44 protein-coding genes and 6 pseudogenes (1 of these 50 running past the window's edge) are annotated in these 57671 nt (G+C 57.8%); 22 read left to right on the forward strand and 28 right to left on the reverse strand.

All coding sequences use genetic code 11. The annotated features are described in order from the left end of the window. Positions 1-610: 610 nt before the first annotated feature. The 4 genes from ACMX25_RS27580 to ACMX25_RS27595 form a co-directional block, all read right to left on the reverse strand. Positions 611-1474 (reverse strand): alpha/beta fold hydrolase, encoded by an 864-nt coding sequence (locus ACMX25_RS27580; RefSeq protein WP_414953175.1) that lies wholly within the window; start codon positions 1472-1474, stop codon positions 611-613. Positions 1475-2849: 1375 nt separating this feature from the next. Beyond that, positions 2850-3101 carry a hypothetical protein gene (locus ACMX25_RS27585; protein WP_414953176.1) on the reverse strand — a complete coding sequence of 84 codons (252 nt, stop codon included), beginning with the start codon at positions 3099-3101 and terminating at the stop codon, positions 2850-2852. 175 nt (positions 3102-3276) lie between these two features. After that, positions 3277-3879: a sel1 repeat family protein gene (locus ACMX25_RS27590; RefSeq protein WP_414953177.1), complete on the reverse strand. Its 603-nt coding sequence runs from the start codon at positions 3877-3879 to the stop codon at positions 3277-3279. 341 nt (positions 3880-4220) lie between these two features. Beyond that, entirely contained in the window at positions 4221-4682 is a 462-nt protein-coding gene (locus tag ACMX25_RS27595) for an HU family DNA-binding protein (RefSeq protein WP_414953244.1), read from the reverse strand. 461 nt (positions 4683-5143) lie between these two features. Here ACMX25_RS27595 and ACMX25_RS27600 point away from each other — a divergent pair, with 461 nt between their 5' ends. Then, complete coding sequence (locus ACMX25_RS27600; RefSeq protein ID WP_414953178.1) at positions 5144-6001, forward strand: H-NS family nucleoid-associated regulatory protein; 858 nt, start codon at positions 5144-5146, stop codon at positions 5999-6001. Between the two features lie 397 nt (positions 6002-6398). Here the strand turns inward: ACMX25_RS27600 and ACMX25_RS27605 are convergent, their stop codons facing one another. Beyond that, positions 6399-6965, reverse strand: a complete 567-nt coding sequence (locus ACMX25_RS27605) for a hypothetical protein (RefSeq protein WP_414953179.1) — start codon at positions 6963-6965, stop codon at positions 6399-6401. A 413-nt stretch (positions 6966-7378) separates the two neighbouring features. Here ACMX25_RS27605 and ACMX25_RS27610 point away from each other — a divergent pair. Beyond that, a pseudogene (locus ACMX25_RS27610) lies at positions 7379-8728 on the forward strand (ATP-binding domain-containing protein). Between the two features lie 144 nt (positions 8729-8872). Further along, positions 8873-9193: pseudogene (locus tag ACMX25_RS27615) on the forward strand (LysR substrate-binding domain-containing protein); the annotation flags it as partial. A 104-nt stretch (positions 9194-9297) separates the two neighbouring features. Here the strand turns inward: ACMX25_RS27615 and ACMX25_RS27620 are convergent. Beyond that, positions 9298-10212 (reverse strand): LysR substrate-binding domain-containing protein, encoded by a 915-nt coding sequence (locus ACMX25_RS27620; RefSeq protein WP_414953180.1) that lies wholly within the window; start codon positions 10210-10212, stop codon positions 9298-9300. Between the two features lie 215 nt (positions 10213-10427). On the opposite strand from ACMX25_RS27620, the gene ACMX25_RS27625 reads away from it, so the two are divergent. From ACMX25_RS27625 to ACMX25_RS27665, 9 genes are all read left to right on the forward strand, one after another. Beyond that, positions 10428-11567 (forward strand): branched-chain amino acid ABC transporter substrate-binding protein, encoded by a 1140-nt coding sequence (locus ACMX25_RS27625; RefSeq protein ID WP_414953181.1) that lies wholly within the window; start codon positions 10428-10430, stop codon positions 11565-11567. Between the two features lie 36 nt (positions 11568-11603). Then, positions 11604-12854, forward strand: coding sequence for a sarcosine oxidase subunit beta family protein (locus tag ACMX25_RS27630; protein WP_414953182.1), 1251 nt, complete (start codon positions 11604-11606; stop codon positions 12852-12854). A gap of 10 nt (positions 12855-12864) precedes the next feature. Further along, positions 12865-13722, forward strand: a complete 858-nt coding sequence (gene purU, locus ACMX25_RS27635; protein WP_414953183.1) for a formyltetrahydrofolate deformylase — start codon at positions 12865-12867, stop codon at positions 13720-13722. Positions 13723-13734: 12 nt separating this feature from the next. Continuing rightward, positions 13735-14022, forward strand: coding sequence for a sarcosine oxidase subunit delta (locus ACMX25_RS27640; protein WP_414953184.1), 288 nt, complete (start codon positions 13735-13737; stop codon positions 14020-14022). After that, positions 14009-16960, forward strand: coding sequence for a 2Fe-2S iron-sulfur cluster-binding protein (locus ACMX25_RS27645; protein ID WP_414953185.1), 2952 nt, complete (start codon positions 14009-14011; stop codon positions 16958-16960). The genes ACMX25_RS27640 and ACMX25_RS27645 overlap by 14 nt, the downstream gene beginning before the upstream one ends. Before the next feature lie 94 nt (positions 16961-17054). Further along, positions 17055-17498: a hypothetical protein gene (locus ACMX25_RS27650; RefSeq protein ID WP_414953186.1), complete on the forward strand. Its 444-nt coding sequence runs from the start codon at positions 17055-17057 to the stop codon at positions 17496-17498. 458 nt (positions 17499-17956) lie between these two features. Further along, a complete protein-coding gene (locus ACMX25_RS27655) occupies positions 17957-19312 on the forward strand; it encodes an MmgE/PrpD family protein (protein ID WP_414953245.1) in 1356 nt (451 codons plus the stop codon). 100 nt (positions 19313-19412) lie between these two features. Further along, on the forward strand, positions 19413-20165 hold the full coding sequence (locus ACMX25_RS27660) for a GntR family transcriptional regulator (protein WP_414953187.1): 753 nt from the start codon (positions 19413-19415) through the stop codon (positions 20163-20165). Beyond that, the gene (locus tag ACMX25_RS27665; protein WP_414953188.1) at positions 20162-20944 is read left to right on the forward strand and encodes an enoyl-CoA hydratase/isomerase family protein; all 783 of its coding nucleotides are present in this window, start codon (positions 20162-20164) and stop codon (positions 20942-20944) included. Before ACMX25_RS27660 ends, ACMX25_RS27665 begins: the two co-directional genes overlap by 4 nt. A 15-nt stretch (positions 20945-20959) precedes the next feature. Here ACMX25_RS27665 and ACMX25_RS27670 read toward each other — a convergent pair whose 3' ends face one another. From ACMX25_RS27670 to ACMX25_RS27700, 7 genes are all read right to left on the reverse strand, one after another. Further along, on the reverse strand, positions 20960-22357 hold the full coding sequence (locus ACMX25_RS27670; protein WP_414953189.1) for an MFS transporter: 1398 nt from the start codon (positions 22355-22357) through the stop codon (positions 20960-20962). Between the two features lie 64 nt (positions 22358-22421). Beyond that, a complete protein-coding gene (locus tag ACMX25_RS27675) occupies positions 22422-24536 on the reverse strand; it encodes an acetate--CoA ligase family protein (protein ID WP_414953190.1) in 2115 nt (704 codons plus the stop codon). A 50-nt stretch (positions 24537-24586) separates the two neighbouring features. Continuing rightward, a complete protein-coding gene (locus ACMX25_RS27680; RefSeq protein ID WP_414953191.1) occupies positions 24587-25810 on the reverse strand; it encodes a CaiB/BaiF CoA transferase family protein in 1224 nt (407 codons plus the stop codon). Further along, the gene (locus tag ACMX25_RS27685; RefSeq protein WP_414953192.1) at positions 25811-27007 is read right to left on the reverse strand and encodes a MaoC family dehydratase; all 1197 of its coding nucleotides are present in this window, start codon (positions 27005-27007) and stop codon (positions 25811-25813) included. A gap of 36 nt (positions 27008-27043) precedes the next feature. After that, on the reverse strand, positions 27044-28210 hold the full coding sequence (locus ACMX25_RS27690; protein ID WP_414953193.1) for a porin: 1167 nt from the start codon (positions 28208-28210) through the stop codon (positions 27044-27046). A 163-nt stretch (positions 28211-28373) separates the two neighbouring features. Then, positions 28374-29153: an SDR family NAD(P)-dependent oxidoreductase gene (locus ACMX25_RS27695; protein WP_414953194.1), complete on the reverse strand. Its 780-nt coding sequence runs from the start codon at positions 29151-29153 to the stop codon at positions 28374-28376. Between the two features lie 90 nt (positions 29154-29243). After that, the gene (locus ACMX25_RS27700) at positions 29244-30632 is read right to left on the reverse strand and encodes an MmgE/PrpD family protein (protein ID WP_414953195.1); all 1389 of its coding nucleotides are present in this window, start codon (positions 30630-30632) and stop codon (positions 29244-29246) included. 139 nt (positions 30633-30771) lie between these two features. On the opposite strand from ACMX25_RS27700, the pseudogene ACMX25_RS27705 reads away from it, so the two are divergent. After that, positions 30772-30993: pseudogene (locus ACMX25_RS27705) on the forward strand (aldo/keto reductase); the annotation flags it as partial. 1447 nt (positions 30994-32440) lie between these two features. Here ACMX25_RS27705 and ACMX25_RS27710 read toward each other — a convergent pair. Continuing rightward, complete coding sequence (locus tag ACMX25_RS27710; RefSeq protein WP_414953196.1) at positions 32441-33856, reverse strand: MFS transporter; 1416 nt, start codon at positions 33854-33856, stop codon at positions 32441-32443. Between the two features lie 35 nt (positions 33857-33891). Continuing rightward, positions 33892-34719, reverse strand: a pseudogene (locus tag ACMX25_RS27715) (NAD(P)/FAD-dependent oxidoreductase); the annotation flags it as partial. A 3-nt stretch (positions 34720-34722) separates the two neighbouring features. On the opposite strand from ACMX25_RS27715, the gene ACMX25_RS27720 reads away from it, so the two are divergent. The 3 genes from ACMX25_RS27720 (at position 34723) to ACMX25_RS27730 (ending at position 36430) form a co-directional block, all read left to right on the forward strand. Then, complete coding sequence (locus ACMX25_RS27720) at positions 34723-34923, forward strand: hypothetical protein (protein ID WP_414953197.1); 201 nt, start codon at positions 34723-34725, stop codon at positions 34921-34923. 246 nt (positions 34924-35169) lie between these two features. Beyond that, positions 35170-36114 carry a hypothetical protein gene (locus ACMX25_RS27725; RefSeq protein WP_414953198.1) on the forward strand — a complete coding sequence of 315 codons (945 nt, stop codon included), beginning with the start codon at positions 35170-35172 and terminating at the stop codon, positions 36112-36114. A 31-nt stretch (positions 36115-36145) separates the two neighbouring features. Beyond that, positions 36146-36430 carry a hypothetical protein gene (locus ACMX25_RS27730; protein WP_414953199.1) on the forward strand — a complete coding sequence of 95 codons (285 nt, stop codon included), beginning with the start codon at positions 36146-36148 and terminating at the stop codon, positions 36428-36430. A 397-nt stretch (positions 36431-36827) separates the two neighbouring features. On the opposite strand, the gene ACMX25_RS27735 is transcribed toward ACMX25_RS27730, so the two are convergent. Beyond that, on the reverse strand, positions 36828-37457 hold the full coding sequence (locus ACMX25_RS27735; RefSeq protein ID WP_414953200.1) for a TetR/AcrR family transcriptional regulator: 630 nt from the start codon (positions 37455-37457) through the stop codon (positions 36828-36830). An 81-nt stretch (positions 37458-37538) separates the two neighbouring features. On the opposite strand from ACMX25_RS27735, the gene ACMX25_RS27740 reads away from it, so the two are divergent. The 3 genes from ACMX25_RS27740 (at position 37539) to ACMX25_RS27750 (ending at position 39501) form a co-directional block, all read left to right on the forward strand. Continuing rightward, a complete protein-coding gene (locus ACMX25_RS27740; RefSeq protein WP_414953201.1) occupies positions 37539-38264 on the forward strand; it encodes an SDR family oxidoreductase in 726 nt (241 codons plus the stop codon). Between the two features lie 698 nt (positions 38265-38962). Then, positions 38963-39280 (forward strand): hypothetical protein, encoded by a 318-nt coding sequence (locus ACMX25_RS27745; protein WP_414953202.1) that lies wholly within the window; start codon positions 38963-38965, stop codon positions 39278-39280. Positions 39281-39282: 2 nt separating this feature from the next. Then, positions 39283-39501 carry a hypothetical protein gene (locus tag ACMX25_RS27750; protein ID WP_414953203.1) on the forward strand — a complete coding sequence of 73 codons (219 nt, stop codon included), beginning with the start codon at positions 39283-39285 and terminating at the stop codon, positions 39499-39501. A 76-nt stretch (positions 39502-39577) separates the two neighbouring features. Here ACMX25_RS27750 and ACMX25_RS27755 read toward each other — a convergent pair whose 3' ends face one another. The 6 genes and pseudogenes from ACMX25_RS27755 to ACMX25_RS27780 form a co-directional block, all read right to left on the reverse strand. Beyond that, a complete protein-coding gene (locus ACMX25_RS27755; RefSeq protein ID WP_414953204.1) occupies positions 39578-39853 on the reverse strand; it encodes an HU family DNA-binding protein in 276 nt (91 codons plus the stop codon). A gap of 901 nt (positions 39854-40754) precedes the next feature. Further along, positions 40755-41054, reverse strand: coding sequence for a type II toxin-antitoxin system RelE/ParE family toxin (locus tag ACMX25_RS27760; protein ID WP_414953205.1), 300 nt, complete (start codon positions 41052-41054; stop codon positions 40755-40757). Next, a complete protein-coding gene (locus tag ACMX25_RS27765) occupies positions 41051-41326 on the reverse strand; it encodes a YlcI/YnfO family protein (RefSeq protein WP_414953206.1) in 276 nt (91 codons plus the stop codon). Before ACMX25_RS27765 ends, ACMX25_RS27760 begins: the two co-directional genes overlap by 4 nt. Before the next feature lie 222 nt (positions 41327-41548). After that, on the reverse strand, positions 41549-41947 hold the full coding sequence (locus tag ACMX25_RS27770) for a type II toxin-antitoxin system VapC family toxin (RefSeq protein ID WP_414953207.1): 399 nt from the start codon (positions 41945-41947) through the stop codon (positions 41549-41551). After that, the gene (locus ACMX25_RS27775; protein WP_414953208.1) at positions 41944-42195 is read right to left on the reverse strand and encodes an AbrB/MazE/SpoVT family DNA-binding domain-containing protein; all 252 of its coding nucleotides are present in this window, start codon (positions 42193-42195) and stop codon (positions 41944-41946) included. Before ACMX25_RS27775 ends, ACMX25_RS27770 begins: the two co-directional genes overlap by 4 nt. 1795 nt (positions 42196-43990) lie before the next feature. Then, positions 43991-44630 (reverse strand): annotated as a pseudogene (locus tag ACMX25_RS27780) (DDE-type integrase/transposase/recombinase). An 887-nt stretch (positions 44631-45517) separates the two neighbouring features. Between ACMX25_RS27780 and ACMX25_RS27785 the strand changes: the two are divergent. After that, positions 45518-46875: pseudogene (locus tag ACMX25_RS27785) on the forward strand (IS4 family transposase). Positions 46876-46906: 31 nt separating this feature from the next. Here ACMX25_RS27785 and ACMX25_RS27790 read toward each other — a convergent pair. Together ACMX25_RS27790 and ACMX25_RS27795 are read right to left on the reverse strand one after the other, a co-directional pair. Further along, positions 46907-47437: a single-stranded DNA-binding protein gene (locus ACMX25_RS27790; RefSeq protein ID WP_414953209.1), complete on the reverse strand. Its 531-nt coding sequence runs from the start codon at positions 47435-47437 to the stop codon at positions 46907-46909. 80 nt (positions 47438-47517) lie between these two features. Next, positions 47518-48720, reverse strand: a complete 1203-nt coding sequence (locus ACMX25_RS27795) for an MFS transporter (protein WP_414953210.1) — start codon at positions 48718-48720, stop codon at positions 47518-47520. A gap of 340 nt (positions 48721-49060) precedes the next feature. Between ACMX25_RS27795 and uvrA the strand changes: the two genes are divergently transcribed. Both uvrA and ACMX25_RS27805 read left to right on the forward strand, forming a co-directional pair. Then, positions 49061-51934: an excinuclease ABC subunit UvrA gene (uvrA, locus tag ACMX25_RS27800; RefSeq protein WP_414953211.1), complete on the forward strand. Its 2874-nt coding sequence runs from the start codon at positions 49061-49063 to the stop codon at positions 51932-51934. An 88-nt stretch (positions 51935-52022) separates the two neighbouring features. Further along, a complete protein-coding gene (locus ACMX25_RS27805; RefSeq protein WP_414953212.1) occupies positions 52023-53096 on the forward strand; it encodes an AI-2E family transporter in 1074 nt (357 codons plus the stop codon). 850 nt (positions 53097-53946) lie between these two features. Here the strand turns inward: ACMX25_RS27805 and ACMX25_RS27810 are convergent. The 4 genes from ACMX25_RS27810 to ACMX25_RS27825 all read right to left on the reverse strand — a co-directional run. Next, entirely contained in the window at positions 53947-55113 is a 1167-nt protein-coding gene (locus tag ACMX25_RS27810) for an IS30 family transposase (protein WP_414953213.1), read from the reverse strand. A gap of 273 nt (positions 55114-55386) precedes the next feature. Continuing rightward, on the reverse strand, positions 55387-56256 hold the full coding sequence (gene purU, locus ACMX25_RS27815; protein WP_414953214.1) for a formyltetrahydrofolate deformylase: 870 nt from the start codon (positions 56254-56256) through the stop codon (positions 55387-55389). A gap of 46 nt (positions 56257-56302) precedes the next feature. Continuing rightward, positions 56303-57148 carry an NUDIX hydrolase gene (locus ACMX25_RS27820; RefSeq protein ID WP_414953215.1) on the reverse strand — a complete coding sequence of 282 codons (846 nt, stop codon included), beginning with the start codon at positions 57146-57148 and terminating at the stop codon, positions 56303-56305. A 130-nt stretch (positions 57149-57278) separates the two neighbouring features. Continuing rightward, on the reverse strand, positions 57279-57671 hold the 3' portion of the coding sequence (locus ACMX25_RS27825) for a LysE family translocator (protein WP_414953216.1). The gene runs 222 nt beyond the window's last position; the window shows 393 of its 615 coding nt (coding positions 223-615); the start codon falls outside the window, past its right edge; it ends in the stop codon at positions 57279-57281.

The raw sequence follows: 57671 nt of genomic DNA on the forward strand, positions 1-57671 counted from the left end.
CGAAAGCCATTTGATGTGACCCGCTGCTTCGCATAAGAGTTACGACGGCGACCGGCAAGCCCTAATCGTCGACTGGCTAGAAGCCACCCAATTGAATGGGATGCCGTGCCGCCGTCCCCCGAAGCGCAGCAAAGCGGATCGCCCGCAACGCGAGCCAGTTCTGGATTGGTGCCGGAGGTTTGGCAACCACAAGTATTGTGCAAACCTGATGGACGCGTTGCGGCACCAATGTTCTTCTGGGGTGGCGAAGCCACCAGGGCGAGAGGCAATTGATGTACGCCGATCGCTTGAGCCTGATGGGTGTCTGGCGCGATCCGTCGCAGCCATGAATTGAAGAAACGGGTGCGATCGGCTACTGCATTCGGTCAGTGGAATCGATATCGGCCGCTTAGGCAGCCGAGGGTGTTGTTTGTTCACTTGACACTTGGTCCGCTAATGGGTGTTTGTTCACTTGACACTTGGTCCGCTAATGGGTGTCGACGATCTATGTGGAGGTGTCGAATGTCTGAAACTGGCCGAAACGAACCGTCAGCGCACGCGGATCTGATCGAACACCTTCATGGATTGGCCATCATGACGGTCACGGGGCCATCCACATCATGATTCGCTGTCAGCGGTGACACGCGACAGTATCCACGCCGCTGGCAGCGGCGACTTGCAAAATAGCGTCAACCACAATATCGGGTCGCTCTGCCTGAATGAAATGGCCGCTTTTTGCCACCAACAAGTGACCCGATAGCGACTGGGCCGCGGTTCGCTGCTGTACATCGCGCCATAGCGCTTCTCGTTGTGGAGTGTCCTGATGGTCTGTCGCTACGATGACCATTAAGGGCACCGGGGGCAGGGGCGGCCCGGACAGCAGCGCAGCATTGGACGGGGCAACGCCAGCTTCCTCGGCAGCGTCCACTGTGCCGGATTTCGGCGGAACCTTTGAGACAAAGACTCCGGGCGGCTCAAGTGGGCTGGATGCATCAACAAGCACGATTCCAGCAACGCTATCCGGATGATTGCGGGCGAAAGCCTGCACATAGATCCCTGCGAGAGAATGCCCGACTAGGATGTAAGGCCCAAACAATCCTTTGGCGCGAAGTTGTTCTAACAAACGGTTTGCAACATCGACTGCAAGAACCGGTTTGCGTGGGGCCTCCGCTGCGGGAGCATGTTCAGCGCTGGAGCGATCAAAAGTAACTACTGTGAAACATTGTGCAAGGTCTCGCGTGACGGACGACCAGCTACCTTGCGCGTCGCCGCCACCTGATTGGAGCACGACTACAGGACCGTGTCCCTCAACAGTAATTGCAGAATAAGGCGAGTTGCTTATAGCGAAGATGGGATTGCCAGGCTTGTTGTAGGAGGAACAGCCGACGGCTGAGAGCGACACAGCTACCAAACCGACACAAAGACGGATATCCGTGCTCAGATAAAATTTGAAAAGTTGAAGGACAGCTTGTCGAAGGACAGTCAGTTTTTCCATGGCTGTTTCAAATGTCCAGTGCAACGGCCGGGTCGGACAGAATTTCGGACTTGGCGAAGTTGCCGATGAAGCACTCGCCAAGCCCGTAACGACCGAGTGTCTGCGTGCCCGTGCCCACCCCTTTACACGATACGGCAAATCCGCATGCAATAAAGGACCTACAGGCGGTGTCGCAGGGATGCCCATAACTACACCACCGACTGCAGTACCAGCGCGTACGTTTTTCATGACTTGCATCGGGGAATCAATCTGTGTTGGAGTAATCGACACGCGCAACCGCGGCTAGAGATCGTATCGATTGTCAACGCATTCGGCTTGTCTCCACATGGCCGACAGCGCCCCCAGCGCGTTCCCTCGGCAGACAAGCTCATCGCTTAGTGGGCTGATAGAAAGCCCACACACCCGCGGAGACCTCTGCCGCAGCAAAACGACGGAGCCCGCTTCCAGCCCCGATCGTAAAGATCCGCATGAGATGCCGCTGCGATTCATATTGAGGGTGAGGCAGCTCAACAGGCAACTCGGGCGATCGAATCCAGTCGAACGACCAGGGGTTCCAGCCCGAGATTCTTAGTTCCTCTCCCTCGGCGACCACGCCAACAGCCTCCCACGATTCCATAATTGCAGCCTCGATCACTTTAAACGGCGATTGCTTGCAATTCGGCCCGTTTTCGCTTTATCTATTGCCGCGATCAGAAGGGCGATGTGCAAACCTAACCCTGCTGACTTTCCACTCGGCACGCCGGAGCGGGCTGCAATTGTCCAAGACTTAGCCGCCGACATATTGCGCTTGCCCTCCAAAATCTTGCACCAGCTCAGCCCCTCAGAGCGTGTCAAAGTCCTAAAATAATCTCGCGAATTCGCTACTTGGGACCTGCGCACAATAACGTGACCTCCAAACACCTTTCCTCGGCGCGCGGCGGCACGGTTGGCGGTGTCCCTGCGCTGTCCCAGTGACTACGCCGAACGGTGCGTAGTGATGCCGAGGATCGCCTGCGGAGCAGCGAACGGCACTCGCCAAAACAAGGACCATCTCAACGTAAATCCGGCATTGGTCTCAGAAAATGCAGTTCTTTTTCTCGCCCGATATGACGGACGGCGGGTGCTTCGTCGAGGCGACCCAGACCACCGTGTTGAAAACTTCGAGCCTGATCGTCGCAGAGAACGTTCCGTTGAGCGGGCATATTTGGCCATACCGACACCGTTGGATTTCTGAACCTGTGCTTCGTCAGCCTCGCAGCAGCATAGGCCGATCGGAGATTTTCGTGTTCATTCTCTTTGAATGAACTCACCTCGTTTGTACCATCGAGAGGGACATCGTTCTAGCGTACTTCGGATCAGTAGAATGCTCGTGCAAAGTGCAGCGTGTCGCCGTGCGTCAAGAGGAGGCAAAGTGAGGTGGCTTTCGCTTCGCGTCAGCAACCGCGTCCTTAAGAGCTTCAATGCCGGCGTTGGTGAATGCCGTTACGGCGATCACTTCATCTGGACCGGAATCTAGATTGTCAATTACGCCGAGGCACCCATCTTCGGGCTCAAGATTCATCAGCGCGATCTCTTCCAGCCAAGCCTCGGGCTCACCTAGCATTTTCGCGACACAGGAGATTGTATAAACGTAAGACGGTGCGGCCATCAGGATCCTCCTCCGAATGCCTTGGTTAAGCGACCGCAGCTCACACATACTCGTGAGCCAAGAGAGGGCTCGCCACCGATATCTGCAAGATTTTCAGTCGTCAATTGCTAAGTACACTGCTCGTCACGAAGCATCCGCGTTTTATCATGGTCGACCGCGTGATATCTCGAACTCGCTATATGCCCCCGAGTTTCGATTGCCAGCGTTTATACCAGCTGGCCGCCCGTGCGGGATTGGGTAGCTTGTCGCCCGCGGCGGCGGCATTCCAATGGTTATCCCAGTACAGCCCAAGCGTCCGAGCCGCGTCGAGATTACCGTATTTAAAAGCAATCTCGTATTGCACCTTGGCTTGCTCCGGATCGACCTCCATACCACGACCGAGACGCGCGCTATCGCCCAAAGCGGCCGCAGCAAGACCTTTCAATGGATCTTGTGCGTTGTCGTCCTTCAATACATCGGCCAATATGCGATTTGCTGACTCCGGATCCGCATCGCCTCCGGTACCCGCGAACAATGAAAGCGCGTATGCGACGCGCAGCGTCGGATGCTTGTTGACGCCCACCTGCTCAAACAGTTTGCGTCCGAGATAGGGTGCGCCGGCAATGCTCGACAACAGTAGCGCGTTGGCGGTGGTCGCGATCGCCTCAAATGACGCAAATCCCGATTTATGCGCCGACATGACATGCCGATAAAATTTTTCGATGTCCAACGCTGCATCGTGTCTTTTCAAGGCTTGCCATTCGAGATGCAACTGATTGAACCAACTTGCTTCCGACATTCTCCTCGCCTCTTTTGAAATACGGATGCGGCAACCATCATTAACTCGTCCGACACCATTAGCATGCGTCGAAAGATCATGTTCGTTGAAGAGGCCAGTGCGGCGCCTGAACTTGTCCGAAGCGAATCATCACCGGTTTGCCTGAATCCGGTTCGAACGCCACTGCGAGGTTGCTCCGGCCTATGCAAACGCACTTTGCGCTATTCGCAAATGACGCCACCGTTTTCCCAGCATCTTCCTTTGTTACGACTGTGTAGTCGCCATAGGTAGCCTGCCGCTAATTCTGACCCACGGCAGGCCACGTCAAGCCAATCTACGCTTTGTTGCAACAACGGCAGTTCTTAGAGTGCAGCATCCTTCAGTTTTTTCAGAGGGCGCACCTTGAGACGTACGGACGCCGGTTTTGCTGCGAACCACTTGTCTTCGCCCGAAAACGGATCTTTGCCAAAACGCTTCTTCTTCGCCGGTACATCTTGAGCCACGACCTTCAGCAAACCAGGAAGCGTGAACTCTTTTGCACCCTTCTTGTGAACGGACGCCAAAACTGTCTCTTCGAGTGCGGCCATCAGCGCTTTCGCAGCTTTCGGTTCGACCCCGGCGCGCTCAGCCAAATGCAAGCTCAGCGATGCCTTCGTGAACGAATCCTTGATCGGCTTCAATGGCGTAGCGTTTGCAGTTTTCGTCGCCGGCGATACGGCCTTCTTCGCACTTACGGTTGCTTTTTTCGCAACGGGTGTAGGAGCCTTCTTCGCAGACACAGTAGCCTTTTTTGCAGCAGGTGCTTTCTTCGTAGCAGTTGCCATGAGTTCCTCTAAATAGTTTAGGTTGCCCAAGACGCTTGCCTTTGCGAGGTCAACAACCGTTGTCTTTCGCAAAGGTAAAAATGTTCGGGTATTCACAGAGTAACAACCTCAAGTAGAAGGTGCAACGTTTGAGTCCCTAATTCGGGATGGTTTTCTAATTTGAAGGTGATCTGCACGTTGTCGGTACTTTTAAACAGCACAGCTTGAAGTCACATCTCGCGGAACCTTTATGAGCTGCGAGTACACGCCTACGGACTTGTTGACGAGCATCGTCTCTTCCTCGACTTGTGATGGCGCCCTCTCCCTCCTGGAAAATTATTGCGATTAATTACGGGACGTGAGCAACTTGTTAAGAAAACAGGCCAAATTTTCAGCAGCGATCTACAGCGACTTTGCTGAACTACTTTCCTAATGCGCTGCTAACTGGCATATTGCGAGGATGTCTAACAAAGGGAGCCCACATGCGTACACTTGAACAAATCCAGGAAAAACTCGCAATACTGCAGAGTCAGGCTGAAAAACTCATCGCGCAGAAGTCCCAGCTTGCGCTCGACAGCATCCGCGCACTCATGCTGGAACACGGCCTCACCACCGAAGATATCGAGACAAAAGCCAAAGAAAAGCGCGAAGTAGCCGCATCCAAACGCGCGATAGTGAAAACAGCCAGCGCTTCTCCGACGAAAGATCTGCGCAAGGGACCGTTCCCCGTTAAATACTTTGATCCCAAAACAGGGAAGTCATGGACCGGACGCGGTCGTGCACCAGCCTGGCTCGCAACGACAAGAAGTAAAAACAAGTTTCTGGTTGATGGCGCGGCTGCCTCGATTGAAACCGCAGACAGCGTAGACGCGTCCATCGCACCTGAAAGCTCGGCCAAGAAATCGTCAAACGCATCCGTGAAGAAGTCAAAGGTAGAGAAGGCGGCGGCAAAGAGTCCGTTGCCTGCTAAGTATCTGGATCCGAAGACCGGAAAGTCGTGGAGCGGCCGAGGCCCCGCGCCCGCATGGCTTGCCAATGCGCGAAACAAAAACCGTTTCCTGGTCGAAGGTGCAGAACCATCGAATTTCGGTGCGCCTGCGAAGACGCGCAAAGTTGCCAAGACTGCCAAAGCTCCAAAGTCTTCAGAGGTGACCGTCGTGGCGAAGAAAGCGGCGAAGAAAACCGCTGCAGCCAAGAAAGATCAATCTACTGGCTCACAGCCGCCGAAATATCTGGACCCCGTCACTGGCAAGACGTGGAGCGGACGCGGCCCGGCACCCGCGTGGCTTGCCTCCGTGGAGGACCGCAACGTATATCTTTCGAATCGAGACACTTCGTAAGCCAGCGCGCACTAATCCACGGTCCTGGAATGCGCTCTGGCCAACGAGCGCATACACGCGAGCTAACGCTGCGGTGTCGATGTACTCGACGCATACGCTGCAATCGTGCGTGCGAGCGAAGCGCTGGGTAGAACAGCGGCCGAAATCAAAGCGCGCTTTCGGGCTTAGCTAGACAACCGAGGCGCAGATTGAACGGCGGTCAGAGGAAGCTTTGGCGCATTGCATCCGCTGAGCGAACATCAGCGTGTGTCGAACGATTATCGCGAATTGCGCGAAAGGTCGGTGACGAGCGGACGCGATGACTCTCATCCACCCACTACGGCCCCTTAGCGTTCTCGATAACGGACGTTCGGGCTGCCTCCCGGACGGACGCTGTCTGCATGCGCCAAGGCCTCCGTTACTGAGGACTTTCGACGCCGCGACGTGCCTTGGATCGATCGGACCAGATCCCTTTCTTTTCACTCCTTGCCAGTTTCTCCGCTTCGACGATCCGCTGACGAAATGCCTGATACTGTTCTTCTGTCACGAGTCGCTGCGGCGTCGCCTTGATTGAAGACGAAACGCCAGATTCCGCTTTAAGCGCGCTTATGTACTCTACGGGATCGGCCATCACGCCCCCCGGAAAGTCGCCGTCCCTTACTAGAGAAACGTTCAGATTCTCGTCGCCGCTCTCAATCCACACATAGTTGATCGTGCCCAACTTCCCTCCCGTAGGCAGCGTGTCGACGACTATTACGTTTGCCTCCGGGTGATCTACAAGCCATTCACCGATTTTTTGGTCCACGCCGTCTGAGCGAGGAGAGACGAAAAATCCATTTCCCAAAAGACAATAAAGAGCCCTTTCACCGCTCCTCTGCGCAAATATTGACTTGAAATGCAGATCTTTAACGCTGAACGAAGTCTCACCGAAACAGGTCAGGGTAAAGAGAATACCCGCTAAAACTGCATATTTCAAAATGGACATGCGAGATCCTGTAGGCGTCGGCTCATGGACTCTTACGTTGGGCCAGATTAGCAGTAAGCGAATCGTGGACTGTCTTATTCAGTCGCTCCGAATTACCTGTTTTTGGCAGTACGTAGAAAGAGGCGGTGCCGCCCGCTCATTGCGACTGGAGAGCTCTCCAAGGGTTCGCTCTTCGGTAGATGAGAAGCAGTTTTCCCTGCCGAGTCGTAGATTGTCGCCGATCTCCGATTCGAAGTCGAACGTCTCGAATTGGCCGGATTTTGTTTCAGGCAATAAGGCATAACAAGCCATGTAACGTTCACGACATGAATTCGGCGACCCACCACGGGCTCGCAGCTCGGCTGGCAAGCGGCGGCGGCTTCATCAGCAATTTTCCGGCACACTACGGGCATCCTCGCTCAGCCGTACATGCCATGCCCTATTCGTTTAAGCCTACCGTTGAACAGCATGCGGTCGTAGATGCAGTTCTCAATGGCGGGGACCTGAAAATCAAGGCGTATGCCGGCGCCGGAAAGACTTCGACGCTACGGCTGATTGCCGATCATCTCGCGGGTAAGCGCGGCAGCTATCTCGCCTTCAACAAGGAAATCGCCCAGCACGCTCGCGGCGGCTTTCCTCCCAATGTCATCGCGCGCACGGTGCATTCGCTCGCGTATGCATCTGTAGCTCCGGCCCTGACCGCGCGCGTAAACCTTCCGGCCGAGCCTCCGCATGAATTGGCTTTTCGCTATGGGATCGGACCGATACAGGTGCCCACCATAACCGGTAAAACTGTCGAAATCACCCCGTTCGAAATCGGTCGGATGGTTGCCGACGGTCTGGGCAGGTTTTGCCGCTCGGCGGAGTTGCGGCCGGAGGCTTTCCACATTCCCCTGTCGACGAAAAGGTTCATGAAGAGGCGGCCGACTGGCTGCGCGAATCGTTGCTTCCCTGCGTAGAGCGCCTGTGGCGTGAAAGCACACGTCATGCTCTCGGTGCTTGATCTTCAGCGCCACGCACAGATCATCTACGTCGGTGATCCCTACCAGCAAATCTACGAATGGCGCGGCGCCGTCAATGCAATGGCTCAGATCGACGCGCCGGAGCGTGCGCTAACCGAATCCTTTCGCTTTGGACCTACATTCGCGACACTGGCGAGCCGCATTCTGTCTCTGCTGGGCGAGCGCACGCCCATTCGTGGCCAGGATGCCATCGGGTCGATCATGGTGGAGGATCCGAGTATCTCACCGTCCGTTGACGCCATTTTATGTCGCAAGAACGTGACCGCGATTTGGCAATTGGCCGCAGGTGTCGAGGCCGGTCACAAGCCGGCTATCCGCATGAGCCCGACCGAGATCGTGGCATTCGCCGACGGCGCTGACCTGTTGCTGGCCGGCAAGCGAGCCTATCGGCCAGCAGCATTTTCCCTGTTTGAAACTTGGAAGGACGCTCAGTCGTTTGCCCAGAGCGCGGTCGGGCGCGACTTGTTACCTATCGTGCGAATGGTCGACGAGTGTGGCACGGGCTATTTGCGGGAGCTGGCGCGACGCGTTACGCCCGAGGCAGACGCCGACTACGTGATCTCGACAGTACACCGCGCCAAAGGGCTGCAATGGAAACGAGTGAAAGTAGCCAACGATTTCCGTTTCAAGACAGTCGATGGGTGCCTGACGCTAGACGAGGACGAGAAGCGCTTGCTGTACGTGGCGGTGACGCGCGCACAGCATGTGCTGGACGTCTCCGACCTGCGCGAAGAGCTTTTGCGGTTGTTCAACTCGCGTTGATGACCTTCCCCGAATACCGGGCGACCAGCGCAATGGTTGTTCACTGATGAAAAAGGGGCAGAGATTGAACAACCTATAAGGAGCCGAATGCCGGTGCTCAATGATGCGCTAGGGTGCATCGTCTGACTAAATGCGGGCGGCGGCCTTTACCAGACCTATCGCTTCGCGGCGGCCGAAGCTTTGAAGCGGGGCAATCTTGTGGAGGTCCTTCAGAACTATGCCGGGCGCTCCCGACCGTTCTCCATCCTCTATCGACAGAATTGTCACCTATCGGCGAAAGTGCGTGCATTTGTTGATTTCTTCCGGTCAGCGGTAGGAGCATCGTCCGAGCAATTTTTGAAAATCAAAAAAAGACGGTTTGTGACTGGCCTAAGCGGAATTTCGACTTTTAGCGACAGGCGACACCCATTTAACAGAAACTTGATATGTTCGCCGAGGCACATTGTTATTCAATGTATATATTAGTTATCCTTACTATAATAGAACTTTTATCCAAACGACACTACTGCAAATCCGTTCATTCCTAAATTTACGGAATGTCGGCGTGCACGCTTTCAACTGATCTCAATTCAACTTGACCAGATGCTGCAGCGAGCGTGGTCCAGCAGCCAGTCCAGAACGAACGAGGCCGAAGGACTTAGGGACGCACTGTCTGGGTAAACGATGTGCTCTGCCAGCCCTGTCTTGATGCCCATATCGAGCGCACGCACGAGTAACGTGTCGCGGGCTTCCGCCGGAATGCTGTACGCGGGAGACAAGCCAATACCCTTACCTCCGCACATGGCCCGGTAGACGAGATCATAGTTGGACAGGCGCAAGAAAGGATGCAGGACCGGGTGACGGATGCGCGCCAGTTTCAACCAGTTGTCCCAGGAGGTAAACGATGAGATGCCATCGTCGTACTCGATCAGCGTCTGGCGGGTCAAGTCTTCCGGGCAAGAAACCGGGTGAGCATCCCTGTATGCCGGGCTGCAAACGGGGAATATCTCTTCGTCGAAAAGCTTCTGAGTTTGCATCCCGGCAACCTGAACGTCCCCGTATCGTATCGTCAGGTCGATGTGCTCACGTGCCGGGTCAATGAGCTCATCACTCGCGACGACGCGAATCTTGATTTCCGGATGTTCATCAGTAAAGGTAAGGATTGCTGGCATTAACCAGAAGCTCGACATCGCGACGCTTGCGGAAATGGTGACGCTCCGGTCATCGAGAGTTTCAATGACCGCTACAGCCCGCCGTATGGTCCCAAGGCTCTCGGCGATCGCTTGCTGAAAAATCACGCCAGGCCTCGTCAGCTGTATTTCCTTATGGCGCCGGACGAACAGCGGCACGCCGAGACGTTGCTCCAGAATCTGGATCTGCCGGCTGATCGCCCCCTGCGAGAGGCATAGTTCTTTAGCGGCGCGGGTAAAACTCATATGGCGTGCAGAGGCTTCGAACGCCGCAATCGTATTCAGCGGGGGAAGCCGCTTATTTGAAGATGCCACGGTATTAACTCCCGTTTAACCGATCGTATCGCCACGCTGAGCGGCCGATGTCGCATCAAAAATTCATGGTAGGGCCATATCTTAGGAGAGAGGCCGGACCCTTGCATCAGTTTTCGCATGCAAAGCCGCAGGAAAACTGCTTTGACGCACGATTTTTGAGGTTTGAGGATGTGCAGGTCGGCGCGGGCCGCGAACCTATAAAACGAGGGAATCCCATGAAGATCCTTGAAAGCACACTTGCGATATCTATCGCGTTGGCAGCCTCTGGCGCATTCGCTGACCAGGTGGTCAAGATCGGCTATGCAGGCCCCCTCACGGGGGCGATTGCTCATATCGGCAAGGACTCTCAATATGGCGCGCAGCTCGCAATCGATGAAGCCAATGAGCAGAACATCAAGATCAAAGGGGAGTCCGTACAGTTCGTCCTCGATGTGCAGGACGACCAGGGAGACCCAAAGACCGCTGTGACGGTCGCACAAAAACTGGTGGACGACCATATCGTAGGGTTGGTCGGACACATCAACTCCGGAGCGACGCTGGCTACGTCGAAGGTCTATAGCGACGCCGGGATTGCGCAGATTTCTCCGTCGTCGACGAATCCAATGTTCACGCGCCAGAGAATGAAAACCACGTTCCGGACAATAGGCGATGACCGGGACGTCGCGGATGCGCTCGTCGGTTATGTGGTCGACACCCTGAAAGCGAAACAGGTGGTAGTGGTCGACGACCGGACCGCATTTGGTCAGGCCTTCAGCGACGCTGCCGTGGAGAGCCTGGCAAGACGTGGCATTACGCCCGTCGGGCGCGAGTACACGACCGATCAAGCGGTCGACTTCCGCGGGATCCTGACGAATTTGAAGTCGAAGCAACCTCAAGTGCTGATCTATGGCGGCGTGGACGCACAGGCCGGCCCAATGCGGCGCCAGATGACATCGCTCGGTATGTCGGGAACGGTGTTCGCGTCCTGCACCATCGAGACCGATAAGTTCGTACAGCTTGCGGGCGTCGAGGCGGCAGAGGGTTCCATCTCTTCTGAGTCGGGTTACCCCATCAGCCAGTTGCCAAATGGCGCTGCATTCGAGAAGCGGTTCGCCAAGTACGGCAAGCCGGTCCTTTACTCTCCTTACGCCTACGACGCGGCCTGGGCGCTGATCAAGGCCATGCAACTCGCCAATTCAACCGCACCTGCCGACATCCTGGCCGCACTTCATAAAGTCTCTTTCAACGGGGTATCCGGTGAGGTTTCCTTCGACCAGAAGGGCGATCTGCGAACCTCGCACGTCAGCCTGTTCAAGGAGAGCAAGGGAACATGGAATCCCGTAGGTACGGTCGAGGTCAAGAGCCGGGGACAGTAAGTAGCGGAGTGCAGAACATTCACATCAGAGACCGAAATGAGATATTCCGCTGGCCGGCTATTGTGGGAAGGATTAAGAGACCAGAGGGGATGGACCCAAACCTGGAGAAGCCCTGCGCTCAAGCGAAATTATCGCTTCGTGATCATCGGCGGCGGTGGACACGGGCTCGCAGCCGCGTATTACCTGGCGAAGGTGCACGGCATCCGCGACGTTGCGGTCATTGAGCGGGGCTGGATCGGGGGCGGCAACACAGGACGCAATACGACGGTGATCCGTTCCAACTATCTGCTGCCAGAATCCGCGGCACTGTACGAGTTCTCGTTGAAGCTCTACGAAAATCTCAGCCGCGATCTGAACTACAACATCATGTTCTCGCAAAGAGGCATCGTCACATTAGCTCACACGCCACATGACATGGACAACGTCGTGCGCTGGGCAAATGCAATGCAACTCAATGGAATCGACTCGGAAATCATGAGCCGTGAACAGGTGGCGCAGATGATCCCCGCGCTCGATATGTCCAGCACCGCCCGACTTCCGGTTATCGGCGGGTTTGTCCAGCGCCGGGCGGGCACCGCGCGCCACGACGCCGTTGCTTGGGGTTACGCGCGCGCCGCCAGTTCCCTTGGTGTAGATATTGTGCAGAACTGCGAAGTAAAAGGCTTTCTGCGAGATGACCATGGTCGTGTTGTCGGGGTATCGACCGATCAGGGCGAAGTCAAGGCGTCGAGCGTCCTTCTGAATACAGCAGGCAGCACGTCCTTGCTTGCGCAAAAAGTGGGCATCACCCTGCCCCTGCAAAGCTTCACGCTTCAGGCCATGGTCTCGGAGCCGATCAAACCGGTACTGGATACGGTCGTCCTTTCGCCCGCAACGGGAATGTATGTGAGTCAGTCGGACAAAGGCGAGCTCGTGATCGGCGGCGGCCTCGACCACTACGTTTCCTATGCGCAGCGAGGCACCCTGCCCGCGCAAACCGCCACGCTCACCGCGCTGGCCGAGCATTTTCCCGCTTTCCGGCGCCTGCGCATCCTGCGGCAATGGGCCGGTATTGTCGATGTTTCACCCGACTCCAGCCCCATCCTCGGCGAAACCGGCGTCCCGAGCCTGCTGGTGAATTGCGGCTGGGGAACCGGGGGATTCAAGGGAATTCCGGTCGGCGGATGGATGATGGCTCATCACCTTGCCACGGGCGCGGCTCATCGGATTGCGGCGCCATTCGGCCTCTCACGTTTCGAGTCTGGCGCACTCATCGACGAAGCCGGCGCATCCGGTATTGCGCACTGAAGGGCCGGCAATGGAAAACAGGCGCTACATCATCAACCTGAGTTGCGACGATCATCCGGGAATCATCCGCGATGTCGCCACGTTCGTTTCGAGCCGCGGCGGCAATGTGCTGCAGAGCGCCCAGTCGACGGACGAAGTCACCGGGCAGTTCTTTCTGCGCATGGATTTCGAGGTTCCGGTGATCAATGGTTTCGACAGCATCGAGGCGGATTTTCGGCCCATTGCCGATTTGCATCGAATGAAATGGCGCCTGGCGCCGGCGGATGTCAAAGGCAGGATGCTCGTCATGGTTTCCCAGTATGGCCACTGTCTGAATGACCTTCTGTTTCGCACGACCCTGGGGGCGCTGAACGCCGACATCGTGACGATCGTCTCCAATCATGAAACCTTCCGCGGGCTCGCCGACCACTACAAGGTGCCATTTTTTCATCTTCCCATCACTCCCGAGACCAAACTCGAACGTGAGCAACAGCTCCTTGCGCTTATTGACGAGTACCGTGTCGACCTGGTCGTTCTCGCGCGGTACATGCAGATCCTCTCCGAGTCTCTTTGCGAACGACTTCCCGGCAAGGTCATCAATATCCATCATTCGTTTCTGCCGAGCTTCAAGGGAGCACGTCCCTACCATCAGGCGCATGCGCGTGGCGTCAAACTAATCGGAGCGACCGCGCACTATGTCACCTCCGATCTGGATGAGGGGCCAATCATTGAACAGGATGTCGCGCGTGTCGACCACGGAATGTCCCCCGACGAACTCGCCGCGCTCGGTCGCGATGTCGAATGCAGCGCGCTGTCGCGGGCAGTGAAGTGGCATTTGGAGCAGCGGATAATCCTCGACGAGAACCGCCGCACCGTGGTGTTCCGATGACCGGGAGGCGAGATGCTTGAAATCGATTGTCCGTTTTGCGGCAAACGCCCGGAGGCAGAGTTCTGGTGTATCGGGGAAGGCACTGCATTGGTCCCATCATTGGACGCATCAGCCGATGATCTGCAAAATTATCTGTATTTCCGTACCAACGGCAGCGGTGAAATTTCGGAGCAGTGGCTGCATCGGCACGGTTGTGGCGAGTGGCTTACGGTCCACCGGAATACGAAGACCAATGCCATTTTATCGGTGACATTCATGAACGACGACTCGAATACAAGGGGTCGACGTGAAGACCGATGACCGGATTGCGCCAGGCGTGAGCGACACGCAACGCGTCTCTTTTGTATTCGATGGAAAGTCGTACAAAGGCCTCGTAGGCGACACGCTCGCTTCCGCGCTGTTGGCGAACGGAGTATTTGTAGTAGGACGAAGTTTCAAGCTGCATCGGCCCCGAGGCATCCTGGCAGCCGGTGCTGATGAGCCCAACGCCATCGTGCAACTCGAACCCGGTTCGGAGCACTCGGAGCCTGACCTGAAGGCGACCCAAGTCGAGCTTTATGAAGGCCTCACGGCGTCGAGTGTCAACCGTTGGCCCAGCGTCGACCTCGATTTCGGTGCCGCACTGGGCGTGCTGAAGCGATTCCTGCCGGCCGGGTTCTATTACAAGACGTTCATGTGGCCAAACTGGCATACGTTCGAGCCGTCCATCCGCAAGGCAGCAGGACTCGGCGTTGCCCCGAAGAACGCGGACCCCGATCAGTACGACATCCGCCATGCTCACTGTGATGTGCTGGTGGTCGGCGCGGGGCCCGCTGGACTTGCGGCGGCGGACAGCTTGTCGAAGGCCGCGGCGTCGGTGATCCTCGTCGATGAGAACGCCGCAGTGGGGTCATCCTTCATGTGGATGGCGAGCGATGCAGGAAGACAGCACTCGCTGGACTGGGCACTCAGTCGAGCGGAAGCGGTCCGTGCGCGTCCGAACGTGCGGGTGCTCCGTCGGACCACTGCGACGGGATATTACGACGACAACACCTTGACGCTCTTAGAGAGGGTTGCCGAGCATCTACCCATTGCATTGCGCGCCGGGCGTGTCAAGCAACGGCTGTGGATTGTGCGTGCGACGCATGTGGTCATTGCCACCGGTGCGCACGAGCGTCCCATTGTGTTTGGCAACAACGATCGCCCGGGCATCATGCTGAGCAATGCAGGTGCTACCTATGCTGCGCATTATGGCGTGCGGCTGGGCGTATCAGCGATCGGTTTCACTAACAACGACCGTGCCTACCAGGCGTTTTTTTCCACACATGATGGCGGCACGCCGGTTCGCGACATCGTAGACAGTCGCGCGACGCTTTCTGCCGAACTCGCCACAGCGTGTCGAAGCAGGCGGATCACACTGCATCTCGGTTCTGTCGTCTGCAACGCATCCGGCGGGAAGCGCGTAAAGAACGTAGAGATTCGCGCGGCTGACGGAAAGAGTCGAATCGTGTCATGCGATCTTTTACTCATGTCTGGTGGTTGGTCGCCGGCAGTGCACCTTTATTCTCAAGCTCAGGGGCGGCTAAGATATGACCGCGACCTGGCAATGTTCAGGCCGCAAGCCGATCCTGCCCGGGAGCGATGCACGGTAATCGGTTCGGCCAACGGGACAATGGGCGCACAGAGCGCCGTCCTTGAAGCGATGAATGCGGCCGCGGCGATCGCCGCCCGGTTGTGCTTGGAAGCCGGCGCGGAGCCGGCAACGCCCAAGCCGAAAGATTTGTCCGACACGCAATATCGTATTTCACCGCTATGGCGCGTAGAGGGATCGAGGGCATCGGCGTGGGTCGATTTTCAGAATGACGTCACAGAAAGCGATGTCCGGCTCGCCTCGCGGGAGAACTTTATCTCGGTCGAACATCTGAAGCGGTACACGACGATGGGGATGGCGTCGGACCAGGGAAAGACCAGTAACGTCAACGCACTGGCGCTGCTCGGCGTAGCGACGGACCGCACGCCGGATCAGGTCGGCACCACTCGATTCAGGCCGCCCTACTCGCCGGTGACGATCGGTGCTTTCGGCGGTCATGCCCGCGGCGACCTGTTCATCCCCCGCCGATATCTTGCCGCTCATGATGCGCACCTGCGCCACCACGCGCAGATACTCGAATACGGGAGCTGGATGCGACCGGCCTTTTATCGACTGGGCTCGGAAACGGATGAGCAGGCATGGAATCGCGAGGTGCTTCACGTCAGGAGCAAGGTCGGCGTGTTCGACGGCTCGCCCCTTGGAAAGATTGAGGTCAAGGGACCGGATGTCGTCGCGTTGCTGAATGCGGTATATGCGAATGAGTTAGGGACACTTGGCGTTGGCAGATGCCGCTACTCGGTGATCCTCAACGAGGGAGGCGGCATTCTGGATGATGGTGTGATCGCCCGCTTGAGCCAGAATCATTTTTTGGTCGGCACCTCGAGCGCGGGCGTCCAGCGCGTGCTCGAAGCGTTCGAGTACTGGCGGGAAAGCGGCAAGGGATTCCGGGTTGCGATCATGCAGGCGAGCGATCAGTGGGCAACCTACGCGATAACTGGCCCCGAGTCTCGTCGCGTAATGCAGTCGTTACCGATAGATATTGATACCAGCAAGGATGCGTTTGCGCATATGTCGTTCCGTGAAGGCCATCTGGACGGCGTTCCTTGCCGGGTTGCGCGAGTCAGTTTCAGTGGCGAAATGACCTTTGAACTGAGCGTTCCCGCTCATTACGGACGCGATGTGTTCGAGCGGATTATTGCGGCTGACGCCGTTCCATTCGGCGTTGAAGCGCTAATGATCATGCGCACCGAGAAGGGCTTCATACACGTCGGTGTCGAGACCGAACCCTCCACTACCTTGCGGGATGTCGGCATGGGTGCACTGGGAAGCAAGAAGGTTCTACCTTTCGTCGGTCAGCGAGCGGCGAAGCGCACAGCCATGACTCATGAATCGCGGTTGCAGCTTGTTGGCATCGAATGCGTGGACCGTTCGCAGAAGATCCGTGCTGGCGGGCATTTGGTAGCGGGCCCGGGCGAACCCAGCGAAGGGCATCTCACATCATGCATCTGGTCGCCGGTCCTCAAGAAATACGTAGCGCTTGCCTTGCTGCGCGCCGGCGCAAGTCGTCTCAACCAGACTATCAAGGTCTACGATGATGGAAAATTCACCGACGCACGAATCGTTGGCACCTGCTTTCTCGACCCGGACGGCGAAAAGCTTAGGCTTTGAAAAGGCAGCGAAGGCGTGGGGCGGCGCTGCGGCAGTCGCCACCTCATGGGGTGATCTACGGATCGATGCACGCCCGTTGTTGCAGAAAATCTGGGTGACATTTGCGACTCCGTTGGCCAACGACTTGCATGTGAGCGACCTCGTGACATTGCCTGCCGCGCGGATGCCGCTTTCTCCAACGGGCATTTATGCACTGGCGATCAATCGCTATAACAAGCTGCTCTTGTCCGAAGATGGTGCCGGGATCGAGCATGTCACTTCGGAACTTTCGAAGCGCGAGGACATTCTGCTCGGTGATGCAAGTTGCGCAATTTCATCGGCCGTCGTATGGGGCAAGCACGCAGCCGAGATGCTCGCTAGGGCGGCGTTTGTTGATGTTGCGAATTTTGCCAACGGTGAGTATGCGCGAATGGAGTTCGGGCACGCCGTGGTCATCGTGCATAAATCTGGGGACGCGTTCTGGCTACATTGGCCGGAGACGCTGACAGAGTACATGTTTGGATGGTGGGCATCGGTAACGTCCTTCGAGCGTGATTGACCTATGTCGGTTCAGCCGGATGCGCCATGGGTGCGTTAGAAACCTTCAGGTAACCGAGTTTAGCGTCGAACATCGAAGCGTTTTCTACCTGGCGAGGTAAGCGATCAAAAGCATCGTCCGATTGGGGGTGAAACAGAAATTGCCGAGCTTCGCGAGTTTGAGCGGCCAATCGGCAGGCTCGCGCCAAAGAACGTAGATGCAACACCACGCAAGGCGCTCAGTACGAACCGTACACGATCACTCCTGCCTTGCACCCGGAACGCGCGATTGCTCAAAAATCCCTCGCTTGCGGCTGCTCCATAATGCATGCAAAATAGAATCCTTATGTTGATGCAGGGCCGCTTCCCAGCGTGCTTTCGATCTAGCTAGGAGGGACGCCCTGCGAGCAAATCATCGAAAGGATGGGATTTATGCTTAAGGCGTCGTTGTCTGCGACGAGCCAGCTCGCGAAGTTTTCGATGAATGCCACCGGCTTTCCCGAACTGGCTCGTAAGCGCGCAATCGACGCGATCACGGATTGCGCCGCCTGCATGCTGGCAGGCGCGCGCCAGCCGCTCGCGGGCGCTGTCGCGCGGGCAATTCCGACTTTCGAGCACCGCACAGGCGCAGCATCGGCCGCGTTGGTCGGTGCAGCCAGGTATGCATCGCCGCTGGACGCAGCGCTCTTCAATGGCGCCGTGGCGCATGCCCTGGATTATGACGATACCAACCACCCCGCCTACGCACACCCGAGCGCTGTTATTGCACCCGTCCTGATGGCAGTCGCCGCGACGGAGCCGGTCACTGGCAGCGATCTGATCTCCGCCTATATAGTCGGGCTTGAAGTGTTCGGCAAACTCGGCCGCGTGTTGAACCGAGGGCATTACAAGCGGGGCTGGCACGCCACGGCGACGTTTGGCACGTTGGCAGCCAGCATGGTAGCCGGGCGATTGCTCCGACTTGACCAGCGAGCGATGGAAATGGCGATCGGTATCGCCGCGTCGTCGGCAGGTGGGCTGAGAGTGAATTTCGGTAGCATGGTCAAGCCACTCCACTCGGGCTACGCCGCGCGCAATGGTCTGCTTGCCGCGTTGCTGGCGCGCGAAGGGCTTGAATCGAGCATAGACACGCTGGATCATCGCTATGGCTATTTCGCGCTCTTCGCTAACGAGGGGGAGATCGATCCGCAACCCTTCCAGCATCTCGGCGAGTCGCTAGAAATCCTTAGCGAGTACGGCCTGGCGCTCAAGCCTTATCCGTCATGCGGCGCCACTCATCCGGGTATTGAGGCGGCAATCGCGCTGCACGAGCAACTTCGCGGACAGACAATTCGCTCTGTCCGTGCGGGCGTGTGCGAGATGGCGTTCGAGCCGCTGATCTATGTTGGACCGCATGACTCGCTGCAAGGCAAGTTCAGCATGCATTATTGCCTCGCGGTCGGTTTGCTGGACGGCAAGGTCAATTTGGATAGCTTCACAATGCGGAGGATCAGCGATCCGGCAATCATTGATTTAATCCCGAAAATTGTTATGGAAACGGACGAGCGAATCCGACACGACGGCGAATTCGCCACGATTTTGACCGTGGTGACGGAGGATGGCCGGGTGCACGAGAGATTCGTACCTCTGGCAATGGGCAAGCCCGCACGCTGGCTTTCGCGTGAACAGCTGAAAGCGAAATTTGACGACTGCCTCGGCGAATCAAAATCGTCTGCCTCCCGCGATGCAGTCTTTGACAGCCTACAATCCCTCGATCGCGAAGAGGCGGCAGCCGCCATGTTCGAGATCTTGTACGAGAGCAGGTTTTCAACCGAGGCCAACACCGCGTCTAAGTAACGGCAAGCGCCCGCTGCGGCGCTGCTTGAAGAACTGGCGCCTGTTGTGCACGAAGCATCGCACTTGAACCAACCGCATCAACACACTCTCATTTTCTGCCATGCCCCTAGCCAAAACAACCTCGCCTTCCGAATCATCAGCCCCCGACGCGCTGGTTCAGGATGTCTACGAAGCGATCAAGGACGCGATATTGGCCAACCGGCTGCGGCCGGGCACCAAACTCACTCACATCGCATTGGCGGAAAGTCTTGGCGTTTCACGTACGCCCGTGAGGGAATCACTCGAGCGGCTGTATCAGGAGGGCTACGTCACCCGCATCGTCAATCGCGGATTCTTCGTCGCGGAGATCGATGTTCACGAGTTACGAGACTTGTATCAGACGCGCGAAGCGCTCGAACTATATGCGTTGCGTCGGGTACTGGAAGGCGGCATTTCGGGCGCCGCGGCGACACGGCTGGAGAGCATCAACGCGCATTATCACGCCCTTTGCATGGAAAACCTCAGCCGCGAACGGCTGCTGGTCGATCGCGACTTTCATTTACTGCTCGCCGAGCAGGCCGGCAACCGATATCTGTGCGACACGTTGAGTGCGATCTTCGAGCGGTTGATCCTGAAGCGGCGCGTTGAAGGCTTTCACGACCTGCGCGGCATCCAGCCGTACGAAGATCATGCGCGCATTCTCGAGGCGGTAGTCGAGCGCGACAGCAAGACCGCAGAGGACGTGATGCATCAGCACATCGAAGGCGCGTGCAATCGTTTCATCCGCTATCTCGAGCCTGGCGCGACCCCGGCCGTATCGCTGCGTACGCCGTCGCTCTCCAAGCGCCGGCCCGCAAAGACAATCCGCTCATGAGCACCGCCGTGCGCGTCACGTTTCCAAGCGAGCGAGTGGCCATGGTCACGATCGACCGGCCGAATAAACGCAACGCCTGTGATTTCGATGCGTGGACGGCACTAGGCGACGCCTTTTTGACCCTTGCGACGCGCGACGAACTACGCGCAATGGTCCTGACGGGCGGTGGTGGGCACTTTTGTGCAGGCAATGACATAGGCGCTGCTGCCGCCATGGCAAATCATCCTGACTATGCTGAGCGGCACACTCTCATTGTTGAGCGTTGTTTTAACGGCTTACGGCAGATGCCGTTTCCTGTCGTCGCTGCGATTCAGGGCGCCTGCGTGGGCGGCGGTTGCGGACTTGCGGGTTATTGTGATTTTCGTTTGGCGGACCGCACCGCGCGCATCGGCATCACGGCTGTCGCACAGGCCGGCGCTTATCCGACGGCTTTACTGGCGCGGCTAGTGGGCATTGTCGGGCAGAGCGCCGCGCGGCGCTGGCTGTATGGTGGCGCGCTGCACGCGGCGCAAGACGCGGCGCGCGACGGCTTCGTCGATCGCGTGGTTGGCGGCGATGTAGTCAATACCGCCCTGGAACTTGCCAGTGAGTGGCTCGACAAAGAGCCCCTGGCGCTACGTGCCTGCAGGCTGCAAATAGATGCGATCGTTGAAAATGCGCTGGATACGCGCCGCGACGAAATCGATGCTGCGATAACAGCGACTCGCACCAGCGCCGCTCGCCAGGAAGCAGTGACGGCGTTTCTCACAAAACGCCGCCCTGGTGTCAACGGGCGTTGACATGTATCGCGCTGCTTAGTGATTTATTTCCTCGAGGGTCCGGGCCCGTGTGGATGGCACCAGCAGAATCATCCAGATGGCCAGGACCATCGCCACGCAAATGAAAATCGCCACACCGAGCACGCCATATTCGCGCAACAGAAAACCAATCGCAAGGCCAACGAATGCGCCTGATATCCGGCTCCATGAATAGACGAAGCCAATCGCTCGGGCTCGAATGCGGGTCGGATATAACTCGGCCATGTAACTACGGTACGCATACGTCATGGTGTTCGACGCGAGCGTGAACACAACGCCGAGCAGAGTCAGCATGATCGGTGACGACGATTGCGAGAACATCGCGATAACTGCGCCCATCGCGAGCAGGCTCACGCACACCTGGAACTTTCGCTCGCTCTTGTCGGCGATGAAGGTCCCGAGTAACGAGCCGAACGGATTGGCGATTGCAATGACAAACGCATATTGCAAGCTGGCCGTGACATGGACGCCGCGACCGATCAGCAGCATGGGTACCCACGCCGAAAAACCGAAGTATCCAACCACCTGCGCCATGTTAAAGACAGATAAAATTGTCGTACGCTTCCGATAGAGTGGGCCGAAGATCTCGCGCAGCGACCCGCGCCCCTCTATTTCGCCGGTAACAGGAAGCGGTGCCGGCAAAGGCAAGTTTTTTTCGGCGACGACTGAGCGCTCGATCTGCGCAACCACCTGTTCTGCTTTATCGATGAAGCCATGCGTTGCGAGCCACCGCGGGCTTTCGGGCACACGAAGCCGCAGCACCCAAACGATCGCGGCGCCGACCGTTCCAATCAGGATCACCACACGCCAGTAATCGAGTCCAAAAGGGTGCGTGTCTCTCAACGCGTAGGCGAGAAACGCTACGAGGGGCACCGCTGAGAACGTGATTAGCTGGCTCACCGCGAAAGCACGACCGCGCTCCTGACTGGGAATGAGTTCAGAGATGTACGCATCGATCGTGACCAGCTCGACACCGATGCCGATGCCCGCAATGAAGCGCCAGATGTCAAGTGCAAAGCCGCTCGTCTGCATCGCCATAATCGCGCTCGCGGCCACGTACCAGATTAGCGACCAGGTGAACACCTTACGCCGTCCCCATCGGTCCGCAACGTAACCCACAAGCAACGTTCCTACCCAAAGCCCGGCGAAGGTCGCAAATACGAAAGTGCCAAAGCCAGCCACTGCTATCGGCTGGAGTTTCGCGAACCAACCGAGTGACGCGGGAGTGAACAAGCCCGACTGAACCATTCCCGGCGCCAGATAACCTGTGAACAGCAGATCGTAGTACTCGAAAACGCCTCCGAGCGAGATGAGAATCACCATCGTCCAGATGGTGCGCGACGGGGGAAGCCTATCCAGCCGTGAGGCAATTTCGGCTGCTTGCTGAGCGGACATGCGAGTCTCCAGAATATTTTGATTTATTGAATGCAACGCAAGGCACGTCGGACGTGCGCTCATTTCAGGGCTGAAACTTGACCAATGCGTCGATCGCGATCACCGGGTCGGGACCTTCGGCGCGTACAAACAGCGGATTGATTTCCAGTTCGGCAAGCAGCGGCTGGGCGTGGGTAAAACGATTGCCAAACGCGACAACGGCCGCGACGAGCGCCTCGACATCGCCGCGTGGACGACCTCGGAAACCACTGAGCAAGGTCCACAATTTTAGCGTTGCCAGTCCCGCGCGCACTCGCGCTGCATTGGTCGGCAATGCGAGATATGTAATATCCCTATGCAGCTCCACCAGCGTGCCACCCATGCCAAGCGCGAGAATCGGTCCAAAGTCGGCATTGCGCAGCGCCGCCATCAGCACCTCGGTGCCGCCATCTATCATCTCCTGCACGAACACAGACGCCTCGGCGTTTCCGAGTCGCTGGCGCGTAACAAGAGCGGCGAGCCGCAGTTCATCGGCGTTCTGCAGATTGAGCGTGACAAGGCCCAGCTCCGTCTTATGGTCGACGTCTTCAGGTATGGCCTTAAGCGCGAGCGGAAAGCGCAAGTTGGCGCACGCATGAGCAACGTCCTCTGCCGGCCCAACGATGCACCAGCGTGGCACGGCAATACCGCACTCGCTAAGATAGCGTTCGACTTCCGGCCAATCCGAAGGTCCACTTACAGCGGCGACGCCGACGCTGCCAGTCCCGTCAAAGCCGGGACGCGCTCCACCCTCGCGCGCAGCGTAGAGCCAGCCGAGGTACTTCGCGGCTTCAGCCGGATCGCGCGCGCAAATGATGCCGTGCTTGCGAAAGCGTCCCTTGTCGGCCTCGGGAAGTGCATCACCGAGAAAACTGATCACGAGCGGTACTTGTGCGCCGGCGGCGACCGACCCCAGATAGTCGATGCGATCGTTGACGTCGCGCGGACCGCGGTTGGCGACCTGGACAACTAGCGCTTCGGTATGCGGGTCGTTGGCAAGGATTTGCAAGCACTGGTTAAACAGACCTGGATGCGACAAAACCTGGCCGGTCAAGTCGGTTGGGTTGTCTGTGCCGCCGAAGCTTGGCAGCGCCGCCGCCAGAGCTGCGGACGTTTTTTGATCGAACGTTGATAGTGGGACGCCATGCGCCTCGAACAGATCGACCGTCAGCGCCCGCGTGCCGCCAGGAATGCTGAAGACCGCGACGCCTCCTTGCACTCCACGCGCGGGCGGCAACGGAAAGGTCGTCAATACATCGGCGAATTCAATCAGGTCGGTAAGGGTCGGCACCTGCACGACGCCGGCCTCACGCAGCAACGCTTGATACACGACATAGTCGGACGCCACCTTGCCCGTGTGCGATGCGGCCGCCTTGCCGCCAGCCTCGCTATTGCCAGATTTCAGCGCGGCAATGTGGACGCCCTTCTGCCGCGCCCGATCGAGCAGCCGCAAGAGTCTCTGCCCGTCTCGCAGCCCCTCAATGAACAACAGCACGACTCGCACATCGTCTCGTTCGATCATCCACTCCAGATAGTCGGCAATAGTGAGAACGGTCTCATTGCCGACACTCACGACATATTCGCAGCCAATGCCGTTGTCCTGCAGATGACGCGCAATCGCCCCGGCCATCGCCCCGCTCTGGCTGATAATTGCAATCGGCGCACGATGCAGCGCGCCGCGCCGGGCCGCCGAGCCGAACGTGAGCATCAACCGGTTGCCGACAGACCAGATGCCTTCGCAGTTCGGCCCGACGACCGGTATGCCGGACTGCGCGGCGGCGCTGGCGAGATCGAGCGCGTACTGGCGGCCCTCCTCGGTTTCCTCGAAACCGGAACTCAGCACAACCACCGCCTTGATACCTTTGCGGGCACACGCGCGCACAGCTTCCGGCACGTGGCGCGCCGCTAGTGTGATCAGCGCGACGTCAGGGACTTCGGGCAGCGCATCAATGCTGGGATAGCAAGGATAGCCACTCATATCCTGGTATTTCGGATTGACGGGGAATATCCGTCCTTGATAACCGACCTGACACAAGATCGCGAGCGGCGCGCCTGTCATCTTGGCGGCGTCAGCGGAAAGACCGATCAGCGCAACCGATTGCGCGAAAAAAAGCGGATCGAGCGACAGCGGCGTCCGAGGGCGAGTTACTTCACTGGACATCAGAAGGTTCCTTGAGTAGCTTCGTCAGGCAAATTAATTTGTACACCTAATTAGATTAGCTTTCGGTGCGCGAGCGACTTTACCTCCGCGTCACTGTATCCGAGTAAATCACGCAGTACCTCGCCCGTGTGTTCGCCGAGCATTGGCGGTGGCATACGGATGTCGCCGGTCGCGGCGCTGAAGCGAAACGGCACGCCGAGCTGGCTAAGCTTGCCGAGCCCCGCATGATCGATCGTTTGAATCATCGCGGGAGAGGTATCTCCGAGCTCGCGGTAGGCAGTAGCGAGATCGTTCACCGGCGCGCAAGGAATATCGGCTACTTCGAGCGTGGCGATCCAGTACGCGGTGGACTGCGTCGCGAACACCTCGGCTAGGATGGTCACCAGCGCTTTTCGGTTCGCGACGCGAGCCTGATTGCTAACGAAGCGTGGATCGGTGGCGAGTTCCGGATGTCCCATGGCACCGCAGAAATCGCGATAAGTCTTGTTGGTGCCGGTGGCGACCACCACGGAACCATCTGAAGTGGTAAATGCCTGATATGGCACCAGTTGCGGATGGCCGGAGCCGAGCGGCCCGAGTTGCGCGGCGCCATCCATTATCGCAACCGAATAGTTGGACAACATACTCATGGTCGCATCTAGCAGGGAAACGCTGACCTCCTGACCTTGGCCAGTGCGCTCGCGGTCGTAGAGGGCGGCAAGAATCGCTGTCGCGAGATATATACCCCCGCCGAAGTCCGCGATCGACGCACCCGGGCGGATCGGCTCGGCGGAGTCAAGCGCGCCGGTGATGCGCATGACGCCGGAGCGAGCCTGCACGGCGATGTCCATGCCTGCCTTGTCGGACAGCGCGCCGTCCATCCCATAGGCGGAGATGTTCGCGTAGATCAAGCGAGGGTTCAAAGGCTTTAGACTCGCGTAATCCAGCCCGAGTCGGGTGGTCACGCCGGGACGGAAGTTCTGCACCACGATATCAGCCCATGCTGCCAGCTTTTCGCAGACTTCGCGGCCTTCCGGCGATTTAAATTCGACGCAGATGCTGCGTTTGTTGCGATTGATCGCAAGAAAATAGTCACCGCCGACACGCGGGATGTCGGATTGAAAGCGTTCACTGACGTTCATATAGCGGGTCGCGTCGCCGCGCTCGGGCTTCTCAATCTTGATGACGTCGCAGCCGAGATCGCCAAGCACCATCGTGCAATAAGGGCCGGCGACGCCGTGCGTAAGATCCAGGACCTTAAGTCCTTCCAGAGGTCTGTGCATGGTTTTGTCCATTTACCGATAAGCCACGTCGCGTGTCGGCAGTCGAACGACTGCCCTGCCATCGCAGTTGCGCTCGCCGCGCTGGTTGGTTCCCCACCAGACGATGTCAATGAGCGCCTCGCCCCTTTCCTTACGCTTGCCAGTGACCTCCCCTGTCAGACGGGTCAGGTCGCCGACCAGATTGGGACGCGTCACGCGGCCGTCCAGCCGCCGTACGAAACCCAAGTCTCCGCACCAGTTCGTCAGCAAGTGTCCGGCCCAGCCGATTCGCTGCCAGCCCTGGTCATAAGCGCCGGGCATGCCAATCTCGTGGGCGATTTCCGCATCGAAATGTCCGGCTGCCGGGTGCATCGGAATATTGCGGGTCGGCGAATAATAGACGTTATGCGGATGTCGGTCTCGCTCGAGGAAAGCGAGCTTCATCACGTTGTAGACAGTCCGGCGGCCCGAATAGAAACCTACGATATCGACGAGCGTCAGCGGACCTTTCTGCACCACGGGCAGCGTGTCACCGATCGCGATGTCGTCCCAGTAACGCGTGTCAGTGCCGCGCCGCTCTTCGGTTCGATATCCCTCGGCGATTTCCTCGATCTCGTCTTGCGTGTACTTGTACGGCGGCGGGACGCTCGCGGCTTTGTCGACCGCAAACTTAAAACCACCGCCGCTGCGCCGCCGCGGAATTCGATAGATATCGCCTTCATAGCGGGTCACCAGCTCACCCTGCTGGTTGTAAAAAAGCACTTCGCCAACCTGGTTGACGTAACGCTCGACGCTGCGGCCTTCTTTGATCTGCACATCAATCAGGCGCGCTTGCGCGGTGATCGTGTCTCCCGCCTTGACCGGCTTGAAATGCTCGAAGCGCGAGCCGGCGAAAATCCATTGGATGCCTGGCAGGCCAGGCGCCACAATACCGCTGTCGATCGTGTACAGGAACGTAGGCGGCGCGATCACTGTGCCGTGAGCGCTTCGCTTGCCGTAGTCCACTTCTGAGAACATCGGGTTATCGTCACCGACGCTGTAGTGCGCCCAGCGACGAATATCGTGGACCGAGATCGGCTCGTATATCGCCGGGGTATGCACATCGCGGCGTAGCCAAACGCCTATTAGCGCTCGCGATTGCTCAATTTGCTCGTCGCTGAGCGCCGGCGACTCTTCGCCGCTTCTGACGAGCCGCTTCTTGTTTGGCTCGGATGATGACGATTGGGACATGATTTTTCCACTTGCGGTTGTCGAATCGGGGCGTGCCTAGAAACGATGTCGCACGGCAATGCGCACGGCCAATTGATTTGCCGATGAAGAGAGGCCGCCGCCGGCGGTGGTTGTGATATAGGCGTGGTCCAGAACGGTGCCTGTCTTGTCACCCGACACGCGTTCATAGGCACTTTGCAGGTAGACATCGGTCCGCTTTGACAGCGAATAGTCGACCATCAAGCCTAGCAAATTGATTTTTGGACTTGCCACGAGGTTTGTCGCAGACATCTTTTCCGTTGTGTAAACGTACTGGCCGCCAATGAAGAAGGATGGCGTCACCAAGTAGCGGAAATTCACCTCGAAGTTCTGAAATCTCAGGGAGTTAATGATGCCGCCGCCAGGCCCAGCGATCGTGCCGATATAGACCGACGTGGCTGTCGCCGCTGGCTGGTTAATCAACGAATTTGTATAGACGAACCCGAGCGTCGCTTTACCGAACGTATAGTTCACGCCGCCACCGAAAATTTGCAGCCCTTTTGAAACGAAATCGGCGCTGCCTGAAGGCGGAATCGCGCCTGTTGAGTTCTCGCCAGGGCTCTCTGCACGCAGGTAGGCGGCCGCGACAAGCAGGCCTCCGTTCGTATATTTAGCCCCGATGCTGTATGAGTTGTTATCGGCGAAGTCCGTGCCATTGCTGAAACCATACGTGCCACCGATCTGGAAGCCGCCAATATTCGGGCTGTCGTACTTCACCGAGTTGTTGTTGCGGAAGGTGCCATCGGTGTTGTCATTGTCGTACGGGTGAGCGAGCAACAGACCGCCCCAGTTGCCGTTTGCTGTGGTCGGTCCCAGATAGGTCGAAAACAGCGAATCATATTGGCGTCCGACGGTGAACGTTCCATATCGGTTGCTGCTGAGTCCAACCGAAGCCTGACGTCCAAAGCCAAGACCTCCCTGACCGAGCGTGCCGGTATTGACGTTGAAGCCGTTTTCCAGCCAGAAGACCGCCTTCAGACCGCCGCCCAGATCTTCCGCGCCGCGCAAGCCCCAACGGCTGCCTTGGGCCATGCCGTTAACGAGTTGATAACTGGCGTGGCCTGCCGAGTTGCTTGTATAGTCGAACCCTTCGTCGATAATGCCGTACAGTGTGACGCTGCTTTGCGCGTGCGCGAGCCCGCTAAAAAGGCTGGTTGCGGCCAGCGCGAGGACAGTCTTTTTCATTGTCGTCTCCTGATTATTTTTTTAGGGGACCGCTCCCAACCCAATTTCTCGCGAAAGAAACCGGGGCGCCGGCAACACCATTTCCCTACGCGGGCCGCTCATTTTTTGATTAGTAATACTATGCGTGACCGGTGTCACTTAGTGCCGCTGAGTGGGATGTCGCTTAGGCCATGAATTCTCCGCCGTTTACGTGCAGGATCTGCCCGGTCACAAAGCCGCCTGCCTGCGAACAAAGGTAAAGACACGATTCGGCAATGTCGTCGGTCGTGCCGAGTCGGCGCACCGGCATCGCCTGGCGTCTCGCCTCGTACTCTTTTTCGAAGTTTGGGTAATGCACCGGATCACGTGTCGTTTCAATAATGCCCGGCGCGATCGCGTTGGCAGTGATACCGACTTGCCCGAATTCGACGGCGATCGCTTTGGCGAGCGCAAACACACCCGCTTTGCAAGTCACGTTGTGTGCACGGTTGATTTTTGGGAAAAAGCCATCGCGCCCGGAGATATTGATCACTCGTCCCCAGCCACGCTTAATCATATGCGGGATCGCGAATTTCGCGAGATAGAACGACGCACTGAGATTGCTGTTGATGATCTGGTTCCAGTCTTCGACCGAGATGTCGAGAAACGGCTGATGATGGCGCACCGACACGTTGGAGACAACGATGTCGACACTGCCGAGTTCGTTCGCGGTCCGCTCCACCATCTGCTCCACCGCTTCGGAATCGCCCACGTCAGCGCGCACGGCGATCGCCTTTACGCCGAGTGCGCGCGCTTCGGCGGCGACCGCTTCAATCGTTTCTAGATTGCTATGGCCATTAATGACGACATTCGCCCCGTTACGCGCGTATGCGAGTGCAATCGCTCGGCCGATATTTTGACCCGAACCCGTGACAATAGCCGTGCGTCCCTGCAAGGACTGGCTTTGCTCGTTACCTGAATGCATCAGTGACGTCTCCTTTTTAACAATTATTCGGTATCCTAAGGAACTATAATTGTTGTGGTGGCCCTAGCAAGGTGAAACACACGATTGCCGTCAGACGGTGGCCACCCGCCGCAGTAAGGCTGTGGTACTGGGGCCGTCAAGCTCGGCGATGCAGTGCAGGTCGGCGAACAATGCGTCTGTTTCCTTGCCGAGCCCACATAGTGCCCCGAATTTGGCTGCTAGTTGCTCGGGTGTCATCGGATTGCGGCTATGGCCGAGCGGGTATTCCGTCAGCGCTTGCAATTCGCTGCCGTCTTCCATCTCCACGACAATGCGCGTCGGCACTCTCGCGGGATACATTGCCGTCAATTCCGGCGCCTCGTCGACCGTGATTCGTTTCAACAGGTCGCGCACGTCCGCTCGTTGCAGGCATTCCGGTTCGAATTGCGCGGCCGTCAACTCGCCGTCGAGCAGCGCAATCGCGATGCAATAAGGCATGCTGTGATCCGCCGTCTCGCGGGTTTTTGGCTGCCATTTGTCGGGACCGTCGGCAGCGGCGACGCGGCCAAATTCAAAGGTCGACACTGTGATGCGGCGAATTTCTCCGATCTCTAATTTCAAACGCAACTCAAGTGCGGCAGAGATTGCCGTCTGCGTGAAGTATTGCGACGGATATGCCTTGAGGTGCGTGTCGAGCAGATGCAACGTTTGGAGAGGAGTGTCGAAATGGCCCGTGTCGGGAACGCCGGTAACTTGTGCGAACAGGCCATGCGTACCGTCGAGCGAAAGCGTCGGCGCCGTGATCCCCTCTGACGCTGCCAGCGCGGCGAAAAGACCCGCGCGGGCGGCATAGGCCGCAGCTGCAGCTTTCCACACTGACAGCGAGCCTACGCGGGTTTCCATCAGCGCGACATTACCAATCGCGGCCATATTGATCGCGTGCGCCTGCCGTGCAGTATCGAGTTTGAGCAGCGATCCGGCCATCACGCTGGCAGCGATTGCGCCGAGCACGACGTTGTCCCAGCGTCCTTTCCGGGTAGACACTGAATCTGCTAGCCGGCAATGCGTTTCATAGCCAATGGCCAGCGCCGTGCACAATTCCTCGCCGCTGCTGCCAAGCGCTTCAGCCAGCGCGAGTGCAGCCGGGATGTTGTCGCTAGGGTGCACGGCTTCTTTCGACAGATAGATGTCGTTGAAATCCAGGTAGCGCGCCGCAATCCCATTGACGAAGGCAGCCGCTTCCACGGTCACGCGTTGCGACGTGCCGATAGCGCTGGCGCCAACGGCATTTGGAGCTGCCACCGAATAACGGACAGCCATGGCGCGCGCCTGCCGCACGGCTTCTTCGATTACGGCACCGCGTGCGCAACCAACCGTGTCGATCAGCCGCTCGATAATCGCCCTCCGAACCTCAGGGGCGCGACTGGGCGGTACGCAGGCCTCGGCGAACCTAGCTATGGTGTGGGCAAAACCTTCACGATCGTTTGCAGTCAATCCCATTCTGACTCCGTTCATCCATACAGCATTCTTTTGTGCATCTCAGATTGCATGCAATGTAGCATAAATTTTCCGAGGATAGTTTTTTTTGCGTCAGCCAGGATTCTTGTTTGACGGGGAGCGCCGTGTGCCCCGATGAGCCGGATTGTCGCAAAAGGCCATTTTTCAGTCTATCGACCCCAGCCTCAAACGAATCGGCACGGACTATGTCGGCCTCTATCAAATTCATCGTAGGGACTATGAAACGTCCATTCAAGAGACCTGGAGGCGCTGCACGACGTGGTCAAAGCAGCCCAAGGCTCGCTATGCCAGCGACTTGAGGCACCTTATGTTCCTCATGCAGTTGTCGGCTTCGAGCAAGCACTAAAGACCCGCAATAAGGTATGCGAAGTTACAAAGAACGACAATGAACCGCTTGCGCCGTTTTTCTGTGCGCTTGCGCCTCGCCACAGGGTGACGCAGCTCTTCATACAAATTCGTGTATCAAAGCGACTACTACAGAACTTGGCGTGTGACCTTAGGAGACGTTACACGGTGGTGCGGCGGGGGCGGCCACGACGGCATCGGTGATACTAATGACATGAAACCCGCCACAATCGCCTCTTTCTCGTGACTTTCGACTTTTGTGCAAATAGGGCGTTTTATAAAAATTAGAAAAGGCCCCGCGATCAGGGATTCACAATCGACCGTCAGTTACAAGTTTGTGCTGACCCAAGTCGGGTCATCAGAAGAACCTGCCCATAGGAGCTACGAAACGAAGCATCGCAAAGAGGACCTAGCGCGTGCGAAGCTGTAGCGTCGTCCCACTGCGCTCTTTCAGCCTGAGGCTCTCGTCAAATCAACACGCCAGGGTTGGGCTGGTGACATTCGCAGTCGACTGCGTCCAAGCATCCGGCAATAGCCTGTTCGAATCTTTCTTGTGTTCGCCGGAGACTGGCTTTTGAACCCGCGTTGGATTTCAAAACCTTCCTCATTTTTCTGGTATTCGCCTCAATGCCGGCCTATAAATAGTTTAGACGGTACTTCTCCGCGCTGCAGACTCACAAGGTCAATATCAGCAGTGATGTGCCGCCCGATGACTTATATCTGTCTGGAGAAATCAAGCTGACCCCGAGACTCGGTAGCGAAGCATTCTCTTCTACACCATCGGGCTCGTAGCGCAATCTCGGCTTGCGAAGTCCCCAAATGCATCCCTTTCGCGACCGTCAAGCAGTCCGGTAATGCTCGCTTTTCCCGTCGCCATGCACGTGACGAATTGGCCATTCTAGGGTAAGAAGTTTCGTTGTCCGCACGACCGAACCGCTAGCGGTAGAGGTCGCCATTAACAAAGGAATTAATATGAAATTAAAACTGATTGCAGCCGCTGGCACCACCCTGCTACTTGTCGTGTCTGGCATTGCGCATTCTCAAGTCACTCAGCCAGCATGGTCCACTGATCAGCCTTCGGCACAGCAACCGGCGGTTCCAGCCATGACCGGCGGACAGATGACCGCGCAGTCAGTTGGAGGGGTGCCAATGTCCGGAACCGAGGCTAGCGGGCCGAGCAGGTATGTCGCTCCCTGCGTCGTCGGCTTATCGTGTGATATCTACAAAGGCAACTGACCTCTGATACAGCAATATTTCCACGGCGTATGGCGACATGCGCGCAACGGCGTTCATTCGAAGTTGGCCGCCCTTTGGCCGTTGCTGCGCCTCCGGGTACTGTGAGCGCATTAAAGGAATGTAGTGGGACCCTAAATAACATGTTGTCCGACGGCAGCAACGCGCGCTCTTCAAGCGCGCTGTGCCTTGCGTTTCGTGGACCGGCCAGATCATACTTCGAGCTGCTCGAGGACGCGTCCTTTCGTCTCGACGCCCAGAAAATGAACCGCTACCGCGGCCAGCATAGGCACGATTGCGAGCAGGTATAAAGCCGTGTCGAGATTGCCGCCGACCAGCGTTTTGCCGACCATCGCCGGTGCGAAGATGGCGGCGAGCTTTAACCACGCACCCGCTACCCCGCAACCGAACGCACGGATGCTGGTCGGATACAACTCGGGGGTATAGACGTACGCCGTGATGAATCCGCACGACATGAACCCGATCGCGAACGCACAGCATGTTGCAACCACGTACACCGACTCGTTGTGAAATACGCCGGCGAGCGCGAGTGAAACCGCGCACAAGACGAACGCCACATTGATCACTGGTTTGCGGCCCACCCTGTCTACGATCAGCGCACAGATCACGGATCCCACTACGCCAAGTAGCGAAGCCGCTACGGCTAAATTCAATGCCAGTTGCAGCGGCGAGTGATAAACCGTCTTGTAGATCGTCGGCAGCCAGGTCGACAGGCCATACTGGATTACGCCGCAGGTCATCCATAGCAACGCGACCGCGATCGTACGCTTGATATAAGCCGCGCCAAAGACATCACGTGCGCGACGCTTGGGGTGACGATGCGTTATTGCGTCGAACTCGGTCGTGGGCGGCAGTGGCGGCATCGGACCCTTGACCGTGGCTTCGAACGCCTTGAGCGAGTGGTCGGCGTCGTGCATGCGGTCTTTCGATGCCAGCCAGCGCGGCGATTCAGGAACAATCTTGCGCAGCGCAAAGAACAGGAGCAGAGGCACACCACCGATGATATACATTGCCTCCCAGCCAAATCGCGGGACGATCCAGGCACCCAATGCATTCGATGCCAGCAACCCGATCGGGAACACGATTTCATACAGAAGGACGAAACGTCCCCGTCCGTGAGCGCGCGTGATCTCATTGATATAAGTTGCCGCAACCGGCAATTCACCGCCGAGCCCCAGCCCTTGCGCAATCCGCAGCGCGACGAAAACGGCGAACGTTGGTGCGAATCCGCAGGCAATGCTCGTGACGCCGATATTCCCCGAGCTCCACGCTATCGAGCGCACACGACCAAAGCGTTCAGCCAGCGCAGGAAAAAGGAAAGCACCAATCAATTGGCCAATCGATCCCGAAACAATCAGAAATCCGATCTGTCCAGGTGTAAGGCCCCACTTCTGGATCAGAAGCGGTAGCGTAGTCGCTATGGTGATGACGTCAAAGCCATCGAAGAAAGTCGCCGCGCCAATCAGGAAGCGCGCGCGCACCTGCATCGGGTTGGTCGGCAGACGCTCGATCCGCGCGATGATCGAACCAGCGGTAAGCGCCCCCGAGGCACTCGCACCGCCCTGCGCTGCAATCGTATTGCCTAACGTATTGCCAAACGTTCTCATGTCTGTCCCTTGTCCTGGTATGGCGTCCATGATGCTTAAGCGAGCGCTTTGGCTGTATTGGCGAGGGTCGCGATGTCGATCGCGCGGCCCTGGCTCATCCACTTGCGCGCAAGCTTCAGGTCACGCGGCATGTTGATCGAAATCACGCCGCGGATAAAACCCGCTTCCAGAAAGAAAAGACTCGCGCGGCGAGCGTTCAGGTCGCCGCGTATGACCGGTTCAATGCCGGCGGGAATGTCGCCGAGGATCTGCAGGTTCACGTCGTATTAATCGGACCAGAACCACGGGATTTCTGCATAGGGCTCGCGGGTGCCCATGAGCGCGCGCGCGGTTGCTATCGCCTGATTTTGCGCATTAGCCCATGATTCGAGCCTTACGCGCCGCTTGAGCCACGCGTTCGGATGATTTGAAACATCGCCGCAAGCGAAGATGAACGGGTCCGACGTCGCCCCGAATTCATCGACCACAATGCCGTCGTTCACATCCAGTCCCGCCTCTTGTGCGAGTGACGTGTGGGGCGTCAGGCCAATCCCCGCAACAGCGAAATCCGCATCGAGCGTGCTACCGTCCGCGAATGTCGCGCGCACGCCTTGCTCGTGATCGGTTAGCGCGACGAGCGATGCATCGAGCCTAACGTCCACCCCATTCGATTGATGCAACTCCAGCAGGAAATCCGACACCGTTTGCGGCAACGACCGGCCACACAGACGCGTTGCGCCCTCAATAACGGTCGCCTCCACGCCCAGCTGGCGCGCCGAGGCGGCCACCTCGAGACCGATCCAGCCGCCGCCGATCACGAGCACACGCGCACTTTCACGGAGCTTCGCGCCAAGCGAGACCGCGTCGTCGAGCGTGCGCAGGTATGCGTGACGCCATCGATCGCCTCGGCTTGGGCAGAGCGGCTTTTAGGGACGACCACACGTGTGTTAGGCCCTAATGGCCACGGCGACTTCTTCACCGGCACGACTGCTTGCCTGAGCGCGCTCTACGGCGCTCAACGCTACGACGAATTGATCCAACTGGTGGATAGCGCGCGCTTCAACTGGTGGCATTACCGCCGCTGGTAGTCGATGCGTTGATGGCGCAGAGTCGGCCAGCCGAAGCACTACGCTAGGCACAGGCTTCAAAGAATCCAATGCCCCACTCGCGCGGCCGCGACAGCCTCTGAGGCGATCCTCTTGCAGTGCGGAATGATTGATGAGGCTCATTCGTGGCTACAACCGGCTGGTTCGATCCTGCGATGAAACCAGCTCCGAGCGCGGATGATACGATAAAGCGCAAATGCTACGTCTCTACCGAGGGGTTAGGTAAGCATGAAATACACTTCCAGAGCGAAGCTACCACAATCGTTGCAGGTTGGTACGTCGCGGTGGATTGATGGCGAGGTCAAGCGCTACCTGCTTACAGGCGAATATGACGCCTTTTTCAACGGGTGGCCTGGCTCGGATTTTGTTGACGCCGCCACACAGGCTACCCAGCAGCTGCGGAGGGCTCTCTTGTCGGAAACTTTGCGCCGTTCAGCCGGCGTTCAGTTTTCGCCTTGCGTTCCAAATGACCTGTATGCATGGAGCAGCAACAGATTGCGGCCGATGGTGTATGGACTATTCGATGCAAACGAGCGGGCAGCCGTCCTACACCTGCTGGCAAATAGCATTGTGTTCCTCACGCCTACAACCATACTAAAGGCTCTCCAGACTGAGCGCTGGCTATCTACAGCGTGGGATGTGGCGAACATATACTTAGAGAGCCTGAAGCTACCAACGCTCTCTTTGCAGGGGTGCAACGTCGTCGGTTTGAGCCAGGAAACTACCTGCTACGTTTCGGTGGCGTACTTCCGGGAGATCGACCCTTTCGCTGACTTCGTCGTTCACGAGGCAGCGCATGTTTTTCATAATTGCAGAAGGGCCGCTGCCGGTTTAGGCCACCGGCCTCGCAGCGACTATCTTCTCAATATCGACTTTCGCATGCGTGAGACCTTTGCGTGGGCGTGCGAAGCCTGGAGTCGAATAAGTTCGATAGCACCGAGTCGTAGCGATCGAGAAACCCTGATTAAACAGCACGCGGAGCATGGACTTCCAAGCGACGACAGGGTCGATCACAGCGAATATCTTGATATTCTCGCCGAGGCTGTTAACTCGCGAAACGATTGGCACAAAATTCTGTCGCGCTGTACCGTAAAACGGTGCACCGATCATGGTAAGTCCGGGCGGCTAATTGTTCACCCCGCAACCGCCATGTATGCGAAACGAGCGCCGTGATGTTCGCAAAATCGACTTAGGAGCAAGTCAGATGGGCGCAACAACCTACGTTTATACGATCTCATATGTCGCGAAGATGTTAGGCGAACCGAAGGCATGGCTGGAAGAATTGGCACTTATGAATCTGGAGCCGGAGGATGGTTGCCTAGGCGTGATTGGCCACATGGACGCTGAAGGTGATGAACTGGTTGCAGTGACCGCATTCACGACCGGTGGCATCGAAGCTTTGAAGGAATTGGTCGCCGATATACAGCGGAATAAGAGAGAATTCAGTCCTGTCGCCCTAAATCGGTACCCGTCAAGAGATGGGCAGTGAGCGTCCCTCGCGCGCCCGGCTGGAGATGTCCGTCGCATCGCCTAGCTTCGGCCTCTGTGTCTCTCTCGCTTCTCCAGCAGGCAGAAAAAACAGGTTTAGACTTAACCGTTCGAGCGCATGGGCGGTAGAGGACCGCCTCCGCAGTTAAGGTAGATTGGCGATCCTGCAGCTTTTTTCGGCGATCAGGAATCGACAATCGAATGCTCCTTGCCGACCCACTGCCGAGTTTCGACCTCATCGATTGCGAGCCGCAAAACAGACACCGGCCGCGTCGCGTGTAGGGCTGTCGTCGACCGTTCCATCGCTCCTATGCAGCATGCCAACGGCTGCTTGACACAGAACAGGAGTCTTTCGCGAGCGCAAGGTTATGGTTCTGCAATCGCCACGAGACGCCGATTCAACGACGCCTCCTGGGGCTCAGCGCGCTCGGAACCTCATGCATGGTGAAAATCCCCGCGGTCGCAATGGCCACCCGCCTGCGGGCAGCTTGCTCATCGTCGCCGAAGCGGTCGACGCCCCACGATAAGGTCGTGACCAGTTCGAAGAGATCTTCTGCCGTCACAGCTTTCACCGCCATGCCTGCGGATTTGGCTTTATCGAGAAGCACGCGGGTCTTCTCTATCAGTCGCGAGCTCGCCGGGTTCATCGACGATTCCGGATCGCTTCGTGCGCTGGCTACGCAATAGGGCAGGTCATGCCAGATGCGCAGTTGCCAAGTCAATCGTAGCAGCCACTCCGCAAGCGCCTCGCGTGGACCTAGCGAACCCGAGAACTCTTCGGCCTCGGCGAGCGCGGCCTCAATATTGGCCTCCATGACTGCAGCGAGCAAGTCGTCTCGAGTCGGGAAATTCCGATAAAGCGTAGCGTTGCCGACGCCAGCACGGACGGCGATGCCGTCGAGGGACGCTAGCACGCCTTCTTCCTCGAACGTCTCGCGGGCCGCGACGAGGATCGCGTCGCGATTGCGTTGCGCGTCGGCGCGCAACGCGCGAGGCGCTCTTTCCGGGGAACTGCGAGCAGCAGACATGGCATCTCTCTTTGACAAAGTGGGGAATGTCCCCGTATATTGTTCGTTCTGGGGGGCATCCCCATTTCGACAGGAGAATACATGAAGCAGTCACTCGACGGTAGGACGGTATTCGTCACAGGCGCCAACGGCGGGCTGGGAGAGCAGTTCGTGGAGCAGGCGCTCCAGCGAGGGGCCAGGAAGGTCTATGCCACAGCGCGAAACCCGAAGCAGCGGGCAGATGCGAGAGTCCAGGTCATCTCGCTTGACATCACGAATTCCGGGGACATCGCCCGCGCGGTGAATGCTGCGCTCGATGTCGATCTATTGATTAACAACGCGGGCATCGCGCCGGCGGGAGACTCCATCACAGGGTCTGCGGACGCGCTCCGCCGGATTTTCGAGACGAATTTCTTCGGAACACTTGCCCTCGCGAACGCCTTCGCACCTGTGCTCGCCACCAACGGCGGAGGCACGCTTTTGAACATTTTGTCCGCGGCTGCCTGGATCAGCGTGCCGACCGGCTACGCGGCATCAAAGGCGGCGATGTGGTCGGCGACGAACGCTTTGCGAGTCGCCTTGAAGAGTCAACAAACACAAGTGATCGGCCTTCTCGTCGGCATGGTTGATACGCCGATGGCCGCGCGATGGGATGTCCCGAAGGTAAGCGCAGTCAGCGTCGTCGACAAGGCCTACGAAGGTGTCGCAAATGGCTCGATCGAGATCCTGGCCGATGAGGCTGCACACGAACTCAAGTCTCGGCTGAGCATGAAAGGCGAAGAGCTGTATCCGTGGATGGACGAGCAACTCCGAGGGTTCGTGCCCTGATCTTTCCGAAGCGCCTCAAGACAAGCACAGAGGGCCGCTTTGCAGCGACGGCTGCCTTCCGTCCAAACGGTGAGTGGCCGTTTCATGTCCGTTACTGGCCCTCCGCGATCAAAAACGCATCTCTCGCGAGGTCGACGCAGTGCCGAGCTTCAGCCCGCTCGATCGAGCGTCGTAAAACTGGCGTTCACAACAGGCAGATCCTGGCCCGCTCACTGCCTTTCCGCATCGGGTGGTCGAGTTCTCCGTTGCGCTAAAATGTGGCTTGCGAGAGGGCCTCTGGCCTCAAACTTAATTAGAGGCGCGGTAGGCTCATCATCCACGGGTACCTTGTGCGAGCCGCGGGAGTCCCTCAAGCCTCAATGATGAAAATGGTAGACACCGAGGACTTAATATCCGCCGCGACTAGAACGCGAGCCGGTTCGACGACCTCGTGCACCAAAGGCCGACAGCGAGCTCAACCGTCGACAGCAGGCTGACCCAAATTTTTTCTGAACATTGCTTCGATAAGTGCATGGCAGGAACCAAGCGAAAATCTATCCGCCCGGGTGCCAACCGAAAACCGCTAAGCAAGTCGTCGCTGCTGCCGATGTCGGCACAATCAGCACGCGAGTTCGCACGCTCATCATCTTGCGTTGGCGGCTTGCCGCAGCGACAGTGGGAACCGACATCAGATCAACGAACTGGTCCGTTCAGCGTACATGGCCTACTTCCTTCAGCGCTTGGGCTTTGGTGATACGCCGTTCGAGTGTTACGAACATGCAGAGGCGACGTTCGAGAACGCTCTCGCCGTTGCAGCGAAAAGCGCCTGTTGGCTGATCAGTGAGCAGGACGCACCCGTGATCGAGCGCCTGTTGGCGCTGCACGACTCGCAACTGAGTGAGGCGCCAATGCACCGGGTGGCGGAAGCCGAAAACAGCTACGTCAATTCTCGCCGGTACGGGCGTATTGCCGCTCGTCCGCCCGAAATCGGATTAATGGGGCCTGCCGCCCTTCCCATGAACGCATTCACTTTTTAGCCATGCTGCGCATCAAACGTGTCAGCTCCCGCGCACGTCTCTCGCTGAAGACGCGTCCCAAACGGGGTGCGCTGGTGCGCTACGGCGACCGAATTGCGGAGGTGCTGGGTGAGGCACGGGGCGAGCGCGTCATGATCCGCTCGCTGCACGCCGATGGTATCGAGCGACGCAGCGCCGTGAAGTGGAAAAATCTGAGATTGCTCGACGATCAATTGTTCTAGTGCGAGCCCGCAAGTATCAAGCCGAGCTCATTGCAACCGCCTGCGACCCGCGCAGGCGGATACCGCGTTCAACGCCCTACTGGTTCACTGCGTGCTTCAATGCTTTGCCGGCGGCAAACTTGACGGTTTTTGAAGCGGCGATCTGGAGTGCTTCGCCAGTTTTCGGGTTGCGCCCGGCTCGGGCCGCTCGCGCGCCTGTGCTGAAAGATCCAAACCCGATGAGTTGAACGGGGTCTCCGTTGACCACCGCGTCCGTCACGGTCGCCAAAAATGCATCGATGGTTTCTGCTGCGGCGGATTTCGCGATGCCCACTTCGCTTGCCACTGCATCGATGAGGTCCTGTTTGTTCATGTTCGTGTTCTCCAATTTAAGCGAGAGACAGCCTATTAACTGTCGGGAAAGGAGAATACCGCACCGGACAGACCCATTGGGTTTATGGACCAAAGCTGATCTCGACTGACCAGACTCCATGTGGCGCGACCGTTTCTAAAACACTCGACTGCTGGCGCTGGCCGTGTCATCTTTCGCCGCGTCAGCGTCCGCTCCGCTCTTCCAGAAAATCTCGACGGCGGCTGCGACGTCTCCGAACAATTCAACTGGTAATCGTCAAGCCAGGAACGCCAATCAGGACGTAGTGTTTAATACGCTTTACATCCTGTCTAATACAAAAATTCAACAAAGGGGACGTTTCACCGTTCGCGGGCTGAAAAACCTCTTTTAGAGCATGTCGAGCTGAAAGGGTCTCGCCGCAGCGTGAAACATTTTGGCGTTTAATGCTGGCATTCACTGCTGGATATGGCTTTCAGGGTGTCGCGAATTCAACGTTGATTGTTTCACGGATTGCAGCTTTGCCGAACGCTTGGTGCCCAAGGGTGCTGCGGTAATCAAGCAAGAGTCAATTAACCACCGTTCCGGCACAAGCTCCACGCGCAATTCAGCAAGCCTCATGTGCCCCATCGACCCGCGGCAGTGGCAACCGCTGGAGAGCGGTCGAGCCCTTGACTGGCCGGCGATCTACTAGACATTACGAGCGATAATGTTTAATAGTTCCATCTTGTCCATGCCGCTCAGCGAAAGACCTTCTAACCGGCGCGCCGAACTCGTATCCGCCATGAAATTTGACGCGTTAACTTGCTAATAACAATTATCAGACAAGGATGCTACGATTGATTTAGTGATTTCCTGCGGCCGTGGGCGGCTCGCGCCCACCGATCACGCCTTGCCTCGCCTCTCTCCCTACCCGTCGGTCGGCTCAGTGATAGTCGTCCTCACGCTGATGCCGCACGGCAAGAATGTCGACCGTGCGCTCGTCCTCGATCTCAAACAATGCGACATAGCCGGCGTCGCCAAACGAGACGACCAGCTCCCGTAAATACGCGTTATCCGGCTCGACCTTGCGACAGGTGTATGGAAACAACTCGAGCATGTCAGCGGCTTTGCGGATGGCCTCGAGCGCGCGGCGCGCGGCCGGTGCGTCTTGTTCAAGCAGGAACTCGTACAGGCGCAACAAATCTGCGCGCGCTTCAGTTGTGTAGCGAACCCGATAGCTCAACGTTTGCCCTGGGATTTTTCCGCAGCGACCAGCATCGCTTCCAGTTCGGCGTGCACATCGGTCGCGTCGTAATATTCACCCGTACTGCGTGCCCGATCGCGGGACTGCAGGCCGCGCGCCACGAAATCCCTTTGCATCTGCCGACGGCTGACGCTTGCGCGCAAGGAAGACTCCATGAGCGACGACAGACTTTCTCCGTCGAGCAGGACGCTCTCGGCAGCCTGGCGAAGTTCCGGATCAACCCGCAGAGACGGCAAAGAGGCGGTTTTCATCTGACTACTCCAATGCGTTGCATTTGCAGCGCATAGATTACCACAGCTCCCGGTATATGTTTCGCGCTTTGAGAACCCTGTTCCTACGAGTTTTCAGATAGGGCGGTCCGCGCCCCGGCCACTTCTTTTTTGATGAAATTAGATCGAGTTGGGTGTGGCGGTCAGGCTGACGGCAAGTGCGAAGGACCGAGAACACCCGTCGAGCGGTGCTCCCCCTCTCCCTCATGCGAGCAGACGCGCTGCCTTGCTCTGGGCGGTCAAGCGATTAACCGCCTTCGTGTCGAATGATACGAACGTTTCGCCACCCAGCCATCGCCCCTCGTACGCAATCACGCCATCGGCGAAGTCACCCCCCGCATCCAGCAGCGCCAGCCCGGCTTCGACAGCGGGACGGTTCACCACCACATTGGCGGCATTGGTCAGGCGTCGCACAGCATCCGCGATCTCATCGGACGCGACTTTGTAACCCTGCGAGAGCACCCACACCAGCTCGCATAACGACGGCAGCGCGATCGCGACCAGTTCCGCCGCCGCAAGCTCCGCTTGCGCGAGCGCGCTTTGCTGCTCGTTGTCTCCGATCATGGCGCGCACTAGGACGTTCGTATCGGCCGTAATCTTCATCGCTTGCCGCTCCACCCTTGCGCAGCCACGTCATTGATGTCGTCGATCGACAGCGCGGGCCGGTTATCTCTTTTAAGTAAGTTGAAAACCGCGCTGATTGGCTCGCTGGCGTGCTCGGCACTGACCACCACCCGGCCGTCTGGGAGCTTATGAACCGAAATCCGCTGCCCTGGTTGAACGCCCAGATGGTCCAGCACATCCTTGCGTAGAGTGACCTGTCCTTTTGATGTCACGGTTAGCGTACTCATCACGACCTCGCAAAAGACTCAATGTAAGGCACTTTAACCTTACAATCAAGCTTGGCAAGAATCTTACGGATACGCGTTATCAGACAAGGCTCAGTTAAAGAAAGCGCGATGAACGCGGCCGAAGCACACGCATAGCGAATTCAAATCATTGTCCAGGGCGTACGTCAGATGGACGCGCGCGCAGAATTTCATACATCGCTGCCAGGTGCCTCTCCCCTACTGCCTCGGTGATTTGGCTTCGGCTCGGCAAAATCGGCGCCCACAGTCCGAGCTGCCGACAGACTGCTGATAGATACGGTTTCGAATCGCCCCGGGCGCATACTCGCGCGGCCGTAGCGATCGCGGTATCGCTTACCTGGCCACGCAGCCAGGCCAATACTTTGCGGTCACGCTCGTTCCGTACTCGCACCCACTCTTCCATGGCACCCTCCGAAAGCTGTATGTATATACAGTATTTAAGATAGCCCACCTATATGACAAAGGCAAGACGCGAAGTGCGAAGCTATGTGTGCCAGCAGGCGTATGCGTAATGATCGGAAGGCCAAACCCAGTTATCAGGCTTGATGTGAATCCCTAACAACTGCTTTTCGGCGCCGGAAGACCATCCCCGTGGATTCACCATCCCGCTTGAGCACGTGCGGGCGAGCGCTACAGGATGTGATAGATCGCTTGGAGGTGCTGTTTGCCTTTCTCGCCGGGTCGAAAGTCGGGGAACCGACACGCCTTGCCGGCGACACAAGGCAGATAGATAGGGCTTGACGTCACCACGGGCGCGCGCGGGCGCGGCGCTGACAATGGCCACACCTCGCTGAGGGTTTCAATGAGCCACTTCAAGGGTTGACAATCTTGCTCGTTGCGCAAGCGTACCCACTGCTTCCTGGTTTCCTCGCACGCTGTATGTATATACAGCCTGCATAAGACGAGTCTTGCTAATGACAATTGGTAGGCGCTTTTGGCCATTCGCTATGTGACGCCCAAAATTCGTTAATTAAGTGGGATGAAGCCGCGGCTTGAGCGGAGATCAACAGCGCAGGTTATTCAGGCACGAGATAGGAATACGCCGAGTCGTTCGGGTTGTTCGAAAATTTGAATACAGCGCGATGTAATCTTTATCCAAGCAGACGGGCAGATCCGCCTTGCGCCGTCTGACGTTTCACCGCTTCCCCTTATACGCCATCAAGCCGTCGGAACATCCCCACCGGATCAGAAAGCACCAGTCCGCTTCTACAGCAGGTGGGTAGACCATCACATTCGCAGCGCTAGTCGAGGTTCGCACGGCACCGGCAATGTCGTCAGCGGCGATTTTGTAGCCTTGCGATAGCACCCAGAACAACTCGCACAATAAAGGAAGCGCTACGGCCACGATATCTGCTCTCTCCAAGCTCCGCCTGCGTCACCTTACTTTACCGCTCACCGCCGCCGGTAATCGTGGGGCCAAGGACATTGGTGTCGGCCGTGATCTTCATAGTGTTCCACCTCAGCCTTGTGCAGCGAGGTCGTTCATCTCTGCAATAGACAGCTACGGGCTCCAGGCTGACCGTGTCGAGATTCCGGCGCCGCTGGCTGAGCTATCTGAACGGCGTCACAAAGGGCACGGGACTACGCCGGAGCGAGAAGCAACACGCTGGCAAGCTCGTCGGCCAAGTCGGCGACGAGTTGCGCGACATGGATTATCAGTCGCTCAAGCGGTGTGACGGCTCCGTCATGTTGAATGGTTCACGGCGCGCAAACATAGGGGTGGCGCCCCTTCCTTCGAGAAAATAGATGGATTTTGGGGCAGCTCAGTAAAGCGGTGCTATGCGAACCGTTCACCGAGTTGTGTGCGGTAAAGCGAAGCACGTAGTAAGTGCCGCCTGAAGGCCGAGTGCTGCCGAATTTGACCGAAGCTCGGCAAGAATTGTGCATGCGTTCGGTATCGTGAAAGCCGCGCCTGCGACGCTCGCGTTCACGCGTTGCGCTGATGAGTGTTATCGGCGCCGTTGTGGACTCGAGCACTGCCGTTGACGAAGGCGTGTTCGAAGTTTGCCGGTTCAGCAACCGCAGCTTTCGCGGACGGGGCGCAGCGCTATTGGTTGCTCACAATCTTGCGCGGCACGTCGTGACAAAGGCCAGCACTTGCTTGAAAAACCGCTTGGCTGCGGCCGTGTCGCGACGCTTATGCAGCCGGACATTCAGTTCCGAGCGATGCGGATCGACTGCTCGCCATAGCAAATAAGGCTCGTCCGGGGCGTAACAAACACTTCGTCCAGATGCCGTGTGGTGCCCAGCTTGCGACGCGCAACCGTGACGCTCGGTGCGAAGATTGCGGCAAACAACTAGTCGCACAAGCGCCGGATTGTCTCGCAGCTAACAACCACGCCCCGCTTGAACAGCAACTCTTCAATGTCGCGCAGGCTCAATTAAAACCGGATATATCAACGCACAATGCAACTGATGAGAGATGCCGGAAAACGGCGACTGTGAAAGAGCTATTTGGATTTCTTCCTCACAGGATTTGCGAGACCGACTCAGCAACTTGGCGGAGGCCACCGTCTACACAAAGGCCAAACGCGCCCGCAGCCGCAAGGACGCCGGAGACCTTTCATCGCGATGCCTCCTGAGCGCGAGAATGGCTCGTCGCTAACGATGCGTATCTGGAGCCTAGTCACGCTCTCGAGCAGGACTGTAGCTGCGTAGCGATTCGGCCCGATTGTCCGTCAATGAACGCTCTGGGGCCGGGGGCCGATAATGGTGCACGGATGACAACGTGTGTCTAGATTCTAGACACGCTCTAAATGAGACAACTAGGCAAAGGTCTGGTCGTTATTGAGAAGCCGGACACCGGAGTCATCCCCGGTACAGGAGCCTAATCAACCTGAAGCCAAAGGCGTGAGTGCTCGGAAGCTCTTCGTGCCAGACTTGCCCCCGTAACACCGATATGTACAGCGGTGAATAAACGGTCCGATTCATTATGTTCGTCCTGAAATTCGCTGAATGCGCAGCAAAGCCAGATCTCACGAGCTTGCCCGGGTACTTCAGTGTCCTTTGACTTGCCCCACATGTACTTTCCGACGGCCCAGACAAGCCCAACGTGTGGACGGAGAACAAACTTAAGCTCCGCGTCGACTCCTGAGATAGCGACAAACCAGATCGCTGTCGTCACCAGCGCAATGTCAACCGACAGCTATTTCACCAGCGTGTCTAGACTCTAGACACGCTGGAAAACGGGACAAAAAAGCCCGCGCAAGGCGTAATGCCGTTCAGTTAAGAGCTGAGCGGCATTTTGTTTTTGAAGCAGGAAGAGGTTGTAAACAACGCGCCAAGCTGTTAACTTTTCAGCGCGATGCTCTCAGCCCACCTTACCTATCTGATCGAAGCGCAAGAGCCGGTAGCCGACCTGAGCCGGCTGGCTGAGCATCTGCGTTACGAATGGATCGAACGTGCAGTCCGTGCTACGGGGACGGCAAGCCTGAGGCGCCGCCGCCTACCGGCTGAACAGGTGGTGTGGCTGGTAATCGCACTGGCGATGTACCGGCACTGGTCAGTCAGCGAGGTGCTGGACAGCCTTGATCTAGCGTTGCCCAACGAGGCCGCGCCGTTTGTCAGCAAGAGCGCGGCGGCGCAGGCGCGTCAGCGCGTCGGCGAAGCACCGTTGGCTTGGCTGTTTGAGCAGACAGCACGTGCTTGGACGACGCAAGACGCGGCTCACCATGCATTCAAGGGGTTGAGTCTGTGGGCGATGGACGGCACCACGCTGCGCACGCCCGACAGCCCGGCCAACCGTGAGCACTTCGGCGCACAGGGTTACGCCAGTGGCAAGGTGGCCAGTTATCCGCAAGTGCGCGCAGTGACGCTCACCGCGATTCCGACGCATCTGGTCGCCGATATCAATTTCGGTCGCTACGACACCAACGAAATGGTGTACGCCAAAAGCCTGCTGCCGCAGATACCGGAAGACTCGCTGACTGTGTTCGACAAGGGCTTTCTGGCCGCTGAGATTCTGTGTGGTCTGACGATGGGCGCACGCAATCGCCACTTTCTGATTCCAGCCAAATCCAATACCTGCTGGGAAGTGATCGCGGGTACCGCTGACGATGCAACGGTGCGCATGCGCGTCTTGCAGCAGGCGCGCAAGAAATGCCCGGCTTTGCCCGAATTCTGGGACGCGCGGGCGATCCGCACCATCGCGCGCGGGCGTGAACGCGTGCTGCTGACTTCGCTGGGCGAGCGTCGGCGTTTCAAACCCGCCGATATCGTGGCCTGCTACGAGCGTCGTTGGCAGATCGAAACCAGTTTCCGGGAGATCAAGCAATCGATGCTGGGTTCGGAGTTGACCTTGCGCAGCCGCAGCGTCGAAGGGGTGTATCAGGAAATATGGGGCGCGTTGATCGCCTACAACCTGATTCGCCGTGAGATCGCCAGCGCCGCATGGGAAGCCAAACTCGAGCCGACTGATATCAGCTTCGTGCGGGCCTTTCATACGATCCAGCACGAAATGATGTGGGCCGCTGTTACTCCGGCCTACGCAAAATTGCCAGCGTGCCTTAAGCGTTTGCGTGAACGGCTCAAGGCTTTACCCAATGAAAACGACCCGGTCGCGCATGCGAGCGGGTCGTCAAATCCCGACCTAAACGTTACACCGTTCGATACCTTAAGAAGGACCTTACTGAACGGCATTACCGCACGGGGCGGGCTTTCTGATCAAACGCAACAATTACTGCGGGTATGCCCATCAAAACGGAATATCGTCGTCCATTTCGTCGAAACCGCCGCCCGCAGGCGCGCTCGGACGGCTCGCGCCGCCAGCGTTGCCGCCGCCCGCAGGACGTCCGCCCGCTGCGGCGCCACGGCTAGCACCACCGCCGCCACTGCTGCGCTCGGCCGGTGCACGGCTGTAGCCTTCATCGCCACCACCGCCGCCTGCGCCGCTGCGTCCGCCCAGCATCTGCATCTGCTCGGCGACGATCTCGGTCGCATACTTTTCCACGCCGGCCTGATCGGTGTATTTACGCGTACGGATCCGGCCCTCGATATACACCGACGAGCCCTTCTTCAAATACTCGTTCACGATCTCGGCCAGCCGCCCGAAGAACGACACGCGATGCCATTCCGTCAGCTCCTTCATCTCGCCGGACGTCTTGTCCTTGAAGCGATCGGTGGTGGCAAGACGGATGTTGGCCACGGCGTCGCCGCTCGGCAGATAGCGAGTTTCCGGATCGGCTCCCAGATTGCCGACGAGAATGACTTTATTGACGGATGCCATGATTTCTCCTGTTGATTCGATTCAATTCAATTCAATTTGACCTGATGCCGTGCGCTCGCACGACAAAAAACGACTGCCGCTCAAGCCGTGCGCCGGACTTTCTGCGGCGGCGGTTTCATGTTCAGCGCTACGATCAACCATGCAAAAACCAACCCTGAGCACGCGAAAAACACAGCGCTCTGCCCATCTACTTTCAATAGCCAGCCGCCGATCACCCCGCCAATAGCGAGGCCGATGGATTGCGTTGTGTTGTAGACGCCTGCCGCCGCTCCCTTTCTCGTGCCAGGCGCGAGTTTGGAGACGAGCGACGGCTGCGACGCTTCCAGCACATTGAAGCCCAGGAAGTACACGAACAAAACTGCGGCCACTGCCCACAGGGTATGCGGAGCGGCGCCGAGTAACAACTGGCCAATCAGGATAAGACCTATGGCGCTGACCATCACGGCCTTCATTTTTCCGCGTTTTTCGGCGGCAATAATCGCCGGCACCATCATGACGAACGCCAGGCCCATCACGGGTAGATAGACTTTCCAATGCGCTGCGACGGGTAAACCGCCCGCTTCCAGAATGCGCGGCACAACGAGAAACAAAGCGGTTTGCGTAGCGTGCAACACCAGCACGCCAAAGTTCAGGCGCAACAATTCTACGTTGTGCAGCACTTCGGCGAACGGCGCTTTCACGTGCACAGGCGGCTTGGGCGCGTCCGGGACGACCCAGATCACGACGCCGACCGCGAGTATCGATAAAAATCCGATCAGCGTGAACAGACCGCTCATGCCGACCCACTGGAACACGATTGGCGCGCCCACAATGGCGACCGCGAACGAGACACCAATGCTCGCGCCCACCATGGCCATGGCTTTCGTGCGGTTTTCTTCCGTGGTCAGGTCGGCAATAAACGCGATTACCGCCGACGATACCGCTCCCATGCCCTGGATAACCCGGCCGACAATGATCCACGTCATGGAATGGCCGACCGCCGCCACGAAGCTGCCGATCGCAAACACGATCAGCCCGAAAGCAATGACGGGCTTGCGCCCGAGCTTGTCGGACACCCACCCGTAGAAGATGTAAAGCAGCGACTGCGTGACGCCGTAAGCGCCGAGCGCAATGCCGACCAGCAGCACGTTGTCACCGCCGGGGATGGTTCTCGCGTAGATCGAAAACACCGGCATGATCATGAAGAGACCGAGCATGCGCAGCGCAAAGATAGCGGCAAGCGACACGGTCGCACGCAACTCGGGCGCGCTCAGACGTGTGGACGTAGCAGACGGATTGGACATCGGGACGAGGTAATGTGGAAACGCGTCTAGCCGTGCGCGCGGACGCGGAACTCAAGCACGGCCGCCTTGTGGTTGCCCGGAACGGCACTATATGAGACTGGTGGCTAAGGCGTCTGGATCTGCTTCAGACCTGCGCCAGCGTCAGACGCAAAATTCGCGCGGAGGTTACCTGAACGCCGCTTAAGTAGACCATGAGTGATCCTTTAATGGACCATCAGTAATCCGCCAGCACCCTTCACAACCCCGCCGCATGCTTGATTGACGTCGACGGGCGCGGGCAACGCCCCCTCGAAAAGTCGTTATAGTAGCAGGTTTAGCCCCCTTACTTTCCGCCCGGTTCATGGAAGAAATTCGTATTCGTGGGGCTCGCACCCACAACCTTAAGAACATCAATCTCGACTTGCCGCGTCACAAGCTGATCGTGATTACGGGCTTGTCAGGTTCGGGGAAATCGTCGCTTGCGTTCGACACGCTCTACGCCGAAGGTCAGCGTCGCTACGTCGAAAGTTTGTCTGCCTACGCGCGTCAATTCCTGCAGTTGATGGAGAAACCCGACGTCGACCTGATCGAAGGATTGTCGCCGGCTATTTCTATCGAACAGAAGGCGACTTCGCATAATCCGCGTTCCACCGTCGGCACCGTCACCGAGATCCATGACTACCTGCGCCTGCTGTTTGCCCGCGTCGGTACGCCGCACTGCCCCGACCACCACATTCCGCTCGAAGCGCAAAGCGTGTCGCAAATGGTCGACGCCGCGCTCGCCATGCCCGAGGAAACGAAGCTGATGATCCTCGCGCCCGTGGTCGCGGACCGCAAGGGTGAGCATCTGGAATTGTTCGAAGCCATGCAGGCGCAGGGTTTTATCCGGTTTCGCGTGCGGTCGGGCGGGGGAACGGCCAACGAAGGCGTCGCGAAAATCTACGAAATCGAGTCGTTGCCCAAGCTGAAGAAGAACGACAAACATACTATCGATGTCGTTATCGACCGGTTGAAAGTGCGGCCGGACATGAAGCAACGGCTCGCGGAATCGTTCGAAACAGCATTGCGTCTCGCCGATGGCCGCGCGATCGCGCTCGAAATGGACTCCGAGAAAGAGCACCTGTACAGCTCGAAGTTCGCTTGCCCAATCTGTTCGTATTCGCTGCAGGAACTTGAGCCGCGCCTGTTCTCGTTCAACAACCCGATGGGTGCGTGCCCCGAGTGCGACGGCCTCGGCCAGATCACGTTCTTCGACCCGAAGCGGGTGGTCGCGCATCCGTCGCTGTCTTTGGCGGCGGGCGCGGTGAAAGGATGGGACCGGCGCAACCAGTTCTATTTCCAGATGCTGCAAAGCCTGGCGTCGTTTTTCGATTTCGATATAGACGGCGCCTTCGAGGATCTGCCGGAAAACGTCCGCAAGGTCCTGCTTTTCGGCTCGGGCAAAGAGGTCATTCCGTTCTCGTATATCAACGAGCGCGGCCGTACGACGGTCCGCGAGCATGCATTCGAAGGGATCATTCCTAGTCTGGAACGCCGCTACAAGGAAACGGATTCGGCGGCGGTCCGCGAGGAACTGGCGAAGTATCAGAACAACCAGGCGTGCCCGGCGTGCGAAGGCACGCGGCTGCGGACCGAGGCGCGCAACGTCAAGCTGGGCACCGGCGAAAATGCGCGCGCCATTTACGAAGTGAGCGGCTGGCCGCTGCGCGAGACGCTCGGTTATTTCCACACGCTGCACCTTGAAGGCGCGAAAGGCGAGATCGCCGATCGGGTCATCAAGGAAATCGTCGCGCGGCTGACGTTCCTGAATAACGTCGGGCTCGACTATTTGTCGCTGGAACGCAGCGCCGAGACGCTTTCCGGCGGCGAGGCGCAGCGTATCCGGCTGGCATCGCAGATAGGTTCCGGTTTGACGGGCGTGATGTACGTGCTCGACGAACCGTCGATCGGCTTGCATCAACGCGACAACGACCGGCTCATTGCCACGCTCAAGCATCTGCGCGACATCGGCAATTCGGTGATCGTGGTCGAACACGATGAAGACATGATCCGCATGGCCGACTACGTGGTCGACATGGGTCCGGGCGCGGGCGTGCATGGCGGCGAGATCGTCTCGCAAGGGTCGGCGAAGCACGTCGAGAACGATCCGAATTCGATGACCGGACAGTATTTATCGGGGAAACGGAGCATCAGCTATTCGACCGACCGCACGCCGCCGGACGAACGGCGGCTGCGGATCATCGAGGCTTACGGCAACAACCTGAAGCACGTGTCGCTTGATCTCCCGGTCGGATTGCTGACTTGCGTGACGGGCGTATCCGGTTCGGGCAAGTCCACGCTGATCAATGACACGCTGTATCACGCGGTGTCCCAACATTTGTACGGATCGTCCGCAGAGCCCGCACCCTACGAATCCATTGAAGGGCTGGAACACTTCGATAAGGTGATCAACGTCGATCAATCGCCGATCGGCCGTACGCCGCGCTCGAATCCCGCGACCTATACGGGCCTTTTTACGCCGATCCGCGAATTGTTCGCGGGCGTACCGGCATCGAAGGAACGGGGCTACGATCCCGGCCGTTTCTCGTTCAACGTGAAGGGCGGACGCTGCGAAGCGTGCCAGGGCGACGGCGTGCTCAAGGTCGAAATGCACTTTTTGCCCGACGTCTACGTGCCTTGCGACGTCTGTCACGGCAAGCGATATAACCGCGAAACGCTCGATGTCCAGTACAAGGGCAAGAACATCCACGAGGTGCTCGACCTCACCGTGGAAGCCGCGCACGAGTTCTTCAAACCCGTGCCCATTGTCGCGCGCAAGCTGAAAACCTTGCTCGACGTGGGTCTCGGGTATATCCGGCTCGGTCAGTCAGCGACCACGCTGTCGGGCGGCGAGGCGCAGCGCGTCAAGCTTTCGTTGGAACTGAGCAAGCGTGATACGGGTCGGACTCTGTACATCCTCGATGAACCGACCACGGGCCTGCACTTCCACGACATCGCGCTCTTGCTGGAAGTGATTCATCGGCTGCGAGATCAAGGTAATACTGTCGTAATCATCGAGCATAATCTGGATGTAATAAAAAGTGCGGACTGGGTCATCGACCTCGGTCCGGAGGGCGGCGCCGGTGGCGGCCAGATCATCGCGCAGGGGACACCGGAGCACGTCGCGCAGTCGAAGGCCAGTTTTACCGGCCGGTATCTTGCGCCTTTGCTGCAAAGGCCAAGATCGGCCGCATGACAGATTCGCCCACACCGCAACAAGGAGCCGCGTGCCGTTCGGGCCGCGGCAGTTGATAACCCGTTAGCGGCAGGAGACAAAAGGATTCATGGCAAAGCGCAACGAAGCGGCCGAGACCAGGCCCGCTGTCCGGCCCGTCCGGCTGACGAGTGACATGAGCATGCCGAAGTTGTCGGCGGTCGAGATTGGCAGTTATATCGCCGCGTTCGCCGGTTTGTTCCTGGTGCTGCATCTGCAGTTGCTTGGCGCGCTGTTGGCGGGAATGCTGGTGTATCAGCTTGTGCATATGATCGCGCCCCTGATCGAAAAGACCATGACGAGCGGACGCGCGCGCTGGGTCGCGGTCGTAATTGTGGCGGCGGTGATTGTCGGTGGGCTGGCGGGCGGAACTGTCCTGCTCATCGATCATTTTCAGCGCGATGTCCCGAGCGTTCAAAAGCTTCTCGATCAGCTGATGAAGCTCACGTCGCATGCGCGCCTGCAAGTGCCCGACTGGATCGCGAACTACCTTCCTGTCGATGCCGAACAGATGAAGGACAAGGCCGCCGAGCTGATGCAAACCCACGCCGCCATGTTGCAGCAGGGCGGCAAAGACGCGGCGCGTGGCTTCGGGCATGTGTTGATTGGCATGATCGTGGGCGCGATTATCGCGGTGGGCGTTCCCCGGACATCGCATCGCTTGCCGCTTTCAACTGCGCTCGTGACGCGCGTGACGCGTTTCTCAGAGGCGTTTCGACGGATCGTTTTTGCGCAGGTCAAGATTTCCGCGATCAACGCAACGTTCACGGCGCTGTATTTGCTGGTTGCGCTGCCGGTGTTTCACGAACGGCTGCCGCTATCGAAAACGCTGGTGATGGTGACGTTTATCGTCGGATTGCTGCCGGTGATCGGCAACCTCGTTTCGAACGCGATTATTGTGGGGATTTCATTGTCGGTGTCGTTTGGGACGGCTGTGGCTTCGCTGATCTTCCTGATCGTCATTCACAAGCTCGAATACTTTTTGAATGCGCGGATCATTGGCGGCCAGATCGAAGCGCGCGCCTGGGAATTGCTGCTGGCCATGCTCGCGATGGAAGCCGCTTTTGGATTGCCAGGTGTTATTGCCGCGCCGATTTTTTATGCTTATCTCAAGCGTGAGTTGGTTTATTTGAGGCTGGTTTAGCGGTTTTTTGCTCGCGCCGGTGGCGGGATTGCACGGATCATTGGTTGCGGGGTTGGCGGTCGGGGTCAGTGCCAGGTTGCTGCTTTCCAGGTTTTCGCGCGTTTTATGTTGGATGTTTTCTTTATCACTATTAGCCACTGCGCGTGGCGGCGCGTCATTTCTTGGTACTTAGCGACAAAGAAACGAAGCAAAGAAAGCGCTTTTAACAGCACTACCCTAAGTGTCCACAGCGTGCAGTTTTTATTCATTGGTGCCCCAAAAGCACGGTGCTCGCCAGAGCCACGGATGTGTGAACCCCTCTTTCTCCGAACACGGATACCCCACGCTTCGCCACCAGTGACTGAACCTAGTCGAAAAGCACCCCGCGCTATCCGCGTGAACCATCCACCAAATTTGTACGCATGACGAAACATGCTGCAAAACCATTCGGGGAACAAGGCCTTCAAAATGCGCGAGGCCGTACCCGACAAAATGACTGCAAGCCACCAGCTGCTTCGCAAAAAAATGAAGCAGCAGTACACATCAGTCCGTAATCCGTGAAGCTGAGCACGCATCTCTGCAGCGCAGACCACACAACCAAACTTTAAAGAAACGGAACCTGGAAAGCGCGTGAGGCCGTGCGGGTTTGCTTGGAAAAGGTGCTTGCCCGAGAACGTACGGGGCGAAGCGTTTTACTGTCAGGATTCGCGAGAAGGAGGGTTTCACACATCCGTGGCTCTGGCGAGCACCGTGCTTTTGGGGTACCAATGAAATAAAACTGCACGCTGTGGACACTTAATTTTTAGAGAGGTGAAAGCGCTTTCTTTGCTTCGTTTCTTTGTCGCTTTGGACAAAGAAAAGACGGGCGGATTCAACTGGTGATCGCAACACCTATAACTTCTGCAAGTTTATTGGCTGGCGCCATGAAGTCGAGGGTTTTACGTGGTCGTCCATTCAGAAGTGCGGCGACCTTGTTCAACTCGGCTTGTGAATAACCATCCAGGCGTGTGCCTTTAGGGAAGTACTGACGTAGCAGGCCGTTCGTATTCTCGTTGCTACCGCGTTGCCAAGGACTGCGCGGATCGCAGAAATACACGTCGACCTCGGTGGCAAGAGTGAACGTCTTGTGACTTGCCAGTTCGCGGCCACGGTCCCACGTGAGCGTTTGGCGCAACTCCTTAGGCAGCTTCTTCACCTGCTTGATCAGAGCCGACACGACGCTTGCAGTGTCTTTGCCTTGGACTTTCACCAGCATCACAAAGCGCGATTGGCGTTCAACCAGGGTGGCAATATGCGAATTGTTCGAGCCCGATATCAAGTCACCTTCCCAGTGCCCGGGAACCGCTCGGTCTTTCACTTCTGCGGGACGTTCGCTGATTGATACAGCATCGATGATCGCCCCTCTATTTTGTCCGCTGCCCGTTGCTTTTTTAGCACGCCGCATCACGCGATTGGTGCGCAAATGCTCCATCAGCTCCTTTTTAAGGACACCCCGAGCTTGTACGTACAGGCTTCGGTAGATCGTTTCATGTGACAGTTGCATGAGCTTATTGACTGGAAACTGCCGTTTAAGCCAGCCCGATATCTGGGCAGGTGCCCATTGTAGTTTGAGCTTGCTTGCCACGAGCTGGCGTAATCGCGCCCGGTTTGAAAGTGCACAGGCTTTGGGCCGTAGCGCATTCTTCCAGGCGTTGGCGTCGGCCTGTTGTGCGCGGTACTTTATCGGCCCACCGTTGCGTTCGATCTCCCGGCTGATCGTCGATGGCGCTCGGTTCAGACGCGCTGCAATGCGGTTTGAAGACCAGTTTGCGCTCAGCCCACGCGAGATCGCTTCGCGCTCCTCGGGCGTCAGTGCGCGTGGCGAGCGCTTTCTTGGCAGTGGCGCGATGCCACCGCGCTTAGCAAGCATCCGGTGCACCGAGCCCACTTCACGCTCAAGCGCCCGCCCGATCTCGCTGACGGACTCCGCTGCGCGCCAGCGCCTCCAGATCTCGCCCTTCTGGGTCGACGTCAACCACGGTTTCGCTTGTCGTTTCATAGCTTCATCCTCCGATTTCCCTATTGGAACAGAGGTGTTGCATCGACCGGTTGAATCCGCCCGTGCCGCCACGCACAGTGGCTAATAGAGCGAAAAAGATCAGCTAACACCGAACGCGCAAAAACCTGGAAAGCAGCAACCCGGCATTGACCCAGACCGCTACCCCCGGAACCTACCAACCCGGCATAGACTCCGACCGCTAACGCAGAACCCGTGCACCCCGACACAACCCCGCCCCCCCCAAACCGCCCCCCGATCAAGTGCGAACGTCCCCTACTTGAACACCACCGTCTTACTCCCATTCAACACGATCCGGTGCTCCACGTGCCACCGCACGGCCCTCGCGAGCGTCACGCATTCCACATCACGCCCGATTGCCGTCAACTGATCCGGTGTCATGCTGTGGTCCACGCGCTCAACTTCCTGCTCGATGATCGGCCCTTCATCAAGATCCGTCGTCACATAATGCGCAGTAGCGCCAATCAACTTAACGCCACGATCGAACGCCTGATAATAAGGCTTGGCGCCTTTAAAGCTCGGCAAGAACGAGTGATGAATATTAATAGCCCGGCCATTAAGCGCCGCACACATTTCCGGCGACAAAATCTGCATATAACGCGCGAGCACGACGAGATCGATCTTGTGCTGATCGACAATCTCCAGCACCCGCGCTTCCTGCGATGCCTTTGCTTCGGGCGTAGATGCCATCAACGGTAAGTGGTGAAACGGCACGTCATAACTAGCGGCCAACTGATAAAACTCACGGTGATTCGAAACAATCGCCGGAATCTCGATCCCAAGTTGCCCCGTGCGATATCGGAACAGCAAGTCGTTCAGGCAATGTCCGATCTTCGACACCATGATCATCACGCGCGGTTTCATCGACGCATCGTGCAGTTCCCACTTCATGCCGAATTCATCGGCGAGTGTGCTGAACGAAGTGCGCAACGCATTGAGACCGGGATCACCGCCAACTTGCTGGAAGTGCACACGCATGAAAAACTCGCCGGTGTGACTGTCGCCGAATTGCGCGGAATCGAGAATATTGCTGCCGAGATCGAATAGGAAACCAGACACGGCATGCACAATGCCGGGACGATCCGGACACGACAACTTCAAGATAAAACTATGTTCGGTCGACATGAATCGATACTCCTTTGAGATATTTCAAAGCACGTTCAACACGTTTTCAAACTACCGGCGGTAAATAAATCGCCGGCATGCCCTCGCACGCTTCTTCATCTATCCACTTGCGGCGCAGCAGGCAATCCAGAGTGGCCAGACTGGCATCGACTGTCATTGCGCCTTCTTCAATCCAGCGCGCGACTTCATCTATGCGCGCAAGCCGATGTTCACCCACTTCGCCATCCTGATTGCGTGGCGCGAAATCAGCAGGCAGGGTCAGGTCGAAAACGTAAATCAGCTCGGCTTGCGTGCCTTCGGGCAGTGATTGAAGCACATAGAATTCGCGTCCGCGAATAGCCTGGACCGCCAACTGCGGCTGCATGCCCGATTCTTCCCAGCACTCCTTCACGAGCGTTTCCTCGATCCCCATCCCCCAGCCGATACCGCCGGCGACCACGTTATCGAGCATGCCGGGATCGGTCGCTTTGGTGTCGCTGCGCCGGGCGATCCAGAGCTCTGGCGCGCGGCCCGGCTCTTCAACAATGCCGTTCAGATGAACCGCGTACGTCATTGTGCCGAAGAACCGCGAAGCCGCCCGTTCGATAAACGCAAGCGGCTCGGCGTCGAAGGCATTACGGATGGCGTAGGTTTCATTGCGCCAGCCGGGAATGCGGCCATCGGCGGCCAGCATGCCGATCACCGCGCCGAGCGCGGCGCTGCGCGCGTTGAGGTCGGCGAAAGTATCGGCGAGGCGGATCGACGTTTGATCGATGTGAAACACATCCGGCCACGACTGCAGCGCGGGTGCATCGATGCGCCGGATCCAGCCGACCCGTTCACGGCCGATGTAAAACGGCAAATGCGCCGAAACATCGAAACGACGTGCGGCGACAATGGCAGGCAAGCTCATGAGGGGCTCCGGCGGCGACGGAAAGCCGGAAATTGTACAGGGGGTTTTATTAGCAGCGAGACCGGCGTTTGAGTTTGACCGCCCGGGTCAAACCGCAGTAGCTCCCCGCGCACACCGTGACGACTCCGTCCTAATCCTTTAACGCCACGCGAATCCCGAGCCCGATAAATGTCGCGCCAGCCAGCCGGTCGAGCCACACGCCCACCTTCGGACGCCGCTTCAAATAAGCGCCGATCATCCCGGCGGCGACGCCAAAAACCGAGAACACAACCACCGTCTGCAACATGAACACGCCGCCAAGCTCGAACATCTGCAACATGACGCTTTGGACGCCATGCGGATTCACGAACTGCGGCAGGAACACGATAAAAAACAGCGTCACTTTCGGGTTCAGCATATTGCCGATCACGCTTTGCCGAAACACGACAGTCAACGGCTGGCTCGGCCGCTCGTGCGCGCTCGACAAACCCTTGCTGCGAATCGACTTGATGCCAATCCAGATCAGATAAGCAGCGCCAGCCAG

Source organism: Caballeronia eucalypticola (assembly GCF_047608185.1).
Classification (GTDB): Bacteria; Pseudomonadota; Gammaproteobacteria; order Burkholderiales; family Burkholderiaceae; genus Caballeronia.

Excerpts from the sequence above, each read along its gene's own strand:
- ACMX25_RS27580 (WP_414953175.1), bottom strand. The coding sequence starts at position 1,474 with ATGGAAAAACTGACTGTCCTTCGACAAGCTGTCCTTCAACTTTTCAAA.
- ACMX25_RS27585 (WP_414953176.1), bottom strand. The coding sequence starts at position 3,101 with ATGGCCGCACCGTCTTACGTTTATACAATCTCCTGTGTCGCGAAAATG.
- ACMX25_RS27590 (WP_414953177.1), bottom strand. The coding sequence starts at position 3,879 with ATGTCGGAAGCAAGTTGGTTCAATCAGTTGCATCTCGAATGGCAAGCC.
- ACMX25_RS27595 (WP_414953244.1), bottom strand. The coding sequence starts at position 4,682 with ATGGCAACTGCTACGAAGAAAGCACCTGCTGCAAAAAAGGCTACTGTG.
- ACMX25_RS27600 (WP_414953178.1), top strand. The coding sequence starts at position 5,144 with ATGCGTACACTTGAACAAATCCAGGAAAAACTCGCAATACTGCAGAGT.
- ACMX25_RS27605 (WP_414953179.1), bottom strand. The coding sequence starts at position 6,965 with ATGTCCATTTTGAAATATGCAGTTTTAGCGGGTATTCTCTTTACCCTG.
- ACMX25_RS27625 (WP_414953181.1), top strand. The coding sequence starts at position 10,428 with ATGAAGATCCTTGAAAGCACACTTGCGATATCTATCGCGTTGGCAGCC.
- ACMX25_RS27630 (WP_414953182.1), top strand. The coding sequence starts at position 11,604 with ATGAGATATTCCGCTGGCCGGCTATTGTGGGAAGGATTAAGAGACCAG.
- purU (WP_414953183.1), top strand. The coding sequence starts at position 12,865 with ATGGAAAACAGGCGCTACATCATCAACCTGAGTTGCGACGATCATCCG.
- ACMX25_RS27640 (WP_414953184.1), top strand. The coding sequence starts at position 13,735 with ATGCTTGAAATCGATTGTCCGTTTTGCGGCAAACGCCCGGAGGCAGAG.
- ACMX25_RS27655 (WP_414953245.1), top strand. The coding sequence starts at position 17,957 with ATGAATGCCACCGGCTTTCCCGAACTGGCTCGTAAGCGCGCAATCGAC.
- ACMX25_RS27660 (WP_414953187.1), top strand. The coding sequence starts at position 19,413 with ATGCCCCTAGCCAAAACAACCTCGCCTTCCGAATCATCAGCCCCCGAC.
- ACMX25_RS27665 (WP_414953188.1), top strand. The coding sequence starts at position 20,162 with ATGAGCACCGCCGTGCGCGTCACGTTTCCAAGCGAGCGAGTGGCCATG.
- ACMX25_RS27670 (WP_414953189.1), bottom strand. The coding sequence starts at position 22,357 with ATGTCCGCTCAGCAAGCAGCCGAAATTGCCTCACGGCTGGATAGGCTT.
- ACMX25_RS27675 (WP_414953190.1), bottom strand. The coding sequence starts at position 24,536 with ATGTCCAGTGAAGTAACTCGCCCTCGGACGCCGCTGTCGCTCGATCCG.
- ACMX25_RS27680 (WP_414953191.1), bottom strand. The coding sequence starts at position 25,810 with ATGGACAAAACCATGCACAGACCTCTGGAAGGACTTAAGGTCCTGGAT.
- ACMX25_RS27685 (WP_414953192.1), bottom strand. The coding sequence starts at position 27,007 with ATGTCCCAATCGTCATCATCCGAGCCAAACAAGAAGCGGCTCGTCAGA.
- ACMX25_RS27690 (WP_414953193.1), bottom strand. The coding sequence starts at position 28,210 with ATGAAAAAGACTGTCCTCGCGCTGGCCGCAACCAGCCTTTTTAGCGGG.
- ACMX25_RS27695 (WP_414953194.1), bottom strand. The coding sequence starts at position 29,153 with ATGCATTCAGGTAACGAGCAAAGCCAGTCCTTGCAGGGACGCACGGCT.
- ACMX25_RS27700 (WP_414953195.1), bottom strand. The coding sequence starts at position 30,632 with ATGGGATTGACTGCAAACGATCGTGAAGGTTTTGCCCACACCATAGCT.
- ACMX25_RS27710 (WP_414953196.1), bottom strand. The coding sequence starts at position 33,856 with ATGAGAACGTTTGGCAATACGTTAGGCAATACGATTGCAGCGCAGGGC.
- ACMX25_RS27725 (WP_414953198.1), top strand. The coding sequence starts at position 35,170 with ATGAAATACACTTCCAGAGCGAAGCTACCACAATCGTTGCAGGTTGGT.
- ACMX25_RS27730 (WP_414953199.1), top strand. The coding sequence starts at position 36,146 with ATGGGCGCAACAACCTACGTTTATACGATCTCATATGTCGCGAAGATG.
- ACMX25_RS27735 (WP_414953200.1), bottom strand. The coding sequence starts at position 37,457 with ATGTCTGCTGCTCGCAGTTCCCCGGAAAGAGCGCCTCGCGCGTTGCGC.
- ACMX25_RS27740 (WP_414953201.1), top strand. The coding sequence starts at position 37,539 with ATGAAGCAGTCACTCGACGGTAGGACGGTATTCGTCACAGGCGCCAAC.
- ACMX25_RS27745 (WP_414953202.1), top strand. The coding sequence starts at position 38,963 with ATGGCCTACTTCCTTCAGCGCTTGGGCTTTGGTGATACGCCGTTCGAG.
- ACMX25_RS27750 (WP_414953203.1), top strand. The coding sequence starts at position 39,283 with ATGCTGCGCATCAAACGTGTCAGCTCCCGCGCACGTCTCTCGCTGAAG.
- ACMX25_RS27755 (WP_414953204.1), bottom strand. The coding sequence starts at position 39,853 with ATGAACAAACAGGACCTCATCGATGCAGTGGCAAGCGAAGTGGGCATC.
- ACMX25_RS27765 (WP_414953206.1), bottom strand. The coding sequence starts at position 41,326 with ATGAAAACCGCCTCTTTGCCGTCTCTGCGGGTTGATCCGGAACTTCGC.
- ACMX25_RS27770 (WP_414953207.1), bottom strand. The coding sequence starts at position 41,947 with ATGAAGATTACGGCCGATACGAACGTCCTAGTGCGCGCCATGATCGGA.
- ACMX25_RS27775 (WP_414953208.1), bottom strand. The coding sequence starts at position 42,195 with ATGAGTACGCTAACCGTGACATCAAAAGGACAGGTCACTCTACGCAAG.
- ACMX25_RS27790 (WP_414953209.1), bottom strand. The coding sequence starts at position 47,437 with ATGGCATCCGTCAATAAAGTCATTCTCGTCGGCAATCTGGGAGCCGAT.
- ACMX25_RS27795 (WP_414953210.1), bottom strand. The coding sequence starts at position 48,720 with ATGTCCAATCCGTCTGCTACGTCCACACGTCTGAGCGCGCCCGAGTTG.
- uvrA (WP_414953211.1), top strand. The coding sequence starts at position 49,061 with ATGGAAGAAATTCGTATTCGTGGGGCTCGCACCCACAACCTTAAGAAC.
- ACMX25_RS27805 (WP_414953212.1), top strand. The coding sequence starts at position 52,023 with ATGGCAAAGCGCAACGAAGCGGCCGAGACCAGGCCCGCTGTCCGGCCC.
- ACMX25_RS27810 (WP_414953213.1), bottom strand. The coding sequence starts at position 55,113 with ATGAAACGACAAGCGAAACCGTGGTTGACGTCGACCCAGAAGGGCGAG.
- purU (WP_414953214.1), bottom strand. The coding sequence starts at position 56,256 with ATGTCGACCGAACATAGTTTTATCTTGAAGTTGTCGTGTCCGGATCGT.
- ACMX25_RS27820 (WP_414953215.1), bottom strand. The coding sequence starts at position 57,148 with ATGAGCTTGCCTGCCATTGTCGCCGCACGTCGTTTCGATGTTTCGGCG.